The organism is Klebsiella sp. HC6 (assembly GCF_022605325.1).
GTDB lineage: Bacteria > Pseudomonadota > Gammaproteobacteria > Enterobacterales > Enterobacteriaceae > Klebsiella > Klebsiella terrigena.
Window position 1 is genome coordinate 2103949 of sequence record NZ_CP093276.1, and the last position, 55846, is coordinate 2159794.

Here is a 55846-nt window from a genome sequence, read left to right on the forward strand (position 1 = left end):
GGCGAACTTCAACCACGTCGCCGGGGCGCAGCTGCTGGCTGCCGATATTTTCCAGCGATCCGTCCTGGCGCAGGCGTCTCGCCCGGCTATGCGCCAGCTTGCTCAGCCCGGCGATGGCCTGGCGGGTTCCCATGACGCTGCGCTCTTCCAGAATATGGCCGAAAATCATGATCACCGGCAGCAGCGCGGCGGTCATCAGATCGCCCAGCGCCCACGCGCCCAGCATCGCCAGCACGATCAGCAGGTCGGTCACCCCGTGGAGATCCGGGTGCAGCAGGCTGTGCCAGCCGGCGCGAAATACCGGCACGGCAACCAGCAGCCAGGCCACGCCGGCCAGAATATCGCCGATCGCCGGCTGATCCGGCGCCACGGCGCGCCAGAGCAGGCTGAGCAACAGCAGCCCGATGGTTATCATCGCCAGCGTCAGCCGACGCGCCATCCGCCGCTGCTCCGCCGGGGTCTGGAGATGACTGCTGAAGTGGATATGCCCGTGGCTGCACGACTGGCTCATGGTGATTTCTCGCTGGTCGGCGGGGTGGCCGGCTGGGGGGGAAGGCCCTGAAGGATCAGGCGGCTGTCGTCTCCGGGGGCGACGGTAATAACCTGTCCGGCCTGCGACAGAATGCGGCTGACCGCGTCGCGCCACAGGCGCAGCAGCAGTCCGCCATCGCTGCCGTCGCGCCGGGTTTGCGCCAGCTGCAGGATAGTCCGGGTATCAACGCTGGCCTTCGCCAGGGTCTCCTGGCGGCCGGCTTCTGCCTGCTGGATGGTGCGATCCGCCTGCTGCTGCGCCTGCTGGCTCAGCAGCGTGGCCGCGGTGCGCGCGCTGGCTATCTCTTTATCGGCCTGCTGGCTGGCGGTGAGCACGGCGTTGAAGGCCGCCACCGCGTTAGCCGGCAGGGATGAAACGATATCGACGCGCTCGATGACGATGCCCGGATCGTTGCCGCCGGCGGCCATCTGCGCCAGACTTTGTGCCATGCTGCGCCTGAAGTCGCTGCGCAGGCGAATGCGCTCCTCCGCCGAGTGGCGGTCGTTCTGCGGGCTCTCCGGTCTGGCAACCAGAATCGCGTCCAGGCCGCGCTCCATGCAGACGACCGCCGCGGCGCGTTCGGTCAGGCGATCGATCAGCGGCGCGATGTGCGCACGCTGTAGCGCGAAGCGGACAGGGTCGCTGACCCGCCAGAACACGCGGACGTCCAGCTGCACCACGCCTTCGTCGCCGGTTAACAGATAGCCTGCACCGGCGCCGGCATCGCCGTCGCGCTCCCAGTTGTTGATCTGCTCCAGCTGCCGATCGCGGCGCAGCACCGCCACGTCCCGTTCGAGAATGCGTTCGGCGGCCGGCACCAGCTCAATGCTGTTGACGGGATGCGGCCAGGCGAACAGCAGCCCCGCGTTCGCCACGCGGATCGGCCTGCCAAACTGAAAGACCACCGCCCGGCTGTCGGGGGCCACCGGATGGATACAGGAGAACAGCCACGCACCGGCGGCAAGGATCGCTGCGCCGTACAGCGTAAAGAAGGCGATGCGGTATGACTGTCCCCAGGGCGTTGAGCCCGGCGAAGCTGAGGTCATGGCTGCGGCGTCCCGGTCAACGGCGCGGGGCCCTGCACCAGGGTGCGGAACGGCTCCGCGTCGGTGCGCAGCACCAGGCGGGTGCTGGCGTTAACAATCGTGCTCAGCGTATCCAGCGAACGCAGCAGGTCGTACAGCTGCGGGTCGCTGGCCCGCGCCTTGCCGTAGATGCTGGCCGCGTCGCGCTGGGCGTCGGCGCTGATGGCCGCCGCTTTCACCGCGGCGTCGGCCTGCAGAATGCGCGCATCGCGATCCGCCCGGGAGTGGATTTCCGCCGCCTGACGTTTGCCCTCGGCGGTGCGTTCGGTGGCGATGGTTTCGCGCTCGGCGCGCATGCGGTCCACCGTGGCGTTCAGCGTGACGGCCGGCAGGGTCAGGCGCTCGATCCCGGTCTGGATCAGCTCAATGCCGTAGCTTTTCAGCAGCTGGGCCTGCAGCTGCGACTGCAGCTGGCTCTCCAGCTGGGCTATTTTGACCTTTTTAGCATCGACGTTAACGATGTCCGACAGCGCGTAGCTGCTGGCGGTAGTCTCCAGCGCGGAGCCGACAAAGGTGCGGATTTGGCGGGCGGCCTCATCCGGCTGGTTCTGCACGGCGCGGATAAAGCGCAGCACGTTATCGTTATCGGGTTTGACCTTCCAGATAACCCAGGCCTGCACCAGCACCCGCAGGCCGTCGCGAGTGCCCACGTCCTGCAGGCCGCTGGAGGTGGAGCGAATGCGCAGATCGACGTCCAGCGGCGTCTCAAACGGCGCCGGCAGCCGCCACGCCAGCCCGGGCGCGAGCAGGACGCGTACCGGATCGCCAAAGCGAGTCACCACGGTGGCGCTTCCGGCACGGACCTCCAGCAGGCAGGCGGTTAGCACCGCCAGCGTGACCAAAAATGCCGCCACGGCGAGGCGAATACCGCGCCTGCGGCGCAGCGGGGCGGGCGGAGCGATCTGCCGCTTAACGGCGTTCGGGGGGACGTGGGTGGCGGCTATCGCGCGGATCTTCATGGTGTGCTGGCCTTCTGTGGGGCGGTACTGTCGGATAAAGCGGGATACTGACGGAGATCGAGCACCGGTTCGCTGCTTCCCTGAAGATGGTTATCGAGGATCAGCAGCGGAGTATGGGCCAGCGCCTGGCTCAGTATGTGATAGCGTCGCTCGGTAATAAACGCCTCGCCGGCCTGCTGCCAGGCCTGCCGTTCCGCGGAGAAGGTCACCGCGGCGGCCCGGGCCTGCGACAGGTTTTCAGCGGCGGAGGCCTCGGCGTTATTCAGGCCGGTCAGGGCGTTACGCTGCGCCTCGCGGCTGACCTTCTCCGCATAGCCCTGTTCGCGGGCAATTAGCGCGTTTGCCGCGATCTGCGCGGCCTGCACTCCGTGGTAGGCGTTGGCCGCCCCGGCGGGAGGATGAATGGCCTCTATGCGGGTGAACAGCAGCTCCACGCCGGTATGGAGGGCGGTAAGACGCTGCTGGATTTGCCGGCTGAGCTCGGTAGCCAGCGTCGCCCGCTGCTCGTCAAGCAGTTCATCGAGCTGCTTGCTGGCAAACTGGGTTACCAGAATCTGCCGGGCGAGGCTGCGAATCATCTCCGCCAGGTCTTCGGTCTGATACTGGCTGTTAAGCGCATCGCGATCGCTAAGGCCAATGCGCCAGATCACGCGGATATCCATATTCACGATCTGGAAGTTCTGCTTGTCCATGGCGGCGCTGGCGATGACCTGGGACTGGTCCGTGGCGTGGCTGCTATCCCACAGCCGCCAGCTGCTCTGCGGCGCCGGGCCTTCTGCGGCGTCGTCGGGCTGGCGATCCGGCTGCGCTTCCTCGGTGATATCGCTGAGCTGGAGTTCATGCACCGCGCCGTTCTCAACGGCGACCACCCGGCCAAAGGGCCACGGCAGTCCGGCGTGCAGGCCGGGAGCCAGCACGGCGATCGGCCGGCCAAAACGCTCGTATATCCCGCGCTGATGCAGCCCCACCTCCGTTAGCCCGCTGAGCAGCCAGCCCAGCGCGGCGATCCCCGCGGTCACCGGTAAAAGCCGGCTGCCCATCAGACGAAACGCCTGAATCTGGCGCAGATCGACGCCAAAGCGCTGCTGAAATGAGTCCAGGGCGTGCAGCAGCGGCCGCGGCGGCCACTGATACTGCGCGGCCAGCAGGCTGCGGGTCAGAAAGCGGGGAGCGGAGTCCGACGCTGGGGGAGAGGCCATCGCGGCCAGGGCGCGCAGCGCATACTCCAGCGCCACCAGCAGGATCGTCAGGCTCGCCAGCTTAATGCCCCACAGCGCGGGGGCGGGGAACGCCATCGCCGCCAGCAGGGAGAGGGTGAGCAGCAGAAAGAGGCTGAGCATCAGGCGGGCAAGCCCCACGTGCTGCTGCCGATGAGGCCAGCCGCGAAGGGGGCGGAAGCTGAGCATGCGTTCGAGCAGCAGCAGCGTAAAGCAGAGCAGAATAAAGAAGCCGACGGCGATCGGCCGCGGGGCGTCGGCCAGCTCAACGGGCCGGGCATCCGCGATATTGGCGATGGCAAAGGCGCCGGCGAGCGCGGCGGCGATCAGGGTGGTGGCCAGATGCTGATGAAAATGGCGAAGCCAGGCCTGCACGCTTTCCGGCAGCAGCCGGCCCAGAAGCGTCGGCTCGTCCTCCGGGCTCCCGGCGGACGGCGGGGCCCGTCTCCCGCCGCCTTCGCAGCGCAGCGCGTTTTCGACAAACGCCAGCGCGACCAGCACCGCGGCGAGCATCAGGCGCGTTACCGGAAGCCAGAACCCCGTGACGGAAAGCAGCGCCAGGAACAGATAAATCGCGCCAGCGATGGCGAGAAGGGCGTACAGAATGGCCTGCGCGATGAGCAAACGCCGGCTTCGCGAAGCGTCCCGAGGGCGACTCTCGGGTGAGGGGGACTGCGCCATAGACTCTCCAGTTGATCCGTCCCTGCCCGACGCAACCCGGGCAAACGATCTGCTGAAGTCACCGCTGAGACGAAGAACCGATGGTGTTATATGATAACATCCGCAATATAAACAAAGCGCCCGGTCCTGGATAGCCTGCGACCCGCGTAAAGGTGGATGTTATATTGTAACAATGTATTTATTGTGCAATATAGCGCTGGCGCCGAACGGGCGCTGTGGTAGGGTTTTCGCATCAATAACTGGCCCGGGACGCGCTTCTGAGATGAAAATTTATCGCATAGTACTTTTAACCGTTGCCTTTAGTTCCCCGACGGCCTGGGCCTTCCAGGCCAAAAGCGCGGCTTCTGCGGAGGTGAGCACCGCCGAGCTGAGAAAATCGGAAGATAACATCGTCAGCAATTTTTATAGCCACAACGACGCCGGCTTCCAGACTTCCACCTTAGGCACCTGCAGCGCAACGCCGGTCCCCGGCTGCCACTGCGCCTTCTGCACCATGCTGCGCGGCGGGGCGTAACCCGTTTTTCTCCACAGAGCCTTAGCGGTTATTGTTGATAGCTGGTTGAGGGGGACTCGCGGACAATAGCGTCGCCTTCCCCTTTTTAACCCGCAGAGAACGCTGATGTTTAAAATCATTTATCTGGCCGCCGTTATGGCCATGCTCTCAGGATGTTCAGGCTTTATCGATAAGGTCAAAAATACCGAACTGAAAGAGGAATATTTTTCCGCCAGCGTAGACCGCACCCAGGGATGTCTGCAGTATCAGTCACTCCGCCATCATTTTTATCTTGAGCAGGACGAGCCGCTGCCCAACGGCGATAAAAGATACAACCTTCTGCGAGACCACGATGCGGTGGCGAATATCGACATGGGAAAATCGGGCAAACAGACGCTGGTCAATTTCTTCTACGATAAAAGAGATCCGCAGGTAAAAAGCGCGCTGACCGACATTATCCATCAATGCCACCGTGACCTGGATTAGCTTTGCGGGTCTTGCCCACGGTCAGTCTCTGAGCGTAAAAATAGCCGCCATGATGCCAACGCCACAAAAAAGTAGGGTCAGCCGCCGGGGCTGGAACGTGCGCCTTGATGGCATAGCAGCAGGATAGAGCGCAGAATTTCACCGGCCTTACCTTCCTTTTCTTTCCCTCGTCAGATCGCGGCGATCCCGCCGCGATCCAGATAAACAACGGCCTGCCCGTTTATCAATAAATCCCAATTGCATTCATTTTATTGGCATATGTAACACAAATGTTATGCCCTATTATCATTTTTTAACCAATCAGGCGGTAACCACCAGAGGGATGGCACTTGTTTATAAATACGATAAAAAAACACTATCTGGCGAAGGTGTTGCTGGGTACGTTCACCTTGATGCTCGGATTTTCAGGCTCCCTGTATGCCGAAGAAAAACTGCCATCGGTTATCCATATTGCGGGGCAGGGGAATCCCTACGGTACGCCGTACGGCTCGGCGGTCATCGGCGTGGTGCGCGCAGGGCACTATCTGGAAGATGAATTTGCCAAAGACAACGTCAAAATTGACTGGCAGTTTCCCCAGGGGACCGGCCCGGCAATTAATGAAGCTTTAGCCAACGGGCAGCTGGATTTCGCCAATTACGGCGGCTTACCAAACATTGTCGGACGGGGATCGGGTTTAGGCACCACCGTGCTTGCCTCTTACGGCAGCAGCCCCATTTATGTGGTGGTGCGTAAAGGCTCGCCGGTTAAAAGCCTTCAGGACTTGAAAGGTAAAAAAGTGTCTGTTTCGCGCGGGACGATTCTTGAATTGTCGCTGGCGACGCTGTTGTCGGAACAAGGTCTGACGGAAAATGATATTCAGCTCTTTGACTTAAAATCCGCCGATCAAATTTCCGCCCTGACCTCCGGCGATATCGACGTCATCGTTGGCACCTCTGACGTATTAACGCTGCTGGATAAAGGCATCGCCACGCAAATCTACACCACCAAAGGTAAATCCGACCCGGCCAATATTTTTGGCTCGCTGGTGGTGACAAATACCTTCCTTAAACAGTATCCACAGGCCACCCAGCGTGTGGTCGACGCTTTCGTGAAAGCCGCCGCGTTTGTCGCTGACGAGAAGAATCGCCCGCAGGTTTTCGCCTGGTGGGCCTTAACCAAAGTTCCGCCTAATAGCCTGGAGACGGACTATAAAGGCGATTTGTTAAAGGATCGTCTCAGCCCGCTGCTGGATGATTACTATCTGGCGAACCTGCGCCGCGGGATTGCGTTTGCGAAGCAGAGCAAGCTTATTCGCCGCGACATTGATGTATCGACCTGGGTCGACCCGAGCTATCTGAATCGCGCCGTTGAAAAGTACGGCTATTCCTCCCTGTGGACGAAAAAGGCGGCGAACGGAGAACCTGATGTCCAGAGCCAATAGCGAGATCGTTGAGGAGAGCGCCGATGTTCTGGTCGTCGGCGGCGGCCCGGCGGGGGCGTGGGCTGCGCTGATAGCGGCGCGCAGCGGCTGTCGGGTGATCCTTGCCGATAAGGGCTATTTCGGCACCAGCGGCGCGACGGCGCCCTCCAATACCGGCACCTGGTGCGTTCCGCCCGGGCAGCGGGAAGATGAGATCGCCCGTCGTCGCCGGCTCACCGGCGAGCTGGCGGCGCCGGAAGTCATGCAGCGTACCCTCGCGGGCTGTTGGGAAGGTTTACAGCAGCTGCTTGCCTGGGGTTATCCGTTTCCGCAGGACCACGACGGCAGCCCCTATCTGGCCAATTTGCGCGGCCCGGATTATATGCGCTTTATGCGCCAGAAGGTGCGCGAAGCGGGCGTGACGATTATGGACCATTCACCCGCGCTCGCGCTGCTGAAGGATGCCGACGGCGTGGCGGGCGCGGTGGGATTGAACCGGCAAAAAAACTTTTTCTGGCGCGTGACCGCCTCCAGCGTGGTGCTGGCCACCGGCGGCTGCGCGTTCGGCGAACGCATTTTAGGTGCCACCGGGCTGACGGGCGATGGCTACGTGATGGGGATGGAGGCGGGAGCGGCGCTGTCCGGAATGGAGTACAGCGCTCAGTATGGGATTACGCCGGTTCATACCTCGATGAACAAAGGCGTCATTTATCAGTGGGCGACCTTCTACGACGCGAACGGTCACGTGCTGGCGATTGAAGGCGACCGCCAGACGGCGCTGGCGCGGGCCTTACTCAGCGGGCCGGTTTACGCCCGTCTGGACCGCGCTGACCCGCCGCTGCAGGCCTGCCTGCGCCAGTCGCAGCCCAACTGCTTTGTGCCGTTTGACCGCCAGGGAATCAACCCGTTTAGCGATAAGTTTGAAGTCGTGCTGCGCTGCGAAGGGACGGTGCGCGGATTGGGAGGACTGCGCTTGCAGGATAGCCACGGCGCGACGGACGTTGCGGGATTGTACGCCGCCGGCGACGCCGCCAGCCGTGAAGGCATGAATGGCGTGATAAGCGGCGGCGGCGGCCCCAACGCCGCCTGGGCTATCGCCAGCGGGCGGGCCACGGGTCTGGCGGCGGCCCGCGCGGCCGAAAAGCTAAAACCGCTGGCCGCCGCGCGTCGGCAACGGCATCGCCTGACGCCGCTACTGAACGTTGGCGGACTGGGCTACGACCTGTACGGCAGCGGTGCGGGCGCCGATGCGCAGCAGCCGGACGCCATTATTGATGCCGTTCGCGACGAAATGCTGCCGTTGACTAAGAACTTCTTCCGCACGTCGGCGGGCATCGGTCAATCCCTCAGCCGCCTGAATGGTATTTCTAAATCGCTCGGCTTATACGGCTACGGCGCCAGCGATTCGCTGATTGAACTGCTGCGCAGGCGCGAAGCGCGCTCCCTGCTGAAGGTTTCCCGCTGGTCCTATAAAGCCGCCCTGCTGCGGCAGGAGAGCCGGGGCATTCATCGTCTGTTGGATCGTCCGCATAGCCAGCCGGCGTTCGCTAAACGAATCGTTATTCATGGCCTGAATGCGCCCGCGTGGGACAGCCACGCGTTATTGGAGGGGGAGTAATTGATTGAAATTATCTCTGCGGCATCCTGCATTGCCTGCGATCGCTGCGTTACCGTTTGTCCTGCCAACGTATTTGATAGCGTTCAGGGACGAGCGCCGATCGTCGCCCGCCAGCAGGATTGCCAGACGTGCTTTATGTGTGAAATCTACTGCCCGACGGATGCGCTTTACGTCGCCCCGGATGCGGAAAAAAGCGTGCAGGTGAGAGAGGAAACGGTGTCTCGCGCCGGCCATATGGGTGAATACGCGCTTAATCTTGGCTGGAAGCAGGGGCGAGCCGGCGGGGCGGAAAACGATCAAACCTATCGCATTCGTGAACTGTACCGTCAGCAGCAATTGATGCAGCGGGAGTCATCAACATGAGAAGCATCGTCATACCTCAGGCGATAAAAGCGTCCGCACAACCGCAGCGGCGGGCCGCAAGCGGACGTTATTCGTGGCTATTTAATAGCCTGTTGGCGCTGGTCTTTCCGGCGTTTATCCTGCTGCTGTGGCAGGTCGCCAGCGATTTCGCGTGGATGCCGGAGCAGATCCTGCCGGCCCCGTCCTTCACCCTGCAAACGGCGGTTGAGCTGATGCACTCCGGCGAGCTGGGCGAAGCCTTACGCATCAGCCTGCTTCGGCTCGCGGGGGGCTTTGTGGTCGGCAGCACGCTCGGGCTGGCTTTGGGTTTGCTTTTTGCCACCACCCGCGCTGCCGACGAGTATATCGGCCCGACGGTGCGCGCGATTTGCCTGGTACCGTCGCTGGGCTGGCTGCCGTTCTTTATGCTGATTTTTGGTATCGGGGAAACGCTGAAGTTTGTACTCATCGCGAAAACCTGCTTTCTGCCGGTGCTGATCTCAAGCTATAACGCCGCGCGCGATCTGCCGCAAAAATACCGCGATGTCGCCCGGGTGCTTGAGCTAAGCGGCAGCGAGCGCCTGCGAATTATTTATTTCCCCGCCATTGCCCCGGCTATTTTTACCGGCTTGCGCCTGTCGTTGAGCAAAGGCTGGAAGGCGCTCATTCTGGTGGAAATGATCGCCTCCGCCGCCGGGATTGGCTATCTGATGACGTGGGGGCGTAAAGCCTTCCAGCTCGATGTGGTGTTTGTCACCATGGTGTTTATTGGCCTGATCGGCTGGCTGATTGATTACCTGGCATCGCGTTGGGAAAAACGCCTGATGCGCTGGGCGGATGAGGGGGCGTCATGAGTCAGACACAAGGGCGCAGAACGGCTTTCTCCCGCCGCTGGCGCGCCCTGATTTTGCCGCTGGGCCTGCTGCTGCTGTGGGCGGCGCTGAGCCACGCCCGGGTGATAAATGCCAGCATTATGGTCTCCCCCATGCAGGTCGCGCATACCCTGTGGCAAAGCTTTGGCGATGGCTCATTACCGCTGGCAATTATCGCCACGGTTCTGCGCGCGCTGGCCGGTTTGCTGATTGGCGGAGCGGCCGGATTGGCTGTCGGCATCCTGTTGGGAACCCACGGCCTGTCCCATCGTCTGTTTTCACCGACGTTTAACGGGCTCCAGCAGATTGCGCTGTTCGCATGGATCCCGCTATTAAGCGCGTGGGTCGGCACCGGCGAAGGATTGAAAATTACCGAGATTTCGCTAGGCGCTTTCTTTCCGATGCTGCTGAGCACGCGCGAAGGCTTCCGCCACGTCGCGGAAAAATACCGCGAAGTGGGCTATCTGCTTGAATTTAATCCCCTGCAGATCTTAACGCGCATCACGCTTCCCGCCGCGCTGCCGGCGATTGTGAGCGGGCTGGAAACCGCCTTTACCATCGCGTGGCTCGGGACCATTGGCACCGAATATTTAGTGGGTACCGGCTACGTTAACGGACTGGGCGATGGCTTAGGTATCTATCTGGCGGCGGCCCGTATGTATGGCGATATGGACAAGGTGATCGTGGGCGTCTTAACCCTGGCCGTTATCGGTATTCTGTTAAACCGTGCGATTGCACTTTTATCCCGGAGAATCACACCGTGGTTGACGCATTAATTCCCGTTGCGGGCGCAACAAACCCTGTTCAGGCTATCGATATTGTTGACGTGTCGCGCTATTTCACGGTTAACGAGGGGATTTTTCAGGCGCTGGATCGGGTCTCCCTGACGGTGAAAAAGGGGGAGTTTGTCAGCCTGATCGGCCCCAGCGGCTGCGGAAAATCCACGCTATTGCGTATGCTGGCGGGCCTCGATCGGCCCGATAGCGGGCAGGTTTTGGTCAGCGGCGTGCCGATTGATGCGCCGTCCTTATCCCGCGGCATCGTGTTTCAGGATCATCGGCTGCTGCCCTGGCTTAGCGTCGAAGACAATATTCTGCTCAGCCTGAAGCGCCAGGGCGGCGCGACGGAGAAAAACCGCCAGAGCGTCGCCCGGCTGATTGAGCTGGTCGGGCTGTCAGGGTTCGAGAAAGCCTGGCCGCATCAGCTGTCTGGCGGTATGTCGCAGCGCGCGGCGATTGCGCGCTGCCTGGCGCCAGGCCCCGAAATATTGCTGCTCGATGAACCTTTCGGCGCCCTTGATTCCCTGACGCGCCGTCGTTTACAGCAAGAGCTGCTGCAGGTCTGGGAAAAAAATCAGCTTACTACGGTTATGGTGACGCACGATATTGACGAAGCGCTCTATCTGTCTGACCGCGTTATCGTCCTGAAGCCGAGCCCCGGCCGTTTGCATAATCAATATGAGGTCGCTTTACCACGCCCAAGATCGCTGGACAATCCCGCACTGCTTGAGATAAAGCGTGAGATACAGTGGGCGCTGGATGCGTGAGAGATAGCGGCAGATGGGCCATTCGCCCATCCCGCTGAACGCATCCATTTCGGTATTTGTACCGGCGTGCGGGGGTTAATCGCCGAATGCGTTTTGCCTCATTTCCATCAGCCAGCCATTAAGCCACAGAAAATATAAGCGTGAGTCACGCGATTAAATTTCGCCGGGCACCTTAATCCTGCAGATAAAAGTCGAGGCTGGAGTTCAGCACCGGGCGGATAATCCCCGTTCGTATCGCAAAGTCGCCGAATGCCTCATCCGGGCCAGCCGCCTGCGCCCAGGCGCTCAGCAGGGCGTCAAGGTCGTGGAGAATCTCCTCAAGGGGCTGGTTCTCTTTATAGAGGCGAGGAATGCGCGTTCCCTCGCGATTGCCGCCGAGGTACAGGTCGTAGCGGCCCAGGGCGCGGCCCACCAGGCCGATTTCGGCCAACATCGCTCTGCCGCAGCCGTTCGGGCAGCCGGTGACGCGAAATATCACCGCCCGATCGGCAATCCCGTTGCGCGCTAAGATCGCATCAAGGCGATCGACGATGTCCGGCAGCACGCGTTCCGCCTCGGCCATCGCCAGCGGGCAGGTGGGATAGGAGACGCAGGCCATCGCGCTTTTGCGCTGCGGCGAGACCGTGTCATCAATCAGGGAGTAGCGCTGCGCCAGTTCCTCAATCTGCGCTCTGTTGCGCTCGCTGACGCCGGCGATAATGATGTTTTGATTGGGGGTTAAGCGAAAATCGCCCTCGTGGACGGCGGCGATGGCGGCAAGGCCCGACTTGAGCGGCCTGCCGGGCTTATCGATCAGCCTGCCGCTGGGAATAAACAGGGTGAGGTGGTGCTTACCGTCGATCCCTTCGACCCAGCCGATACGATCGCCGCGGCCGCTGAAGGCGTACGGCTGCAGCGGCTCGAACGCTATACCTGCCCGCTGCTCGACTTCCGCTTTAAAGACCTCAACGCCGAGCCGATCGAGAGTATATTTCGTTTTCGCGTTGCGTCGATTTACGCGGTTTCCCCGGTCCCTTTGGGTGGCGACAACGGCGGTGGCAACCGCTAGCGTAGCGCTCAAAGGAATATATCCCAGCTCCGTTGCCAGGCGCGGATAGGTGCTATGGTCGCCGTGGGTCATCGCCAGGCCGCCGCCGACAAGCACGTTGAAGCCCGTCAGCCGCCCATTCTCGCCGATAGCAACAAAGTTAAGATCGTTGGCGTGCAGATCGACGTCGTTTTGCGGCGGGATTACCACCGCGGTTTTAAATTTGCGCGGCAGGTAGCTGTTGCCCAGAATGGTCTCTTCTTCCGGCTGGGCGATCTTTTCACCGTCCAGCCAGACCTCGGCATAGGCATTGGTTTTCGGCAACAGATGCTCTGAGATCTTTTTAGCCCATTCGTAAGCCTGATGATGAAGCCCGGACTCCACCGGATTTGAAGTACACAGCACGTTACGGTTGACGTCGCCCGCCGTCGCCCGCGAATCGAGACCCAGCTGATGCAATAGCCGATGAACCGGCTTGATATTGCGCTTTAGCACGCCATGCAGCTGCAGCGCCTGGCGGTTGGTGATGCGAATGCTGCCGTAAAGCGTATGCTGCGACGCAAACTCGTCGATCCCCAGCCACTGCTGCGGGTTGATGATCCCGCCGGGTAAACGCACCCGCAGCATCACCGTATGCAGCGGTTCCAGCATTTGCGCTGCTCTTTGCTGACGAATATCGCGATCGTCCTGCTGGTACATGCCGTGAAAGCGGATCAGCTGAAAGTTATCGCCGAGAAAGCCGCCGGTTAATTCGTTATGCAGGTCCTCTTTAATCGTGCCGCGCAGGAGCTGACTCTGCTGTTTTAATCGCTCATTATCCGAAAATTTATCATTGCTCATTATATTGCTCTCAAAAAAAGTGCGGGTTAATTCCCCCGGGAATACCGGCGGATTACATCACAGCGGATCCTTAGCCAACATAATCAGTTAGTTTGTTAATCGATATAACAGTTGTTATAACTGCTGGTTATAATTAAGCATTACTCGTCCTGAGCCGTTTTTCCGTTATACGGTAGCGATTATTTTGCTAATGGCTGAGCGCGCCGCTGACGAGTACCATCAGGGAGCATTGATATAGAGATTGACAGTGCGAAGCGATTTACTTTTTATGCGCTGTGACCGCCGGCAGGTTAGACGCGGCGGGCGCTGTGTGCATGTAGTTTTGAATCTGGCCGATAAACGCGTGTTTACTTTTGAAATTATATTTAAGGTAGGCTGAGGCGGTATCTTCAACCCCGAGGATGATATCCATCATCGCATATTCAATTTTTTTATGGCTGACGAAGGCGCTGACGGTCATGCCGGTCCGTTTTTTAAAAATTCGGTGAACGTATTGCCGGGAAACCTGCAGGTATTCCGCGAGATCGTAAACTGAAATATTATTCCTTATATTTTGATAAATATACTGGATGGCAACGTTAACCAATGCCTGGTCATTAGGAATTATGCTGTCGGAAAGTTGAGCCTGATGTTGCATAGATACTGGTTCTTTTTTGGCTATATCTTTTTTATCGTAGGCGATTTAAAACAGAACGAAATAGACAATATTGTGGTTTTTATGGATAACAGTATTACGAATGCCGCGACGAGCGGGATTTTAGCACAGGCGTTTGGTATGCATCATTCCCGCTCGCACAGCGGGGCAATGCCTGAAGCATGGCCGATCGCAATCAGCCATGCCGGAACGGGGGCGAGCTAAACGATTTCGTTCATCTGATGATAATTCTGGCCGTTAAGCACGCTGTCCAGACGCCGCAGCCCCTGCTGCAGCTCGCGGTAGTCTTTGGCGCCGCCGAGGGAGATCCTGACGGCACCCGGCCCCTGTCCCTGAGGGCTGAAAACATGCGAAGGGGCGATGCCCAGACCGGCCCGGGACGCGGTATTGGTCAGGCTGTAGGGATCCCAGTGCGGCGGCAGCGTCAGCCAGACGTGCAGCCCGTAAGGATGGGCCTGTAGCGGGTGACTTAGCATCGACGCGACCAGCTGCTGGCGGCGGTGATTTTCTTCCCGCAGCTGGCTGAGAAGCTCGGCGGCAATACCGGTATGCACCCAGTCCGTCACCACTGCCGACATCAGCGGGTTGGCCACAAGGGTCAGCGAGCGCAGCGCGTGGGCCAGCGGTTCGTATGACATCCCTTCGGGAACGACGACCCAGGCGATACGCAGCCCGGGAGTCAGGCATTTTGAGAGGGTGGAAATATACCAGCTGTGCGCCGGGGCGAGGGCGGCGAGCGGCGTCATCGGCTCGGCAGGCAGCAGCCCGTAGGGATCGTCTTCCAGCAGCGTCCAGCCGTTCTCCGTCGCCAGGCGGGCGATCTCCCGGCGCCGCGCCTCGGAGAGCGTGACGGCGGTCGGGTTGTGGATCGTCGGGTTGAGATAAACCACTTTTGCCTCATGCTGGCGGCAGGCCTGCAGCAGCGACTCAGGCAGCATGCCCTCCTCATCTCCCTTCACCCCCACCACGTTGCGCCCGAGCTGCCTGGCCGCGGTGATAAAACCGGGATAGGTCAGCTCGTCCGCCACAATCACTTCCCCCGGTCGGGTCAGCAGGATTAGCAGCGCGCTAATCGCCGCCTGGGCCCCGGAGCTCACCACCACCCTGGCGCTGTCCAGCGGCCCAAGCAGCGGCGCCAGCCAGAGCGCGCCGGCCGCGCGTTCCGCCGGCTCGCCGGCGCCAGGATGGTAGCTCATCAGCGAGGAGACATCTGCGTTCAGCTGCAGCCGGGTCATCGCTTCGCCAATCAGTGGCAGGATCCGTGCGTTACCCGGCGGGATATTCATGCTGAGGTCAAGGTGGGTCTGGATCTGTTGTGGAACGGCGATAAAAGAGCCGCGTCCGCTGGCCGCCTGCAGCAGCCCGCGCTGGCGAATAGCGGTATAGGCGCGGGTTACGGTGGTCAGGTCGACGTCCAGCCAGGAGGCCAGCTCGCGCTGGGCCGGCAGGCGATCGCCCGGCTGAAGAGTGCCGTTATTAATCGCCTCAATGACCTGAGTGACGATCTGTTTATATCGCGGTCCTCCCGCCGGCGCTAGCGGGCGAAGCCACGGCGCGTCAGGAAAACTTGTCTTTTCTTTCTCCGACGTATTTTTCATACATCCCTCTGGATAAAAGCATACAAATTAGTATAAATTAATTAACACAAATTAAATGTATGCATACATTATTAACTTGTATGTTTTTTAGAGCGTAAATCATGAGAGTTACCGACCCATGCGGAAAAGGAGCCTATGAACAGATTCCCCGAATGTAACCGGCCGCGTCAGAGTACCCACCCTGCGCTAAACCTTCCCAGCTTAGCGATTTTCTCGACCAGCCTCAAACCCGGCCACGCGCTTAGCCGCGTGATTCATGCATCTTAGGGCGCAATGTGATGTTAAAACGAATCTGCCAATCCCTCAGGCTGCCGCTGGCGCTGGGCATTTTGCCTCTGCTAAGCGGCTGCAGCTGGACATTGTTCAATTCCAAAGGTGCGGTGGGGATTGAGCAACGTAATCTGATTATCACCGCGATTATGCTGATGCTGATTGTCGTCATACCGGCAATCGTGATGACCTTTCTTTTCGCATGGCGCTATCGGGCGGGTAACCGCAGCGCGCGGTATACCCCGGAATGGGCGCATTCCAACAAGGTAGAAATCATCGTGTGGGGCGTTCCGCTGTGCATTATCGTGGTACTGGCGATTGTCGTCTGGGTCAGCACCCATCGCCTAGATCCTTATCGTCCGCTGGAGTCATCCCAGCCGCCGCTGACCGTTGAGGTGGTGGCCACCGACTGGAAGTGGGTGTTTATCTATCCCGAACAGGGGATCGCGACGGTGAACGACCTGGTGTTCCCGGTCAATCGCCCGGTCTCCTTCCAGATCACCTCCGACGCCACCATGAATACCTTTTTCATCCCGCAGCTGGGCGGGCAAATCTACGCGATGGCCGGGATGCGCACGCAGCTGAACCTGATCGCCAATGAAACGGGCGATTACGCCGGGATGTCCGGCAACTTCAGCGGCCCGGGATTCTCCGATATGAAATTTGTCGCGCACGCCACCAGCGCCTCGCAGTTTGACGCCTGGGTCAGCCAGGTTAAGCAGGGGGATCATCCGCTGGATTTCTCCGGCTTTAAACGACTGGCGCTCCCCAGCGAGAAACATCCGCCGGAGTATTTCTCCGCCGTTGAGCATGGCCTGTTCCAGAGCGTTATCGATCAGTTTATGGACTCCGGGATGGATATGGGCAGCCATATGCATGACATGGGTTCGGACAATTCAACCAGTTCCAGGGAGTAAAACATGTTTGGCAAGCTGACTCTGGAGGCAGTTCCTTACCATGAACCTATCGTCATGGTAACCATTGCCGCCATTTTGCTGGGCGGCGCGGCGGTTCTCATCGCGCTGACGGCGTTTAAAAAGTGGGGGATGCTGTGGCGCGACTGGTTAACGACCGTCGACCATAAGCGTATCGGTATTATGTACATCTTCGTGGCGCTGATTATGCTGGTGCGCGGCTTTGCCGATGCCATCATGATGCGCACCCAGCTGGCGGTGGCTAGCGGCGGAAGCGAAGGTTTCCTGCCGCCACACCACTACGATCAGATATTCACCGCCCACGGCGTGATCATGATTTTCTTCGTCGCCACGCCGTTCTTTACCGGCTTGATGAATATCGTGATGCCGCTGCAGATCGGCGCCCGCGACGTCTCTTTCCCGTGGCTGAACGCGCTCAGCTTCTGGCTGTTCGTCGGCGGGGTGATTCTGGTTAACCTGTCGCTTGGGGTCGGAGAGTTCGCCCAGACCGGCTGGGTCGCCTATCCGCCGCTTTCCGGCATCCAGTATAGCCCCGGCGTCGGGGTGGATTATTATATCTGGAGCCTGCAGCTCTCGGGGCTCGGCACGCTGCTGACCGGAGTGAATCTGTTCGTCACCATCCTCAAGATGCGCGCGCCGGGGATGAAGCTGATGATGATGCCGATCTTCACCTGGACCACCCTGGTCACCTGCGCCATTATCGTCGCCGCTTTCCCGATCCTCACCGCCGTGCTGGCGCTGCTGACCCTCGATCGCTACCTCGATATGCATTTCTTCACCAACGAGCTGGGGGGGAATGCGATGATGTACGTCAACCTGATCTGGGCGTGGGGGCATCCGGAAGTGTATATCCTCGTCCTGCCGGCCTTCGGGGTGTTTTCTGAAGTGACGCCGACCTTCGCGCGCAAAAAGCTGTTCGGCTATAAGTCGATGGTCGGCGCGACGCTGGCGATCGGTATTCTCTCGTTCCTGGTTTGGCTGCACCACTTCTTCACCATGGGGTCAGGCGCCAACGTCAACGCCTTCTTCGGGATTATGACGATGATTATCGCCATCCCGACCGGGGTGAAGATCTTTACCTGGCTGTTTACCATGTTCCGCGGACGGCTGGAGTTCACCACGCCGATTCTGTGGACGCTCGGCTTCCTCGTCACGTTCACCATCGGCGGCATGACCGGCGTGCTGCTGGCGATACCGGGGGCCGACTTCCTGCTGCATAACAGCCTGTTCCTGGTGGCGCACTTCCACAACGTGATCATTGGCGGCGCGCTGTTCGGCTACCTTGCCGGATTTACCTACTGGTTCCCGAAAGCGTTCGGCTTCCGGCTGAATGAGAGGCTCGGCCGCTACTCCTTCTGGTGCTGGATTATCGGCTTCTATCTGGCCTTTATGCCAATGTATATCCTCGGCTTTATGGGCATGACCCGCCGGCTTAATCACTACGACAACCCGGACTGGGCGCCCTATCTGAAGGTGGCCGAAGTGGGGGCGTTCTTTATCCTGTTCGGCATTCTGTTCTTTATCGCCCAGCTGTACGTCAGCATCCGCGATCGCCATCAAAACCGCGATCTGACCGGCGACCCGTGGGATGGCCGCACCCTCGAATGGGCAACCTCCTCGCCGCCGCCGTTCTATAACTTCGCCATCGTTCCTCATGCGCAAGGCATTGACTACTGGCATGAGGCGAAAAAGGCCGGGAAACGCAGCTTTGGCGAACGCTATGAACCGATTCATATGCCGCGTAATACCGGCGGCCCGTTCATTATCGCCATGCTGGGCACCGTTATGGGCTTTGGACTTATCTGGCATATCTGGTGGCTGGTGATTGGCTGCGCGCTGGCGATTGCCGTCGGCGTCATTGCCCGCAGCTATAACGATGATACCGATTATTTTGTCCCGGTCAGCGAAGTGGAACGGATCGAGCGCCAGCGCCTCAGTCATCACGTTAACAAGGTATAAAACATGAGTAGCCATACACTTGCGCCCGCGGCGGGGCACGAAGCACAGGGTCACGACGACGGCAGCGCCCAGTTAGGACTGTGGATTTATTTGATGTCGGACTGCATTCTGTTCGGCTCGATTTTCGCCACCTATGCGGTACTGAGCAGCGCTTTTGCCGATGCGTTGACGCCGAAAGAGCTGTTTGAGATCCCGTATGTGCTGACGGAAACCTTCATGCTGCTGCTCTCCAGCATCACCTACGGTTTCGTGATGTTGGCGCTGCGCAGGCGCAACCGCGCACAGGTGCTGCTGTGGCTGGCGGTGACCTTCGCCTTCGGGGCCGTTTTTATCGGCATGGAGCTGTTTGAATTCCATCATCTGATCGCCATTCACGCCGGGCCGGATAAGAGCGCCTGGCTCTCCGCGTTCTTCACTCTGGTGGGCACCCACGGTTTGCACGTCACCTTCGGCCTGATCTGGATGGCGGTGCTGTTTCACCAGGTGCTGACCAAAGGGATCGGCGGCAAGATGCCCGGACGGCTCTCCTGCCTGAGCCTGTTCTGGCACTTTCTCGATCTGGTATGGATTTGCGTCTTTACCGTGGTCTATCTGCTGGGAGTGTACTGAGATGGAAAAAACAACCCACGTCGGCGAACATCAGCCGCACGGCACCCTGGCCTCCTACCTGGTGGGCTTTGTGCTGTGCGTGATCCTCACCATGATCCCGTTTTCGCTGGTGCTCTGGCCCTGGGCGCCGCGCAACGTCACCCTGGCGCTGTTCGTCATCACCGCCGTTCTGCAGGTGCTGGTCCAGCTGGTGTTCTTCCTGCACCTGAACCGTAAAACGGAAAATGGCTGGAACCTGGCGAGCTTCGCCTTCACCTTGCTGATTCTGTTGATTATTATCGGCCTGTCGATCTGGATTATCTGGAGTATGCATTACCACATGCTGATCCGCGCCTGACGTCGGGCGCAGAGACGCGCATCGCGGCCCCGGCGGGTTATCTGCCGGGGCCGTTTTTTTAGGGCTGACGATGGAAGCGCGCGACAAACTGTTTTTGCATTTCCGCGCAGCTTTCATCGTTGAAATAGCCGGCGACGCTGCGGCCGGACGCCGGCCGCGAGGCCTGCTGGCACTGGCGTATCGCCTCGCGGGCGTTATCTTGCGCATTGTGGTTGGTCCACAGGGTCATGCAGGCGATCATGATGGCGTAGACCGCCGCGATGAACAGCAGCGCCAGCCCCATTAGCAGCAGGCAGCCGCGCGGTCCCGATGTGAGCTTCATGGTGTACCTTACGATTGTGATGGCGGGGGACGAGGGCGCTATTATAAAATATTGTATGCATACAATAAACCATACAATGACGATGTTGTATGGTTCAGGCGGCGCTCTCCCGGCGCTGCTGGCCGTAGCGGCCAGGAGTGACGCCAGTGACGCGTTGAAACGCGCGGTTAAACGCCGCCTGGGATTGATAGCCGACGCGCTCCGCACTCTGCGTCAGGCTTACGCCGCCGGCGATGTGCTGGCAGGCCAGCGCAATGCGAATATGGCGCACGATTTCTGCCGGCGGCAGCGGCGAAACCTGGTTAAAGCGCTGAATAAACCACGAGCGCGACAGGCCCGACGCGCGCGCCATGGCTTCCACCGTCCAGCAGCGTGCCGGAAACAAGACGATCTCCGCCATCAGATTGAGGAATTCTGTGGTCAGTGGAATATTATCCAGCGGCGTCTTCACCGTATGGCTGGATAAATAGTGGCGGATCACCATAAAAAAGAGTAATTCCGTCAGCGAAGCGATCAGTTTTTCACTGGGCGGCACCGCCTGCGTTGCTTCCTGATTAATCACCGCCACCAGTTTGCCGATGGAGCCGGAGCGGTCGTCCTGTGCTTTAAATACGATAACCTGCGGGAAAAAGCTCAACAGCATCTGGCTAATGGTGGTTTTAAAGGTAATAAAGCCGCAGGTCAATGCGGTACTGGTCTCATCTTTATAAGCCAGCGGCTGCATTTCCCGCACCGGCGCCCGCCAGGCGCTTTGCGCATTTTCATGAGAGGAAAGAACGAATGGACAATCCTGTAAAATAAAAACCATATCGCCTTTTTCCAGACGCAGCGCGCCGGCCGACAGGTCGCGGTGCAGCCAGCAGTGCCCCTCCATCACCAGATGATAGCTGGCTTTGCCGCTGCCCGAAGTGCCGCCTTTCCATGAGCCGCAATACTTGCCCACGTGGAACACGGAGTTCTCAATACTCAGATTATCTAATAACCATTCGCTATTTAGCATAGTAAAAAAGAATAAATAAAGGACGAATGAACAATAATCAACTTTTTATCAGCATTGCTCCCCGCGTTCAATAAAAACATACTGGTTGAAATTTACCAGGAGGCTAATTATGACAAGAATTACCTTACAGACTCTGGCAGGCGCGCCGGAGGAATCAAAACCTTATCTGGAAAAAGCCCGGGTCGCTTCAGGCTTTATTCCAAATTTATTACTGGCGCTGTCTAATTCGCCGCAGGCGCTGCAAACATATATAACAGTTGGCGCTATAAATAATAATAACAGTCTATCCGCAGCGGAACGAGAAACGGTGCAATTAATTGCCGCAACCGTCCACGGCTGCGGTTTTTGCGTGGCGGGGCATAGCGCAACTGTCGAAAAGAAAAAGATCATGCCGCCGGCCGATTTACAGGCGCTACGCACCCGGCAGCCGCTGCCCGACCCGCATCTTGAAGCCATCGCCAGCTTCGCCCGCGAAGTCATCGCCACCCGCGGCGCGGTTAGCGAAGCGGCATGGCAGGCGTTTCGCGCGGCGGGCTACGGCGAGCGCCAGGCGCTGGATGTGATCCTCGGCGTCAGCCTGGCCACGCTGTGCAACTTCGCCAATAGCCTGGCGCAAACGCCGCTCAATACCGAGCTAAGCCCGTGGGCCTGGTCCGATTAAATCGGGCCCGTTCTCTGCTGAAGGAGAGTACGCATGCTACATCACTCATTACGCGAGTGGCTTGACAACCGGGCGGAGGAACTCGATCGCTCCGGCGAACTCAGCCACGCGCTATTGCAACAGCTGGCGCAGGCGAACCTGTTTCGTATTGGGATCGCGCCGGCCTTCGGGGGCAGCGGCGGTACGCTGCTGGACGCGATTGACGCCATCAGCGCGGTGGCCCGCCATTCGCTGACGGCGGCGTTTATGTTCTGGGGACACCGTACCTATATCGATATCCTGACCCAGGCGCCAGAGAGCGCGCTGCGCGATCGCCTGTTGCCCGATCTGCTGGCCGGCAGGCTGGCGGGGGCGACCGGTTTATCCAACGCGATGAAATTCCTCTCCGGGCTCGAAGAGCTGCAGGTCGGCGGCGTAGCTAACGGGGAGGGGGGCTGGCGGCTCTCCGGGCAGCTTCACTGGGTGACCAATTTGCAAACCCGCGGTTTCCAGACGGTGACGGTTGTTCAGCCTGATGGCGGCGGTGAACCGTTCATCGCCAGCATCGGTTCCGGCCTTGCCGGAGTGTCGCGCTCTGCCGATCTCGCCCTGATGGCGATGCAGGGCAGCGCCACGGCGGCATTGCGTTTTGACGATGTCGCGCTGGAAAAAGACGGGGTGATCCATCCTGCCGCCCGGACGTTTTTGCCCGCGGTGCGCCCGCGTTTTCTCGGTTTGCAGTGCGGCATGGCGCTGGGGCTGACCGAACGTATTCTTGACGAGTGCCGCGACCGATTAAGCGACGGCCACGTGCTGCGCGGGGAGTGGCAGACGCTGGCACAGCGCTATCGCCAGATCCGCAGCGACCTTTACGCCGGGGTGGAAAGCCAGCGCTTTGTCCAGCAGCCCGGCGAACTGTTCCGGCTGCGCATCGGGCTGGTCGAGCTGGCGATGAGCAGTATACAGCTGGAACTGATGCTGGCGGGAGGCCGGGCCTACCTGTCGCCGCAGGGCGATCGGACCGCGCGCCGCTGGCGCGAATGCGCCTTCCTGCCGCTGGTCACCCCCAGCGTTGTGCAGCTGAAACAGCAGCTGGCAAGGCTGCCGTCATGAGCGTGTTGCTGCACGCCAGCCGCCTTGAGGTGGGGTATCGCCGCGGGCAGGCGACGACCCGCCTGCTACAGGATTTCAACTTTGCGCTGGCGGAAAACGAAATTGTCGCCGTGGTGGGCGCCAGCGGCGTCGGGAAATCGAGCCTGCTGCGGATCCTTGCCGGGCTGGAAAAGCCGCTGGCCGGTGAGGTGAACTATCTCGGCCAGCCGCTGGACGGCCCGCATCCTCACCTTTCGGTGGCTTTCCAGGATCCCACGCTGCTGCCCTGGCGCACTCTGGAACACAATGTCGCCTTTGGCCTCGATTTCCGCCATCAGCCGCGGCTTGAGGCGCGGGAACGTCGGGAACGCGTGCGCCAGGCGATTGCGTCGGTCGGCCTGATCGCCCATCTCAGCAAGCTACCGGCCCAGCTTTCCGGCGGGATGGCGCAGCGCGTGGCGCTAGCCCGATGCCTGGCGCGGCGGCCGAAGGTGATGCTGCTTGATGAACCGTTCAGCGCGCTGGATGAAGTCACCCGCCATGATATGCAGCGGCTGCTGATCGCCGTGCTGAATCAACACCGGATGTCGGCGCTGCTGATTACCCATGATATTGACGAGGCGCTGCTGGTGGCGGACCGGGTTATTTTGCTGGGCGGCGCCCCGGGCCGCCTGATGGGCGAGTGGCGCCCGCAGATCCCCCATCCGCGCGATAATGCGCTGGAGGCGCTCGCCGCCCTGCGGCTGGAAATATTGAAGAAACTGCGCGATGTGCGCGCGGATACCGATGCGGAGAAACGCTATGTGCCTGATGTGTGATGCGATGTCGCGCCGCGACTTTCTGAAACTGAGCGCGCTGCTGAGCGCCGGAACCGCTCTGCCGCTGATAATGCAACAGCAGGCGCGCGCCGCCGCTGAACCGGACGCCCCGGTCAGAATCGGCTATCTGCCGATCGTCGACGCGGCGCCGCTGCTGGTGGCGCACGGGCTGGGCCTGTTCGACAAGGCCGGGGTGCAGGCCGAGCGTCCGGTGATGTTCCGCAGCTGGTCGCAGCTGACCGAGGCGTTTATCGCCGGCCGGGTGAACGTGATTCATATGCTCTCGCCGGTGACGATCTGGGCGCGCTACCAGGCGAAGCTGCCGGCCAAAGTGGTGGCCTGGAATCATACCAACGGCTCGGCGCTGACCGTGGCGCCGCAGATTAGCCGCCCCGAAGAGCTGGAGGGGAAAACCGTCGCCGTGCCTTTCTGGTACTCAATACACAACGTGGTGCTGCAGCAAATATTGCGCAGCGTCGGGCTGCAGGCGGTCACCGGCGCGCCGGGGAAAAAGCAGGTTCGCCTGCTGGTGCTTTCACCTGCTGATATGGTGCCCGCGCTGGCGGCCGGGCAGATCCAGGGCTTTATCGTCGCCGAACCGTTTAACGCGCTGGCGGAAGCGCGCCGCGTCGGGCGGATCCTGCGTTTTACCGGCGATGTCTGGCAAAACCACGCCTGCTGCGTGGTGATGATGCATGAAAGCGATCTCAGCGCGCGGCCGGCGTGGAGCCAGAGCGTGACCGATGCGCTGGTTAACGCCCAGCTGTGGATCCGCCAGCATCGGGCGGAAACGGCGCAGCTGCTGGCGCGCAGCGATGAGCATCGCTATACCCCGCACGATGCCGAGGTGCTTCGTCAGGTACTGCTGCCCACTCCGGCGATGCAGGCCGGCTGGCAAAAGGACGGCGCGATCCGCCACGAAGCGTGGCGTCAGCAGCGGATTGATTTCCAGCCCTGGCCGTACGCCAGCTATTTCGCCTCGCTGACCGAGCAGCTGAAGCAGACGGTAATGGAGGGAAATAGTGATTTTCTCGCCCGGCTCGACGGGCAGCAGGTCGCCGCCGAGCTGGTGGCGTCGGATTTCGTGCGTCAGAGTATCGCTCGCGCCGGCGGCCTGACCGCGTTTGGTCTGCCCGAGCGGGCGTTTGACCGTGAGGAAACGATCGCGCCATGAAGTCGCTTTTCATCCGTATTGGCTGGGCGCTTCCCGGTCTTACACTTCTGCTGCTGCTGTGGGGCGCAATAACGCACTTTGCCGGGGGAATGGCCGGGCTGTTCGCGCCGGAAAACGCCTTCCGCAGCCTGCAGGAGATGCTTGTTCAGGGGGAGCTGGCGCGCAATATCGCCATCAGCCTGTCGCGTGTGGCGGTCGGACTGGGGCTGGCGCTAATGGTCGGCATCCCGTGCGGCCTGCTGATTGGCTGCTCGGCGGCAAGCGAGCGTCTGGCGATGCCGGCGCTGCAGTTTCTGCGCATGATCTCGCCGCTGTCGTGGATGCCCGTCGCCGTGATGCTGCTGGGGATCGGCGATCGGCCGATCTGGTTCTTACTTAGCTTTGCCGCCGTCTGGCCGGTGCTGCTCAATACCGCCAGCGGCGTCAGGCAGCTGCCGCCCGGCTGGCTGCTGCTGGCCCGTTCGTTGAGCGCGACGCGCCGGGAAACGCTTTGGCATATTATTCTGCCCGGCGTTCGCGCCCATATTCTCACCGGCGTCCGGCTGGCCATCGGCATCCTGTGGATTGTGCTGGTGCCTTGTGAAATGCTGGGGGTCAGCTCAGGGCTGGGCTATGCCATCCTTGATGCCCGCGACCGGCTGGATTATTCCGCCCTGATGGCGGTGATTGTGACCATCGGCGCGATCGGTTTTCTGATGGACTGGCTGGCCAGATATTTTATCCGCACGGTGAGCGCCTGATCGCTCTTAACCCCCGCCGAGGGCGAATGTTCCCGGCATACCGTTGCGCATCAGCTCATCGGCGTAGAAATCAGGGACGGCGCTTTCACGGATCGCCTGGGCCGTCCCGGCCACGTCGTAGCGTACGCATCCGATCTCGAAGCTGAGCTTCCCCCGCTGGTAGCGCCCGGCAAGCCAGCTCGCCTGGGGCTGACCGGGCTTGATCCGCCCGGTGGCGCCGACGTTAGCGATAATACACTGGCCCTGCGCCGCCGCCACGGTTCTGACTCCGGCGCGATGGGTATGCCCGCTAATCAGCACGTCAAAATGATACTGCTGCTGATAGGCCAGCAGCTGCTCGTCGCTGACCTCCTCTGTCAGATACTCCGACAGCGAACGCGGGCTGGCGTGGACCAGCAGGATCCGCAGCGGCGCGTGACGCGGGCCGAGATTCAGGCGCTGCGAGGTGGGGAGGTCTTGCAGCCAGCGTCGATTCTCCTCGCTGAGCGTCCGCTGGCTGAGAGTAATGGCCTCAAGGCGGGCCTCTCGTTCGGCCTGGCTATGCCAGGGCAGCGGCGGTACCGGTTCGTTGTCGGCGACGCGGCGATCGTGGTTACCGAGCACCACCGGGATATTCCGCTGGCGCAGGAGCGCGATGGTCTCGTTGGGCCAGGGGGCAAAGTCCACCAGATCGCCGAGGCAGTAGCAGGCGTCAACCTTATATTGCTCGATATCATCGAGCACGGCCTTCAGCGCCGGCAGGTTGGCATGCACATCGCTAAACGCGGCGAACGTAAAGTCAGCCATGGTTTTTTTCCTTCGTGTTCATTGACCAGATGATAAAAAGCGCCGAGCAGAATGCGAACAGCGCCGCGCCGATCAGCATGAGCGCAAAGCTGCTGCGATAGGCGCTGTGCATCAGCGCCTGTAGCAGCCCGGCCTGCTGCTGCGGATAGCTCGCCAGCGCGCGCGCGACGTCGCCGGTCACCAGCCGGGAGATCGCTTCCTGATGGAGAGGCAGGTGGTTTTCCTGCAGGGCCGCGCTCAGCATGTGGCGCAGGCTGCTGGCCAGAATGGCGCACAGCATGGCGAATCCGAGCAGGATCCCGGAAAAGCGCGCCGTGGTGCTGATCCCGGAAGCCATGCCGGCCCGCTCGTGTGGGACGGTCCCCATAATCGCCTTTTGCGTCTCGCCGTTGAGCATCCCGCCGCCGCTGCCGAGGATCGTCATCCCGCCGGCGATAAGCCCGCTCATCTGCTGCTGGACGGCGACGGCAATCAGCAGATTTCCCGCCGCCACCAGCAGCAGCCCGATCGCCAGCAGCCAGCGGGAGGCAAGGTAATGCGCCAGCCAGCGCCCCACGACGGGAAAGATCAGCATCGCGAGAGCGAAAGGCAGCATGCCGATCCCGGCGCTGAGCGCCGATTTCCCTTCAACATTCTGCAGCAGCAGCGGCAGGAGCGAGGTCATGACCTGGGCGGTGGCTGCGTAGGCGAACATCGCCAGCACCGCGCCGATAAAGGGCCGGGCGTGAAACAGACTGAGCTCCAGCATCGGCGCGCGCCGGCGTTTTTCGACCAGCACAAAACAGCCGAACAGGCACAGGCTGCAGGCGAGGCGCAGCAGGACGCTGGAGCTGAATAAGCCCTGCTCCGGGGCGAGAATAAAGGCCCAGGTGAGCGCGAACATCGCGCTAATAAACAGCGCGATGCCGGGGATATCCAGTTTTCCGGCGCCGGGATGACGCGATTCTTCAACCACCCGCAGAACCAGCAGGGCCAGCAGCAGACAGATGGGAATATTGATATAAAAGGCCCAGCGCCAGCCGAGCAGGGTGCTGATAACGCCGCCCGCCAGCGGCGCCAGCACCATGGTGATGCCCATGATCCCGCCCCAGATGGCCCACGCCCGGTTACGCTCCGCGGGGAGGCGCCAGGTATGGCCGATAATCGCCAGCGCGGGAGCCAGCAGGAACGCCGAACCCACGCCCTGAGCCGCGCGGGCAACGTTGAGCCACATCACCGTGGGCGCGGCTCCGCAGGCCAGCGATGCCAGGGTAAAAAGCGCGAGCCCGCACAGCAGCACTTTCCGGCGGCCAAAACGATCCGCCAGCGAGCCGGCAGGCAGCAGCAGCGAGGAAAAACAGAGCACGTAGGCGCCAATAACCCACTCCAGCGCGGAGAAGGTGGCGCCGAGTCCCTGGGCGATGGTCGGCAGCACCACGCCGACGATATTGGTATCGACCACCGTGATGGCGCAGCCGAGCGAGGCGACCAGCAGAACCGAACCCGGCGATTTAACCGACCCGGCGCGAGAGAGGTGGGCCATGAAAACTCCTGATATAAAGGGGGAATGACGGCCATCAGCATCGCCTGCGCCGTCCGGGGTATCAATTGCGCGAAATGGGATTATTATTAGGCAATACCTAATTGTTGGGAGAGCATATGGAGCTTCGCCACCTGCGTTATTTTGTCGAAGTGGCCAACACGCTACATTTTGGCGCGGCGGCGGAGTCGCTGAATATTGCGGTGCCCACGCTGTCGGTGCAGATCGGCCAGCTGGAGCGGGAGCTCGGTACGCCGCTGTTTCTGCGCAACAAACGGCGCGTCCAGCTGACTCAGGCCGGCGAGGTGCTGCTCGAAGAGGCCCTGGCGACGCTGGCCCACGCCAATCAGGCCCGGGAGCGGGTACTCAGCGCCGCGCGCGGCGAACGGGGCTATATCCGCGTCGGCTACGTCGCTTCGGCGCTGATGTCGGGCAGCCTGAGCCAGCTGTGCGCCCGTTTTCGCCAGCATCATCCCGCGGTTTTTGTTCAGGCGTATGAAATAGCGATGGACGGCATGGCCTCCGCGCTGGTTGAGGGGCAGATGGATGTGGCGCTGGTGCGCGCGCCGGTGGCGCTGCCCGCGGAGGTTGCCCATATTGTGCTACAGCAGGACCGTTTCTGCCTGGCGCTGCCGGCGACCCACCCTTTAGCGGCGGGTGAAACCGCCGTTGTCCCCGCAGATCTGAGCGCAGACACCTTTATTTTACCCGAACAGATTTCCGGTACCCGGGAAGTGGCGCGCCGCGGCGGGTTTATGCTCAATCACACCCTGCGGGCGGGCAGCCTGACGGAAGTGCTGGCCAACGTGGCGCTCGGCAACGGCGTGGCGGTGGTGCCGGTTATCCTCAGCCAGGCGATCGTTCTGCGCGAAGTGGTCTATCGGGAGCTGGCCGCGCCGGATATTCCCTCGGCAATTTGGCTGCTGTATCGCAAGCGCGAACGCGCGCCGGTTATTAAAAAATTCATAGCGATGGCGCAGACGCCATAGCGGGATGCGCTGGCGGATAAAAAATTTTCGTCCGCCGGGAATAAACCCGTTCCCCGTTCGTCTTATGGAGACTCTATCGTGACCGAGCTTCTAAGATGAAAACACCTGACCGCGTTTTTGCGCAAAAAAAACTCCTGCTGCTGCTTGTCGGCGCCATTCCCGCGGCCCTGCTGCTGCTCTTCGTCTGGGCCGGCGGCTGGCTGACGCCGGAGCGGCTTTCGGCGAATACGCTCATTGAGGTGCTGGAAAAAAATGGCGGCGTGCATCCTGGCTTTCGCCGCAATCACGCCAAAGGCGTGTGCGTGAGCGGCGAATTTATCTCCAACGGCAAGGCCGAGGCGCTTTCGCGAGCGATCGTCTTTCGCCCGGGAAGCGTACCGGTGACCGGGCGGCTGGCCATCGCCGGCGGCAATCCGGGGGCGCCGGATTACGCCGTGCCGGTGAGAAGTTTCGCCCTGGCGTTCACTTTACCCGACGGCCAACAGTGGCGCAGCGGCATGAACGCGCTGCCTTTCTTTAGCGTCGCCACCCCGCAGGGGTTTTATGACCAACAGCTAGCCACCCGCCCGCTGGCGGCCACCGGCAAACCCGACCCGCAGAAAATGCAGGCCTTTATGCAGGCGCATCCGGAAGCCAAACCCTTCTTCCAGTGGGCGAAAACGCACGTCCTGGCCGCCGGCTGGGCGCAGGAGCAATACAACAGCCTGAACGCCTTTCGCTTTATCGACGCGCACAATCAAAGCCACTTCGTGCGCTGGAGCCTGGTGCCGCACTCGCCGTGGCAACCTATTTCGGCGCAGGATAAAGAGGATAAAAACTATCTCGCCGGCGATCTGAAAACCCGCCTGGCCGCGGGTCCATTATCCTGGGATCTGCTGATTACCGTCGCCCGGCCGGGAGATCCGGTCAACGATGCGACGAAAGCCTGGCCGCAGGAGAATCCCTCGCTGGTGGCGGGAACCGTGGTGATTCACAAGGCTGAAGATCAGCAGGGGGGCGCGTGCAATAATATTAACTACGACCCGCTGATCCTGCCGGACGGGATTGCCGGTTCCGACGATCCGCTGCTGAACGCGCGCTCCGCGGCTTATGCCAAATCTTTTAATCTGCGTACGACCGAAGAGGCCCGTCAGGGTCAGGAGAAGCGTTCATGAAAACTCAGGCGACGACCTTTCATCCGCTGCTGCGCCTTGTTCACTGGCTGATGGCGCTGGCGATACTGGCGATGTTGTTTATCGGCGTAGCGATGGTCTCAACGGTTTCATCCAGCCACTCGCTGCTGCTCGCCGTGCATAAACCCCTTGGCGCCGCTATCGAAGTATTAGTGCTGCTGCGTATCTTTCTCCGCTGGCGCTACGGCGCGCCGGCGCTGCCGGGCACCCTGTCCCGCTGGCAAAAAGGGATGGCGCACCTTAGCCACCTGGCGCTCTATCTGCTGATGGTCGCTCAACCGCTGGTTGGCTGGGCTATGCTTTCCGCTGCCGGCTATCCCGTCACGTTGTGGGGCGGGGTGGTATTACCGGCCTTGCTGCCGGTGAACATCGATCTGTATGCCATCCTGCGCCCTTTACACACGCTGCTGGCGTTTGCGTTATTCGCCGTGGTCCTCGCGCATGTCGCCGCGGCGCTGCTGCACGGGCTGATCCTGCGCGACGGGGTATTCAGCAGTATGAGCGGCGTTCGTCGGCGTTCCGGAGGGTGAATCATGCTGGCGCTTAGCGATGAGGACATTCGCGAACTCCTCCCGCACCTCCAGCGCTTTGCGCTATGGTTGACCCGGGACGTTATGGCCGCGGAGGATCTGGTGCAGAATACGCTGATCAAGGCGTTGGACGGCCCGGCTGACAGGGCAGATGTGCACAATCTGCGCACCTGGCTGTTCTCGATCCTCTGGCGCCAGTTTATCGACGGCGAGCGGCGGCGCAAGCGCTGGCAAAAGCTGCTGACGTTTTTTCAGCAGGAAGCTAAAACGGACGTTGGCGGTGAAAACAGCCTCATGGCGGACGAAACGCTGGCGCTATTTGCCCATTTGCCGGCGGAAAGTCGGGCGCTGCTTCTGCTGATCAGCGTGGAGGAGATGAGCTACCGGGAAGCCGCCGAAGCGCTCAATATCCCTCTCGGAACGGTGATGTCGCGCTTGTCCAGAGCCCGCAAGCAGCTGCGGCAATTGACTGAGGAGCACGCGTCGCCCGTGGTGCTAAGGAGATTAAAATGAGCAATCTGCCCGATGAAAGCCTGCTGCATGCCTGGCTGGATGGCGAAACCGACGAACGGACCAGCCGGGAAATCGAGTCCTGGCTGCGCGATCATCCCGCGGTGGCCCGGGAGGTGGAGGGCTGGCGACAGGATAAGCTGCGTCTGCAGCATGCCGTAAACCGAACGGATATTCGCTACCTTGCCATCAACTCTGATCCCGCCAGGCTGCGTTTTCGCCTGCGTCAGCGGCGTATTCAGCGCGTTGCGCTGGCCTTTTCCCTGGTGCTGGCAATGGGGGCGGGAAGCCTCGGCGGCTGGCAGCTTAAAGAGCACGTTCAGTCGCCGACGCTGCCGATGGAAGACGCGGTGCAGGCCTATAAACTGTTTGGCGATCTTCCGCAGCTCGCCAGCATGGATATCCGCACCAGCGAGCCGCCGATGCTGGAAAACTGGCTGCGACGCTACTTTATCAGCGGTACGCTGCCGCCGGATCTTGAACGCTATGGCTTTAAGCTGATTGGCGCCCGGCTGATGGCCAGCGAACAGGGAGCTTCTGCGTTAGTGCTCTATGAAACCGCCGGAGGGAAGCGGATCGCCTGGTATATCCGTCATCAGGCGGTCCACCTGAGCAAAGGGGCGCGGCAGAGCGATGGCCTGGTGGCGCAGTACTGGAGCGACAGCCATTACAACTATGCGATGGTGAGCCCCGTTGACGGCGACAATTTGCCGGCTTTACGCGAGGCCATTCGCAGCGAAATGGGCTAAACCGACCGGCGCGGCGGGCAATCCGCGCCGGTCGTTTGGCGTAAACCCTCAGGAGGCGTGGAGGTTGAAAGAGGGGATCGTTTTACCATCCACGGTCATGCCGGCGAAAGCGAGCATCGGCGCCAGGGTGGCGTTGTTTTCAGCCGGGAAATTCAGTGTGGGTTTTGAAACCTCGCTGAGCCGGGCAAGCTGTTCCGTCGACAGCGTTACCTCCAGCGAATCGAGGTTGGTTTTCAGCTGATCGAGCCGCCGGGCGCCAATCAGCGTGGCGCTGACTCCCGGCTGCGATCTGACCCACGCCAGCGCCACCGCCGCCGGGCTGACGTTAAGCGCCGAGGCGATCTCGATCACCGTATCGATAACATCGTAGTCCGCCGGCGACGGCATGCCGACCATGCCGCTGCGGCGGGTGTCGACGCTGCCTTCGCCGTTGCGCCTGAATTTACCGCTCAGGAAGCCGCTTTTGAGCGGTGACCAGGGCATGATCCCCATGCCCATCTCCTGCGCCAGCGGGAACAGTTCCCCTTCGCCGGTTCGTTCCAGCAGGGAGTATTCGAGCTGCAGGGCAATAATCGGCGCCCAGCCGCGAAAGCGGGCGATGGTCTGCGCTTCGGCGGTTTTCCACGCCGGAATATCCGAGAAGCCGACGTAGCGAATCTTGCCGGCGGTGACCAGATCGTCGAGCCCGCGCAGCGTCTCTTCAATCGGCGCGGTCCGGTCCCAGTTATGCAGCCAGTAGATATCGATATAGTCGCTCCGCAGGCGCTGCAGCGAGGCCTCGCACTGCTGGATCAGCGCCTTGCGCCCCGCGCCGCCGCCGTTCGGATCGCCGGGGAAGAGATTGCAGTAGAACTTGGTGCTCAGCACCAGCTCATCGCGCCGTAGCGCGCGGTGTTTAATGTAGTCGCCGACGATCTGCTCCGAATGACCGGCGGTATAGATGTTGGCGGTGTCGACAAAGTTGCCGCCGCGGCTGCGGTACTCATCGAGCATGGCAAACGACTCCTGCGGGCTGGCGCCCCAGCCAAACTCTTCGCCAAAGGTCATGGTGCCGAGGCAGTACGGGCTGACCCGTAGCCCGGAGCGTCCCAGGGTAATGTAGTGATTAAGCGGCATAGCGTTCTCCCGTATGGCTAAAAAAATTATTGCCCGAGCATCCTGAGCGAAAGGTCCCACAGGCGCCCGGCCTGCAGAGGATCCGTCGCCCAGCGGCGTACGCCGCTGACGTCGGGGCTATCGTCGGCGACCTGCGGCGAGATGTCGCAGTCCGCGCAGTACACTCCGCCCATGCCGGCCAGCTGTGGGCTGGTCGCGGCCCACAGGCTGGTTGCCGCACCCTGAGCTACGGTTTTCAGCGGCGACGGTACAAAGTCCGGCCCAACCTGCGCCGCCCGGGCGACGGCCGCCTTCTCCTCCGCGCTCATAAAGCGGCTCAGCCCGGTAGTGGGGATCCTGCCGGGATGTACCGAAAACGCGCGAATGCCCAACGGCTCGCCGAGTCGGTCGAGATGTACGGCAAACAGGGCGTTGGCCGTTTTCGACTGGCCGTAGGCCCGCCAGGGATCGTAGGGCCGCTGCCGGTAGTGGATATCGTCGAAGCAGACCGCGGAATAGCGGTGCCCGAGGGATGACAGCGCCACGACGCGCGCGCTCCCCGAGGCGACGAGCGCGTCCCAAAGCCGCAGCGTCAGCTGAAAATGGCCGAGATGGTTGGTAGAAAACTGCGATTCGAACCCGCGGGCGTCGCGGGAGAGCGGCGGGGCCATAATGCCGGCGTTATTCAGCAGAATATCGACGGCGTCGGTTTCGGCGAGCGCCGCGCTGGCGAAGCGGTCGATAGAGTCCGGGTTCAGCAGATCCAGCGGTAGCACGATAGCGTCCGGCATACCGGCAAGGGCGGCCCGGGCCGCCGTCACGTCGCGGGCGGGAACGATGATTCTGGCACCGGCGGCACGCAGCGCCATGACGGTTTGCAGACCAATTCCCGCGTGTCCGCCGGTGACGATGGCGCATTTTCCGCTGAGGTCGACGTGACGCATAACCTCCTCGGGCGTAGAGGTCGCGCTGAAGCCTGAAACAACAGGAGACTGAGGGGTGAGCATAGCTATTCTCCGGGACGAAGGGGGTTGTCACATGGTAGAGTGCCGTCACCGTACGATGAAGCCGTGAAAATGCAATTTATATGCGTGATAGTTCAAATTTAGCCGTTGACCCGCTATCGGATCTGCTCGATTTCCTGCAGGTGCGCTGCGATCTCTCCGGAAGCCTGGTGGCCGGCGGGGCCTGGGCGCGCCGTTTTGCCAACCTCGATTCGATTAAGTTTTGCGCGGTAACCCAGGGGCGCTGCTGGTACGCGCTCGATGACGTACCGGCTCCGCAGCTGGCGGAGAGCGGCGACGTGCTGATTACCAACGGTACGCGCATCCTGACGCTGGCCAGCTCGGCCGAATTACTGCCCGACGCCGGGCAGGCGCCGATCGAACGCGACGACGACGACCGCTATCGCCTGGGGCAGGGAGAGGATTTCACCATGATCGGCGGCAAGGTCCGGCTGGATGCCGATCGCCAGGCGCTGCTGCTGAGCGGACTGCCGCCGCTGATCCACGTCCGCGGCGGCGCAGCCGAAGCTGAACCGCTCTCCTGGCTGCTCAGGCAGCTGGTGGTCGAAATGAACAGCAGCCGACCCGGACGCGCCAGCATGGTGGCCGGGCTGACCCAGCTGCTCTTCACCCAGACGCTGCGCGCCTGGCTTGCCGGCGCGCCGGCGGACGATAAGGGATGGCTGCAGGGTTTTGCCGATCCGCGGCTCTCCATCGTGCTCAGCTGCATTCACGGCGAACCCGCCCGCGGCTGGACCCTGCAGGCGCTGGCAAAAAGCGCCGGGATGTCGAGAACCTCGCTGGCGGTGCGGTTTCGCGAAAGAATGGGGATCCCGCCGCTGGCCTATTTAACCCAGTGGCGCATGTACCTGGCGCGGCGCGAGCTGCTGGCGGGGGCGGCGATCGCCGAGGTGGCCGCAAGGGTAGGGTACGCTTCCGAAAGCGCGTTCAGCAGCGCCTTTAAGCGGGTGATGGGCCTGGCTCCCGGCCACTATCGTCGGGATGCGCGCAACGATGCCGCAGAACCGGCGGCCTCCGGCGATGCGAATAGCGGTGATTTTTAGTCGCTGTTCCGGCAGGACGCTACTTCGCCACCGGCCCGGTTGAGCCGCGAAGCCGCAGGTGCAGATCGAGGATCGCCGGCTTCGCCCTGACGTGCGACGGGCCGAGCTGGGCGAGCAGCAGCTCAACCGAGCGCTGGCCAATCTCTTCTGCGGGAATGGCGATGGTGGTGAGTTCCGGACTTAGCAGGCGGGCGATCTCCACATCGTTAAAGCCGATGACGGAGAGATCGCCGGGGATCGATTTACCCATTTTCCGGGCCGCGCGGTATAGCGCCCCGGCAAGCAGATCGTCATCGCAAACCACGGCGGTAATATCGCTTTCCAGCAGCTGCAGGGCGCAGGCCGTGGCCTCCTCAACGCCGAATCTGGAAAACTGGCGACGCTGCGGCGCAAAGGCGATCCCCGCAAGCGCCAGCTGCTGGACAAAACTGTCAAAGCGACGCTGGAACAGCGCTCGCGGGTAGCGGGCGGCAAGGTAGCCGATGCGCCGGTGCCCGAGGGCGGCCAGGTGTTCGGCCACGGCCTTCATCACCCCGACGGTATTAAGATCGATACCGCTTAGCGTCTCGTCATCGGCTTCAATATAGACAACGTTATTCTGCATCGGCGCCAGGCGCCGCTCGGTCTCTTTGTCGCTGGCGTAGACGATACAGCCGGCGATGGTGTGGCTGTTGAACATCTGCAGCAGGCGCCCGGCCCAGTCCGCGTCGGCGAGGGTGTCGATCAGGATAATGTTGTAGCCGTGCTGGCAGGCGAAAAGCTCTGCGGCATAGAGCACCTGACCAAAAAAGGGCTGCTGCAGGTCGGGAACCGCGAAGGCGAGAGTTTTGACGATCCCCGTGCGCAGCGTCTGGGCGGAAACGTTGGGCCGATAGCCCAGCTGCCGCGCGGTCTCTTCGACCAGGGTTCGGGTGGCGGCGGAGACGCGGCCGGCGGATTTTCCCGAGAGCACCAGCGACACGGTGGACTGGGAGACGTTAGCGGCCCGCGCCACCATCGTACTGGTCACCGCGCCTTCTCGTTCGCCGGACCGGGGATCCGGACGCATTTTTCCACTGTCAGCCATGTCGTCTCCTTTTTTACGCCGCCTATGATGCCTGTCGTGGCCGGGTTAGACAAGGACGGGCTGTAAACCGCGCCCCGGCGGTACCCTTCTTAAGGTCATACGTATTACTTAATATGAGATCGCCGTCACGCACTGATTATGAAGTCATACGTATGATGTCGATCGCCGGCGCCAGCAGACGCCGATCGGTGTGACAACGTTCGAGATTAACTTCAGGAGCAAAACGCTATGCCTGGTCGTATTGAGTGGGTACAAGAGAACTGTCGTTTACTGCAGGAGATTGCCGGTGAGTTCCGCGAAACCCGGCCATTTTCCGGGATGACCATTGGGACCGCTATTCACCTCGAGCCTAAAACCGTGGCGCTGTTAATGACGCTGCGCGACGGCGGGGCCGATATCGTCGCCACCGGCAACCTCAACTCAACCCAGCCGGACACGCTGGCGTGGCTGAGTGAGAAGGGAATTCGGGTGATCGGTGAAGCCACCCAGGATCCCGGACGTCATCGTCAATTCCTGCAGCAGGTGCTGGCGGCGAAGCCGGATATGCTGCTGGATAACGGCGGCGATCTGTTCGAGCTGTTCCTTGAGCAACCCTATGATTCTCTGCTGGGCGGCACCGAGGAAACCACCTCCGGGCGCATGCGCCTGGCGCTGAGGCGAGCCGAGCTGAACCGCCCGATCCTCGTTATCAACGACAGCCCGATTAAGCAGTTTGCGGAAAACGAGCACGCGGTCGGCCAGAGCGTGCTGGAGTCATACATGCGGGTGACGAACCGGATAACCAACGGCCAGCGGGTGACCGTGTTCGGCTACGGCGCCTGCGGCATGGGGGTGGCGTATAACTTCCGCAATGCGAACGCCAAAGTCAGCGTGGTGGATAGCGATCCGCTCAAGCGCCTGCGCGCGCATCTGGACGGTTTTGATACCCCCGACCGGGAGACGGCGATCCGCAGCGCCGACGTCATTATCACCGTGACCGGCGGCGGGCGCGTTCTCGGCTCTGAAGACCTGGCGCTGTTAAAAGATAACGTTACCCTCGCCAACGCCGGCCATTTTCCGATCGAAATAGACGTGGCGGATATTGCCGCCCACGGCGACATTCGCGATACCGTGCGTTTCGCCGAGGGAATAACCTGCTATACCCTGGCGAACGGTCGGCGGATCCGCATTCTCACCGACGGCCATATGCTGAACCTGGCCGGCCCGCGCCCGCTCGGCAACTCAATCGAATCGATGGATCTCGGCTTTGCGCTGCAGTCGCGCTGCCTTGAGGCGGTGGCGCGGGGTCACGCCACGCGCGCCGATTGCGTGGTGCCGGTTCCGCGCGAAATCGATGAGCGGGTCGCCAACGGCTACCTCAGCCTGCACTACCCGGCAGGGCATTAATCATAGACAACTCCCGGCGCGGAGCCGACGGCCCGCCGGATTCACAGCAAGAGGATCAATATGGAAAGCAGCGGCCACTTCATTACCGCCGAAATTACCCTTAACGCCCGGTGGTCCATCGAGGAGGGACATCGCGCTATCGATGACTTCTGCGCCGCGATGCGCCAGGAGCCGGGCTGCACCCTGGCCCAGGCCTGGCAGGATAATGCCGACCCGCGGCGGTTTATTCTCTGGGAGCGCTATGAGGATCCGGCGGCCCATCAGCGCCACTTTACCCTGCCGCATACCCAGGCGTTTATCGACGCCGGGTGGGTCAGCCTGGTTCGGGTTTTCGAAACCACGTTGCCGGCGCGCGCCGGTGGGGAGCATGACCATGATTAACTGGGGCATTCTGGGCACCAGCTTTATTTCCGGAGTGATGGCCGAAGCTATCGCCCGCGCGCCCGGGCACCGGCTCTATGCGGCCGCGGGGCGCTCTGCCGCCGGGCTGGCCTCATTTGGCGAAAAGTACGCCCCGCAGCGCCTGTTTGACGACTACGCCCGGCTTATCGCCGATCCTGAGGTTGACGTGGTCTATATCGCCCTGCCAAACCATATTCATCATGATTTCGTGATTCAGGCCGCCCGGGCCGGAAAAGCCATTCTGTGCGAGAAATCGCTGTCGGTGGATATGCCGCGAACCGAAGCGGCGCTGGCGGCGGTAGAAGAGCATCGCGTCTTCTTTATGGAGGGCCTGATGTACCTGCACCATCCGCTGATTGCCGCGCTGATCGATATCCTCAACGGCGGCGAGCTGGGGGAGGTCCGTTCGCTGACGGCCCGCTACGGCGCCAGCATTGCCCACCTGGTGAATCCGGACAGTCGGGGGGCGATTTACAACCTCGGCTGCTATCCGGCTTCATTAGCGCATTTGGTGATGCAGCACCGCCTCGGCGACGCGGTCGGCGACTACCGTCTGGCGGCGATGGGCCGCCGCGGCGCAGACGGCAATCTCGCCGAGGCCACGGCAATCCTGAGCTGGGCCGATGGGGCGGTGGCCTCCCTGCACTGTACGGAAGATTACGGCATGTTCTGGGATTTCAGCATCCAGGGCAGCGTCGGTTCGCTGCGCATTGAGAGTAACCCCTGGCTCCCGGAAGCCGGCGGCAACCGCATCGCCGTCACTCCCTACGAGGGAGAAACCCGCTATATCGATATCGCCGCCGCGGGCGACGCGTTCGACTATCAGGTGCTGGCGGTCGGCAGCGCGCTGGCGCAGGGGGCGCGGGAGGTGGCGCGACCGGCGGCGAGAGCCGAAGACTCGCTGGCCATTATGCGGATGCTCACCGCCTGGGAGCAGGGCGCCGAAGCCGGTCTGGCGTAGGCGCGACAACGATATCGCCTTCAGCCCCTCGGCGACGCCGGAGGGGCGATCCTCTCCGGCGTCTCGCCGCTGGCCCGGCTGCGGGAGAGCAGCTGCTGATATTGCTGCGGAGTATCAACGTCCCAGTGAATGCCATTTTCCTGCACGCCGACCGTTTGGCTACCGAACTGACGCACAATCGTTTTGAGATTATCGTCGGCGCCGGCAGCGACTATTTTTTCAATAATCGAAAACGGCAGCAGCACCGGATGACCCCGGCCCTGCTGATACTCGGGGATAAGGCACGTCTCTTTGCGCTGGCGCCACAGGGAAGCATAGACGCCAGCGCCGGCTGCCGGCATATCGCCGAGGGCGATAAAAAAATGGCGCGCTTTAATGTGCTTTACGCCCGCCTGGATGGATGAAAACATGCCTTGCTGGTAGTTAGCGTTATGAACCAGCTCAATACCTGGATGGTGCGCATAGCGCTGATGCAGCTCGGACCCTCTGAATCCGGTCACCAGGATAACCCGATCGCAAAATGAGAGCGCATTGGCGATGGCGCCGTCGAGGACGGTCCCCTCTCTCCATGGCAGCATCATTTTCCAGGTCCCCATTCTGGTTGACAGTCCCGCCGCCAGAATCAAACACTCTTTAACAGGCATACGTCCTCCGCCACTATCGGCACCCCGAATATCAGCTCGTCCGGGGCGCCGCAAACTCAAGCCTTCAGAATCGCTTTTATCGAGGTGATAATCGGCTGATAGCCGGTGCAGCGGCAGAGGTTACCCTCCAGCGCCTCGCAAATTTCGCTATCGGAAGGTTGAGGGTTTTGATCTAACAGGGCCTTCGTGCTCATTAGTACCCCCGGCGTACAGAAGCCGCACTGGACGCCGCCGTGGCGCACGAACGCGTTTTGCAGCCTCTTCCCGACGGCGTCATGCTGCAGGGCCTCAATCGTGGTGATTTCCGCGCCGTGGCACTGGGCGGCCAGCAGGAGGCACGAGCAGACCGACTTTTGGTTCATAATCACCGTGCAGGCCCCGCACTCGCCGACGGAGCAGCCCTCCTTGGTGCCGGTTAGCCGCAGATCTTCCCGCAGGAAATCCAGCAGGCGGGTGTTATCGTCCACTTCGCGACTGATGCGAATGCCATTAACCTTCAGCTCAATTCGGTTCATTTTTTTGCCACCTTCTGCTCTGCCAGCGTTTCCTGCATCATTTGTCGGAACATATCTTCAAATACCGGTATTTTGTAAGGGGCCGACCAGCGTCCGCCTATCGCCTCATGCATGATTTTGTTCAGCGCCTGGACCGCATCCTCAATTCTCTTCTCGTCGAGGACAAACCCCGTCAGGCAGGCCTCAACCTCCGTCAGCCGCTGGGGTTTGCTGAGCAGTGCGCCATCCACCAGGCGGCAGAGCGCCAGGGTGCCATCGGCAGAAAAGGTGAACAGGCCCGTCAGGCTTTGGCGGGTGATATTCAGCGCGTTGCGGCGTCCCAGCTGTAAATACCGCTGCTGTGATAGCGGCGCGGGCGGGGCGGGTAATATGACCCTGGTGACGATTTCACCTTGATTCAGCGCCGTGCGGTAGCCGCCGACGATAAAGTCGCTGAGCGCTATCCGCCGCGCGCCGCTGGCGCTGCGCAGCTCCAGCCTGGCGTCATAAATAATCAGCGGCGGAACCGAGTCGGCGCAGGGCGCGGCGTTGACGATATTCCCGCCGATCGTCGCCTGGTTGCGCAGCTGGAGAGAGCCGATAGTTTTGCAGGCCGTGACCAGCAGAGGGTAGCGCGCCTTAATCTGCGGGTGCCTGACCAGGTCGGTAAAGCAGACCCCTGAGCCGATAATCAGCTCGTCGTTAACCTCTTCTATCTGCCTGAGCTCCTGAAGTCCCGCAATATTGACCAGCTCGACCTCGTCGGTTTTCAACCGCGCCTGTACCAGAACGTCGGTCCCGCCGGCGATGGGCCGGCTATTTTCCCGCGCCAGCAGCTGCAGCGCCTCGTCCAGATTTTTCGGCGTCGCCATTCGCAGCGTATTGAGGCGCAGAACCTGCTTATGCTCCGCTCCCTCCGCCATGAGTTCGCTCTGGCGCTCGGGTTTTTTCAGGTTATAGCCGAGGCGCACGCGCTCGAGGGTCAGGGGAAGCTGACGGTTTCGTTTCTCCAGGGCGAAGCAGACCGCGTTGTTAAGCGCTGCGGCTCCCAGCTCCAGGACCGGCTCGCCGATGACCTTGGCGCCTAAAGGCCCGGCGCGGTCGTGGTTTTCGACGGCGATAATATCGATATGGGGCATATCCTGGATGGTGGGCAGCAGATAGGTGTCAAAATTCTCGGATTTCACCGCCCCGTTTTCGGTATTAAAATCCTCCAGCATGCCGTATCCCACCATCCCCTGCAGCACGCCGCCGTACACCTGACCGGCAAAGCCGACGGGATTGATCACCTTACCCACATCGTGGGCGGCGACGACGTTATTGATAGCGATCTTGCCGGTGCGGGTATCCAGCGCAATATCGGCGATCTGGCAGCCGTACACCCAGGTGAAATAGGGGCTGCCGCAGCCTTTTTCCTCATCCCAGTGGATAGCCGGCGCCACGTGCCAGCCGTAGGAGGAGAGGTTGGCGCCCGTCGCCCGGGTCAAATCGACAACTTCCTGGAAGGTCAGGGTGGTTTGCGGCTGGTGCCGATTGAAGACTTTCCCCCCCTGCCACACCAGATCGTCGATACCGGCGGCCCCCAGCCGCTGGCTGACGGCGTTGGCCATCCGGTTCTTAATTTTATTGGCGGCGCTCAGGATGGCCTGGCCGCCCATCAGCGTGCCGCGGGAGGCGACGGTAGAGCCGCCGTCGGCGATCATCGAGGTGTCAGGCTCAGAGAACATCACCCGATCCAGCCCGATGCCGAAGGCCTCGGCGGTAATCAGCGACATGGTGGTTTGCAACCCCTGGCCGTTTTCAGAGACGGAGGTTGAAATGTTGATGCTGCCATCGGCGTTCACCTGTATCAGCGCCGATGAGGCGTCCAGGCCCTCCGCGCCGAGGGAGCACCCGCGGTGGCTGAGCGCCAGGCCGATACCGTAGCGCACCGGCCCGCCCTCGGCGTTGAGCTTGCGATAGTGCTCACGCCTGGCGACGAACTCCGCTTTCGCCATGGCTTTTTCGAGGACCTCCTGCGCGGAGACCGTATGATTATCAAACACCTGCCCGGCCATGCTGGTATCGCCCTGGCGGAGAATATTGCGCAGGCGCAGCTCGACCGGGGAGAGCCCCATCGCTTCGGCAACCTCGTCCATCAGCGATTCATTGGCAAAAATGACCTGCGGAGCGCCGTAGCCGCGATAGGCGGAGGTGTAGTTATTGTTGGTATAGACCCCCGTCACGTCGACCCGCACGTTGGGAATGTTGTAAGGCCCGGCGGCCTGCACGGAGCTGCGCCAGGTTACGAACATGGTCTGCCCGGAGTAGCTGCCGCCATCGGCGATAATATCGACCTTAATCGCCTGAATGCGGGCCTCATCATCGAGGCCAATCTTGTACTTCATCTTATAGGGATGGCGTTTATAGCTCTCCCGCATCGACTGTTCCCGATTGTAGGAGATCTTGACCGGGCGGCCGGTAAGATGCGCCAGCAGGGCGGCCCGGCAGGCAATATTGTCGATAATATCGTCCTTGCCGCCAAACGAACCGCCCAGTATCGAGCGCTTAACGTTGACCCGCGACTGCGGAAGGGCGAGGTATTTTGCCACGATCCCGCGTATGCGGTGGGCGTTCTGAATCGAGCCGCTAATGGTCATCACCTGCTCGTTGTTATCGATCCAGGCCGTGATAGATTCAGGTTCTATATAGCCATGTTCCTGAAACCCCACCTCGTACTCGCGTTCAAAAATATGCGTAGAGGCGGCAAAACCGCTGTCGATATCGCCTTTGACGGTGTGGTGGTGATTAATAATATTGCTGTCGAGTTCGCTATGAATTAAGCGCGCTCCGGGTTTCATGGCCTCTTCGGGCGAAACGATGGGCTGCCACGGCGTATAGGTAATCGCGATCTTCTCCGCCGCGAGGCACGCCGCTTCATAGGTTTCGGCGGCGACGACCGCAATGACATCACCGCGATAAGCAATTTCATCGCGAATGATCGGCGGATAGTCGGGAATGATAACGCCGAGGCTCTTCTCGCCGGGAATATCCTCCCACGTGGCAATACGCACCACGCCAGGAACGTTCTTCGCCGCAGATAAGTCGAGCGAATCAATGCGTCCTGCAGGAATATCGACAAAACGACAAACGCCGTACAGCATATTTGCCATTTTAATATCATCGCCGTAAATAGCCTTGCCGCTCACCTTGGCCAGGCCATCAACGCGCGCGACTTCATTGCCAACCAGCGTAGTGGTCATATATTTCTCCGTTTCCAGGGTCCTGTCCCTTGTACGAACGACGCCCGACGGATGGTGTCACCGTAGGTCGCACTGCCGCAGCTGCGGGTCGTGTCTGTTGCGCGGCATAACGGTCGTAAAGACGTTTTTGCCTATCGGGCGAGAAGTAGCAATAGGTATGCCAGCTCAAAGGAATGGGGTTTTCGGGGTTGCCAACTGTGATGCCGATCGAACTTATTGGCGAAACGACGCTGCCTGCGGGAGAGGCCGCAGCCGCCGTTGCCGGGTGATTATCACCTGCGCGGCGATAATTATTATCATAATGATAAAGGGCGGTGATGAAGAGATAGCCTTTCGGCGTCGGGAGGTGGCGCATGGCGACCAGAGGGAGGGGCGTTTCTCGACGTTAAAGCCCCCGGGCGCCGGGTTGCGCCCAGGGGAGTACGGGGAAGGGAAGCTAGCGGAAAGGCGGCTCGTTGAAGGTGCGCAGCTTGCGCGAATGCATATGATCGCCTTCGGCCCGCAGGAGGTCGATGGCCTTAATGCCAATCTGCAAATGTTCTGAAATCGCCCCTTCATAAAAACGGTTGGCCTGGCCGGGGAGCTTTATCTCTCCGTGCAGCGGCTTATCAGAGACGCACAGCAGCGTGCCGTACGGGACGCGGAAGCGGTAGCCCTGGGCGGCGATAGTCGCGCTTTCCATATCAATCGCGACGGCGCGGCTGAGGTTGAAGCGCAGCGCCGAGGCGGAATAGCGCAGCTCCCAGTTGCGGTCGTCGGTGGTGACTACCGTCCCGGTGCGCAGCCGCTGCTTAACCTCTTCGCCCGGCATGCCGCTGATCTGCTTGGTGGCGTCGTACAGCGCGCGCTGGACCTCGGCGATGCTGGGGATCGGGATATCCGGCGGCAGCACCGCATCGAGCACGTGGTCGTCGCGCAGATAGGCGTGCGCCAGCACGTAGTCGCCGATGGTCTGGCTTTCGCGCAGGCCGCCGCAGTGGCCAATCATCAGCCACACGTCAGGGCGCAGCACCGCCAGATGATCGCAGATATTCTTGGCGTTAGAAGGGCCAACGCCGATGTTAATCAAGGTGATCCCCTGACCATCTTTGGTGATCAGGTGCCAGGCGGGCATCTGGTGCTTTTTCCATGCCAGGTCGGACACGGCCTGCTCCGGCGCTTCGGTATCGGCGGTGATCCAGATCCCGCCGGCGCAGGAGAGCGCGATATAGGGGCTGTCGGGATCGAGGATCTGGCTGCAGCCCCAGCGCACGAACTCATCCACGTAGCGGGTGTAGTTGGTGAACAGGACGTACGGCTGGAAATGGTCGACCGGCGTGCCGGTGTAGTGGCGCAGGCGGGCGAGGGAGAAATCGACGCGTCGGGCATCGAAGTGGGAAAGCGGGTGGTTTTCGGTCGGGTGGAATATCCCGTCGGCGGTTTCATCGCCAATCTGCGACAGCTCGGTGGTCGGGAAATGGCGGGTCAGGCCCGCGCTCATCGAGCGATCGAGGGTCAGCGCGGAACCGTCGATCACGTAAGGGTAGGGAATTTCATGCTGCGAAAGCCCAACGCTAATGTGCGCGCCGTAATCCTCATACAGCAGGGTCAGCTGTTCGAGGAGGTAGGTGCGAAAGAGCTTAGGATTGGTAATGGTGGTGGTGTAACAGCCGGCGTGGGTGAAGCGGCCCCAGGCGCGGGTTTTGAGGGCCTTGTGATCGGCGCCATCCCAGGAAACGGACAGCAGCGGATAGACAAACAGCCCCTGGGCACGGACGCTCTCGTCAGGGAGCACGTTGTGGTTGATGTACTCGCCAATGGCTTTACGTAGCGCATTGACCGACTGCTCATACTGCGTTTCTAGCTGACTCAGCGCTTGTTCCGGGGTCAGACTGGCGGCCTTGTGGTTCATCGTTCGCTCCTTGTTTCAGGTCTGCTGACGTGTTCGATAGTATGTCACAGACCGAAAAGAGCGAAGGGGAATTTCACCGGCTGAGCGATGAAAATACTGCAAATAGAAACAGTTGGTGATTATTACTGGCGGCTATTCGGCCCTGGAATGCGCGCTATCTGCCCAGCGCTCGGGGCTGAAGTGCGTTGCCTTTTGTACCCTGATAGTCACCGCGGGGTCGTCGTTGATGCGGTAGCGGGCGTTCGCCAGCGGCGTGAGCTTATCGCCGATTTTTAAGCCGCAGCGGCAGGGTTCAATCTCGGCAATGATCAGCAGTTGGCCGCTTTGTAAAACCACGCGGGTCGTTGCGGTGCAGACCTTTTTTACCCACCACTCCATCTCTTTCTCTCTGGCCTGTTATATTCCCGGCGATAATTGTCTTTTGCTCCGCTTCTGACAATAAGAATAGCCTTTCGGTTTAGTCTATGTTTAAAAAGCGTCTCGCAGGCTTTAGTCACACAAACACCAACGCGCCAATGCGCCAACGGTCGTCATATACGGCAAAGAAAATGGACAGCAATATGGCAATGATGCGCTTTACCCGACACCTGAATAAAGCTGGTTTAAAAGTCGCCTCGCTGGTGAAAAAAATCGCCGTGGGCCTGCTTATCGTGATTGGCGTTTTTTTTGCCGGACGTATTTATGAAACCCAGCGCGGGCCTGCGCTGCATTCGTGGCATACCTGGTCCGCCGATGAAATGTCGGCGGCTGAGATTGACCGCACCACCTTTGCCGGATATCTGGCGCGGGAGGGGGCTATTTTTCAGCAGATGAAAACTCAGCTGACGGATGCGCTTCCAGATAATGAAAAAACGCCGCTCAACCGTTTTTATGCCCAAAGCGAGGTCTACCCGGAGAAGTTTCAGCCTAACTGGAACCGCTCCTTCGTGCTGCTGCCGGAGGGAAAGCCGCGCGGCACCGCGGTGCTGCTGCACGGGCTGACGGACTCGCCCTACAGCGTGCGCTATCTGGCAAAAGCCTATCAGCAGCAGGGGTTCGTGGCGGTGGTGCCGAGGCTGCCGGGACACGGCACCGCGCCGGGATCGCTGACCGCCGTTGACTGGCAGGCGTGGATGGCGACAACGCGCCTGGCGGTGCGCGAAGCGACGCGGCTGGGCGGGCCGCAGGTACCGCTACACGTGATCGGCTACTCCAACGGCGGCGCGCTGGCGCTGAAGTATGCGCTCGACGCGCTGGATGATAACGCTCTGCCCGAGCCGCAGCAGATAGTCCTGCTGTCGCCGATGATCGGGGTGACCGCGTTTGCCCGCTTTGCCGGGCTGACGGGGCTGCCGGCGGTGTTCCCGGCCTTTGCCCGGGCGGCATGGCTGAACGTGGTGCCGGAGTTTAATCCTTACAAGTACAACTCGTTTCCGGTGAAGGCGGCCCGGCAGTCGTGGCTGTTAACCCAGGCGCTGCAGGAGCAGATAGTCCAGGCCTCCCGCAGCCGGCGGCTTGCCGCGCTGCCGCCGGTGCTGACCTTCCAGTCGGTCATGGACTCCACGGTGAGCACCCGGGCGGTGGTTGATTCGCTGTATCGCTACCTGCCGCAAAACGGCAGCGAGCTGGTGATTTTTGATATCAACCAGGCCGCCAACCTGCGGGCGCTGTTTCGTCCCGCGCTCTACTCTGCGGTCAGCGCGCTTCTGCCGCCGGCGCCGCGGCAATATAGCACCACGGTGATTACCAACGCCTCGCCCACCACCTACGAGACGGTGGCACGCACCACGCCGGCAGGAGAAAAAGAGGAGCGGGTGACGCCGCTGAACCTTGCGTGGCCGCAGGATATGTATTCGCTTTCGCACGTGGCGGTGCCGTTCCCGCTGAACGACTCCCTGTACGGCCGCGAGCCGACGGAGAAGAATCGTTACGGCATCAGCATCGGTACGATTTCGCTCCGGGGAGAGACCTCCAGCCTCAGCGTCGGGCTGGATACGCTGATGCGCGTGACCTCCAACCCGTTCTTCCCGTTTATGATGGCGCGCATCGACCAGCGCATCGGCTGCGGCTTCCAGCCTGATATGCGGGCCTGCCTGCGGCCTGAAGCGCGGGTTGAGGCCTCAAAATAGCGAGACGTGCATCAGGGTGCGAACCGCGATGCCAACCATGGCGCCAGGCGCGACAAAGCGGAACAGGCGGACAAACCGCGAGCTGACGCCAAGAAAAATGCCGATTCCCGGCAGATCGAAGGTTTGAATCAGCAGCCCGGCGGAGGCGTTAATCTGGCTGGCGGTGACCTTGCCCTGCTGAAGCAATTCAGAGATCACGCCAAAGTAGGCCGTGCCGCCGGCCACGCATTTGACCAGCGCCGGCAGGACGAAGTTTTCCGGGATATGCAGCCACAGCAGCAGCGGCATCAGCAGGCGCTGCAGCATATCAATCAGGCCGGCAGCCTGCACCAGCCCGACGATGGTGAGCGACAGGATCAGCATCGGCACCGCGCCGAGGGCCAGACGAATCGCGTCGGAGCCGGCGCTGTTGATAACGGAAATGATCCCCTGGCTAGTTTGCTCCGCGTTGGGTAGCGCCTCCGCGCGGGCGTTTTCGACGGTCGACAGCCGGCGGCCGGTGAAGTACCAGGTTGCCGCAGCCGCGCACAGCCCGCCAACAATCGAAATGATTATCGAGGCCATCCAGTGCAGGCCGAAGGGGGCGAGGGGATAGAAGACGTTGCCCTGGCCCATGGCAAAGACCATCGCCAGGGTTGCGGCCATCTGTCGGTCAGAGACGCCGCGTTTATCCATAATCGACAGGGTTGCCAGCGGGGCGGCAAAGCTGACGAAATTCATCTGAATCAGGGCAAAAGCGCTCATCCCGGTTAAACCAAACGGCTTGAGCAGCGGCGCCACCCAGCGGACGATAACGTCGAGCACCCCGCGAACTTCCAGATACTTCATGATGATCAGCATCACTACCATAATGGGTAGCAGGGTATAAAGCGCGACGTTAACCGAGGATTTCCCCGCCGACATAATAATGCTTATGACATCCATTTATTTTTCGAGCACCGCCTGCAAAACCATTAATTAGCATCATGATAATCCCCGCTGCCGCGAAATGATACGATCTGCCGCTATTGGCAGTCGCCCCTGCCGGTTGTTATATATACTGATCATAAGGGGCGCGTATCACCGGTAAAATGCCGCCACGACATTTGCAAAGCGCGGTTATTATTCCCAGAATGAATACCCAGTGGAAATTATCTATAAGGAAAAGCCTATGCCACGTTGTCGGCTGATAGTATTGGCAGCCCTGATTATTTTTGCCTCTGCGGCGCGGGCTGAAAAGGGCGTTTACGGCGAGCAGCGCATCAGCGGCTGGTGGGACTGGTTAAAAAATGATGTTTCGCAAACCTGGAACGAGCCGCAAAACTATGACCTGTATCTGCCGTTTCTCAGCTGGCACAACCGCTTAACCTACGATAAAGAGAAAACGGATAGCTACAACGAGATGCCCTGGGGCGGCGGCTTCGGCTTCTCTCGCTACCACGATGACGGCGACTGGAGCTCGCTGTACGCCATGATGTTTAAGGATTCGCATAACGAGTGGCAGCCCATCATCGGCTACGGCTGGGAGAAGGGCTGGTATCTGGATAGCGCCCGCGATTTCCGCCTCGGGCTCGGGGTGACCGCCGGAATTACCGCGCGCGATGATTTCGCTAATTACGTGCCGCTACCGATTATCCTGCCGCTGTTTTCCGCAAGCTATCAGCGGCTTAGCGTGCAGTTTACCTATATTCCCGGCACCTATAATAACGGTAACGTCCTCTTTGCCTGGCTGCGCTATGGTTTTTAAACCCGGCGCCAGGCCGGGCCGCAAGGCTTAAAGGGTGATCACCTTTTTGGCGACCGGGTTTGATAGCACCAGCATTGAAATCAATACCGAGGCGACAAACGTCAGGGCAATCAGCATTAATTTTGTGCTCAGCGAACCGATCGGGATAAGGGAGCTCAGGAGATGAAAAACGGAGTAGTGGAGGATATAGACCCCGGTCATCGTTTTGCTGATTGCCGCCAGAATACTCTCTTTAAACTCGCTGTTTTTACGAAAACGAACGCCGTTGGCCGCAATAACCAGCGCCACCACCAGAATATAAATTTGCGAACCGGTGAGCAGGAACGCATTTCTGTCGGCCTTAAACAGGGCGAAAAAGAAATGGCGCTCGTAAAACCAGGTGAAAAGATAAATAAACGGTATGGCACACATCGCGGCTTTTACCACTTTATCGCGAGTCAGCCAGCGCACGACCATTGGATCGTTAAACAGCTGGCCGGTTAAATAGAACAACAGCCAGGTCCACAGGCGATACTGCGGCGCCAGGCTTAGCACGTGAACGTCAGGATAGAGTGCCGCCAGCAGATCGTAGCCGTAGGAGAACAGCAGCAGGGCAAACACCGCGCTAAAAAAGATCCTTCTGCGCAGGCTTAGCCACTCGACCAGCGGGTGGAAGGTATAGATCACAATAAAGGTGAAGACGAACCACGGCTGAATCAGATAGCCGCGCTGGTAGGGCTCAAAGAGGTAGTAAATCGTCATCCAGAAAAGGAAGACGATCACCACGCTTTTAATTTTACCCATCTGCCAGCGCTCGCTGTGCCGGGACTGGGCGTCGAGATAGCCCGCCACCACAAAAAACAGCGGGGTGGCGATGGTCGAGACAAACGTCAGAAAGCCGAGGATCCAGTGATAATCGTAATCATACAGATCCCAGGTGTTATAGATGGTAAAGAACGTTACCGCCGTCATGCATCCCAGCGTTTTGATAATATTTAACCCGGTGGTGTTCATTGTGCTTGCTGAATATCCTTAGGGTGGAAACAGGCGTAAATAACCGGCAGAACCAGTAGCGTCAGGATGGTCGCAAAACCCAGTCCAAACATGATAACAACCGCCATGCTCTGGAAGAAGACGTCCAGCAGCAGCGGCGCCAGCCCGAGCACGGTGGTGAAGGCCGTGAGCAGTATAGGGCGTAAGCGCGAGGTTGCGGCATAGATAATTGCCTGGTGCTGCGGCTTTTCCTGCTTCTGCTGTTCAATTTCTTCCACCAGCACGATGCCGTTGCGGATAAGCATGCCGCTCAGGCTGAGTAAACCGATCAGCGCCATAAAGCCGAAAGGTATGCCGGTAATTAAAAAGCCCGGGGTTACGCCGATAAGCGCCAGCGGTACGGTCAGCCAGATGGCGACCGCATTTTTCAGCGAGCTGAACATCAGCACGGTGATGACAAACATCACCAGATAGCCGAGCGGCAGGGTAGTGAAGAGCCCCTGCTGCGCTTCGCTGGAGTTCTCGGCATCGCCTCCCCACTCAATGCTGTAGCCGTGCGGCAGGCTAAGCGCGTTAATCTGCGGCTGCACCCGCGCCAGAATATCTCCCGAGGTTTGGTTGCTCAGAGGGTCGGGGTCGGTCATCACCGTGAGTACGCGGCTGCGGTCGCGGCGCAGAATCAACGGATCTTCCCATTCAAGGGTAAAGTCGCTGACCACGTTGCTCAGCGGAATGTACTGCTGCCGGCTTTGGCTCCACACCAGCACGTTGTTGAGATGGTTAGCATCCTGACGTTCGGCGGCCGGCGGACGGACCACCACCGGCAGCAGATCGGCGCCTTCGCGGTACAGCCCGACGCGGCTGCCGGTGAAGTTCATCTGCAGCGCGCTGTCGATATCCTGTTTATCCACCCCCAGCTCGCGCCCAAGGGTGGTCGAGTACTGCGGTCGGATGGTTTTACTGCGGTTCTGCCAGTCGTTACGCACGCTGCCGGCGGCCGGATCCGCGGAGAGGATGGTGCTCACCTGGCTGGCTATCAGCCGTAATCTGTCGGGATCGGGGCCTTTGATGCGCACCTCGATCGCGCTGTCGCCGGACGGACCGAACATCACCCGCTTGCTGCTGGCGTTGACCTGCGGATAGTTGCGCGCAATATAGGCGTCAACGTGGCGCGTGAGGGCGTCGATGCTGCGCCGGTCGTCCATGCGCACCATAATCTGCGCATAGTTGCTGTACTGCCGCTGGCCGCTGTAGGTGAGGATAAAGCGCATGCTGCCCTGGCCGACGGTAGCGATGGTGGTGACGACCCCGGGCTGGCCGTTAATCGTCGTTTCGATATCGCTGGCCATTTTTTCGGTTGCCGCAATATCGGTACCGTAGGGCAGCCACAGGTCAACGAAGAAGATCGGCGTGTTTGATGAAGGGAAAAAGTTCTGCCGCACCGAACCGAATCCCCAGATAGCGCCGCCCAGCAGCGCCGCCATCAGCACGAGGGTGATGGTTTTGCGCATCAGCAGGGCGTTAAGGATCTGCTGATAGCTGCGGTAAAAGCGCCCGCGGTAGGGGTCGGCCTCGGCGGCCGGCGCCGGGGACGCCGCGCCTTTAAACAGCCACCATTTGATCAGCACCGGGGTGATGGTGAGCGCCGAGAACCAGCTGAGCATCAGGGAAATTAACAGCACCTGGAACAGCGATTTACAGTACTCCCCCGTCGAGTCCTGCGACAGGCCGATCGGCGCGAAGGCGAGGATCGCAATCACGGTCGCCCCCAGCAGGGGCAGGGCGGATCGGTGGATAACGTAGTTAACGGCGGTCAGCAGCGTCGATCCCTGCTGGCGGGCAATCAGCACCCCTTCGACGATGACGATGGCGTTATCGACCAGCATGCTGAGGGCGATAATCAGCGCCCCCAGCGAAATCCGCTGCAGCTCAATGCCCCACAGATACATAATCAGCAGCGTACCCAGCACGTTAAGCGCCAGCGAGAACGCGATAATAATGCCGCTGCGCACGCCCATGAAGATCAGCAGCACGCCGACGACAATGGCCAGCGCCATCAGGAAGTTGGTGATAAAGCCGCTAACCGAGTGGCCGACTTCGGCCGCCTGATCGTAGAACAGATCGATTTTTATCCCGGCGGGCTTTTCCGCCGACATTTGCTCAAGCCGCGCCTCCAGCGCGTGGCCAACGTCGATGACGTTGACGCCGGGGATGAACGAAACCCCCATCGTCACCGCCTGGCGACCGTTGGCGTGGTAGATGCTGGAGGGCGATTCGCTCAGCCCGCGCGAGAGGGTGGCAATATCCCGCAGCCGGGTCGTTGCCCCGGTACCGTGGGGGTTGATGGGCAGATCGCCCAGCTCGTCGAGATTGTCAAATTCCCCGGTCGGATGCAGGCGAATGGACTCGCTGCCGGATTTGATCTCCCCGGCGCTGGAAACGACGTTCAGGCGGCTGAGAATGGCGGAAAGCTGGTTCAGCGTAATGCCGCGGGCCGCCATTTTGGGCAGCGAGATATCAATATTGATTTGCTGCGGGATCGCCCCGCCGATGGCGACCTTGCCGACGCCGGGTACCAGCACCAGCTCCCGGCGCAGCTGCTCGGCATAGCGGACCAGCTCCGGATTGGTAAAACTGTCGCCGGAAATGGCAAAGAAGAAGCCAAACACGTCGCCGAAATCATCGTTTACGAAGGGGGCAACCACGCCGGGCGGGAAGAGCCGGGCCGCGTCTCCCACCCGGCGCCGCAGCTCGTCCCATATCTGCGGCAGCTCGCTGGAGTGATAGTTCGAGGCGATGTTTACGGTAATCTGCGACAGCCCGTTGGAGGAGATGGAGCTGACGTTATCGAGGTAGGGCAGCTGCTGCAGGGCATTTTCCAGCGGCAGGGTGACCTCCTCCTCAACCTGCTGGGCCGAGGCGCCAGGATAGTGGGTAATGACCACGGCGGTTTTAATCGTAAACGCCGGATCTTCCAGGCGGCCGATATTGAGCAGGGCGAAAATACCGCCCACGCCCAGCAGCAGAATGGTGAGCCAGACGCGAACGGGATTATTAATAAACTGGCGGGAGATATCCATTAAAGGCCTCGTTCACGCGTCCAGATTCGAACCGGCTGCTGCGCATGCAGTTCGCTTACGCCGGCTGCCACTACGCGCTCGCCGGCGCTGAGCCCGTCGGTAATGACCACCCCCTGGGTTGTCACCTGCCCGACGCTCACTTTGCGATCCTCAAGATGCAGCTGCTCGCCATCGCCTTTAATCACCCACACGTGCGGCTCGTTGCGCTGGTGACTATCGGGATTGAAGACCGCCTCAACCGGCACCACCAGCGCCTCGCGGCCGGCGTTGGCGGGGAGGTTTGCCAGGTTAACCGTCACGGTGCCGCTGACGCCGCCGACCGTCGGGAAATCGGCCGGGCGTGGCATGGTCAAAATCACCTGCCAGGTGAGGGTGCTATTGTCGCTGCTGCCGGAATGCTCTTTGTACTGCGCGGTGAACTGGCGGTCCGGCAGGGAGTTGATTCTGACGATCGGCCGATACTGGGCGTTGCGAATATCAAAGGCGCTAAACAGGTTTTCCGGGATGCTAAAGACCACGTCGAGCAGATCGGTACGCGTCAGGGTCACCACGGTCTGCCCGGCGGCCACCACCTGATGATTGCGGACCGGGACGCTGGCCGCCACCCCGCTAAAGGGCGCGTTGAGCGTCATCTGGCCGAGCTCTTCGCGGGCAATTTTCAGCGCGGCGTTAGCCGAGTCGCGGCTGGCGCGCTGAACGTCCATTTCCGCTTTTGAAATAGCCTGGCGGCCGGCGAGGGTCTGGAAGCGATCGAACTGCCGCTGGGCGAGCGTGGCGGCGGTTTGTCGTTCATTGACGCGCTGCTGGGCTTCGCGCGCGTTGAGGCGGGCGAGGACCTGCCCTTGCGCAACGTTCGCGCCTTGCCGAACCTCGAGCGACTCTACCTGGCCGCCGCGTTTAAAAGAGAGCTCCGTGGAGTCCCCGGATTCGATGCGTGCGGGGAAAACGCGCTGCTGTGAATCACCTACCGCGGTCACCTCAGCGGCTTTCACCATCCGCGGCAGCGGCGTAACCTGCGGCGCTTTCTGGTCGCAAGCTGTTGTTATTAAAATAACAACAGGAATGAGAGAAAAATAACGGTTCACTGTATTCCCCGCAGAGCTAAGAGATTTGTTTTACATATTAGTTACAAACGTCGGACTTATTCAGCCAGGGCAGAGACGACGAAATAGGTGAATAATCCTGTAGCCGTACAGGCAATTATTGCCAGGGCGATAAACAGGCTCAGGCGAAACAGACTATAGCCAAACATCGTTCCTCCTTTGGTACTGGTTATATTGTAAGTAGATTCTTATCTACCTAATTACTGGGTGGTTTTCAGAAGCGCCAGGGCCCCTGATAATGAGCATAGTCGTAGAAAAGCGGAAAGGTTAAAAAGAGTAAAAATTGCCCTTATGTCGACGGTTTAGCGGCGTTTTCAGCCGAATTGTCTGAGGCGGGCTATCTCCGTGATATTTTTCAATATATTAATTGGCGGCTTAATCATGTTAACCGTCGTGTGCTACGTTTAATCATACCGACTTCTGTGCCAGCTTTGTTCCTGAGATTTTTTCCTCAACGCGTCTCGTTGGGGAGCTATTCGCGATCTATTCTATTGGTAACAAAAGGATTGTCTGTATGTATAAAAATATTCTGGTCCCGGTTGATGTCTTTGAAATTGGCCTTGCCGACAAGGCGCTATCCCACGCTCAGTTTCTCGCGCAGAGCTCTGCCGGGAAAATTCACCTGGTGCACGTAAATCCTCTATTTTCCCCGGCGCTGACGCGCGGATTTATTTCCGATGCGCGAAAAATGGAAGACTATCTTGTTAAAAATTCTCAGGAAAAACTTGCTGAGCTCGTCAAAAAGTCGGGTCTGGCGGAAGGTGACGTTGAGATTCACGTTCGCAGCGGCAACGTTCGTGACGAAGTGACGAAGCTGGCCGACGAGCTGCAGGCGGATGTGGTGATCGTTGGCTCACGCAACCCCAATATTCAGACCCATTTGCTGGGTTCTGAGGCGGCCAGTATCGTTCGTTATGCTCACGTTCCGGTATTCGTTGTGCGTTAAGGGCGGCCTGATGCTGTTCTGATTTCCGTTACAGGAGTGAGGAGATAACTATGAGTACAGACAAACCGGGCGGCCCGTTCTACAAGCTCTCCGTCGATGAAACCCTGTCCAGCACCAACAGCTCCCCCGAAGGTATTAGCAGCGCAGAAGCGGCATCGCGACTCCAGCAGTACGGCGAGAATGCGTTACCGCAAAAGGCGGGTAAACCCGCGTGGCTGCGCTTCCTGGCCCATTTCAACGATGTTCTGATTTACGTCCTGCTGGCAGCGGCGCTGCTGACCGCGGTCATGGGCCACTGGGTCGATACCCTGGTGATCCTCGGCGTCGCAGTGATCAATGCTCTGATCGGGCATATTCAGGAAAGTAATGCGGAAAAATCGCTGCAGAGCATTCGCAATATGCTGTCCAGCGAAGCGGTGGTGATCCGCCAGGGGAACCATGAAACAATTCCGACCACCGCGCTGGTGCCCGGCGATATCGTGGTGATCCGCGCGGGCGACCGCATTCCTGCCGATCTGCGGGTTATTGAAGCCCACAACCTGCGCGTGGAAGAGGCGATACTCACCGGCGAGTCGACGGTGGTTGAGAAAAGCACCGAGGCGCTGAGCGGTGAACTTCCCCTCGGCGACCGCACGAACCTGCTGTTCTCGGGGACCACGGTGAGCTCCGGCGGCGGTAAAGGCCTGGTGGTGGCGACCGGCGGGGATACCGAGCTGGGCCATATCAACCAGATGATGGCGGATATTGAAAAGCACCGCACGCCGCTGCTGGTGCAGATGGACAAGCTCGGGAAAGCCATTTTTATCATTATTCTGGCGATGATGGCCGCGCTGTTTGTCTTCAGCCTGCTGTTCCGCGATATGCCGGTTTCGGAGCTGATGCTCTCGCTGATTAGCCTTGCGGTGGCGTCGGTGCCGGAAGGGCTGCCGGCGATCATCTCGATTATTCTCTCTCTGGGCGTGCAGACCATGGCCCGGCAGAAGGCGATTATCCGCAAGCTGCCGACCGTTGAGACCCTGGGCGCGATGACCGTCATTTGCTCGGATAAAACCGGGACGCTGACCATGAACGAAATGACGGTCAAAGCCGTCATTACCGCGGACACTATTTACCGGGTCGAAGGGGATAGCTATGAGCCGGTCGGTAATATCCATCCGGTA

54 protein-coding genes (2 of these 54 running past the window's edge) are annotated in these 55846 nt (G+C 60.5%); 31 read left to right on the forward strand and 23 right to left on the reverse strand.

Going from position 1 to position 55846, the window contains the following annotated elements:
* The 4 genes in view from MMW58_RS10240 to hflK are tightly spaced (each overlapping or abutting the next) and all read right to left on the reverse strand, a layout consistent with a single transcriptional unit that may run on beyond the window.
* Positions 1–511, reverse strand: partial view of a heavy metal translocating P-type ATPase gene (locus MMW58_RS10240; protein ID WP_241723267.1) — the 5' end (the start) only. The gene continues 1436 nt to the left of window position 1, outside the view; 511 of the gene's 1947 nt are visible here — the first part of the coding sequence; its start codon is at positions 509–511; its stop codon lies off the left edge, out of view.
* Positions 508–1578 (reverse strand): SPFH domain-containing protein, encoded by a 1071-nt coding sequence (locus MMW58_RS10245; RefSeq protein WP_159235634.1) that lies wholly within the window; start codon positions 1576–1578, stop codon positions 508–510. Before MMW58_RS10245 ends, MMW58_RS10240 begins: the two co-directional genes overlap by 4 nt.
* Positions 1575–2576 (reverse strand): SPFH domain-containing protein, encoded by a 1002-nt coding sequence (locus MMW58_RS10250; protein WP_052698758.1) that lies wholly within the window; start codon positions 2574–2576, stop codon positions 1575–1577. Before MMW58_RS10250 ends, MMW58_RS10245 begins: the two co-directional genes overlap by 4 nt.
* Positions 2573–4474 (reverse strand): protease modulator HflK, encoded by a 1902-nt coding sequence (hflK, locus tag MMW58_RS10255; protein ID WP_241723268.1) that lies wholly within the window; start codon positions 4472–4474, stop codon positions 2573–2575. The genes MMW58_RS10250 and hflK overlap by 4 nt, the downstream gene beginning before the upstream one ends.
* A 262-nt stretch (positions 4475–4736) precedes the next feature.
* On the opposite strand from hflK, the gene MMW58_RS10260 reads away from it, so the two are divergent.
* The 8 genes from MMW58_RS10260 to MMW58_RS10295 all read left to right on the forward strand — a co-directional run bounded on the left by MMW58_RS10260 (position 4737) and on the right by MMW58_RS10295 (position 11231).
* Positions 4737–4988 carry a hypothetical protein gene (locus MMW58_RS10260; RefSeq protein WP_133598773.1) on the forward strand — a complete coding sequence of 84 codons (252 nt, stop codon included), beginning with the start codon at positions 4737–4739 and terminating at the stop codon, positions 4986–4988.
* Between the two features lie 105 nt (positions 4989–5093).
* Positions 5094–5453: a hypothetical protein gene (locus MMW58_RS10265; protein ID WP_133598771.1), complete on the forward strand. Its 360-nt coding sequence runs from the start codon at positions 5094–5096 to the stop codon at positions 5451–5453.
* Between the two features lie 329 nt (positions 5454–5782).
* Positions 5783–6874 (forward strand): ABC transporter substrate-binding protein, encoded by a 1092-nt coding sequence (locus MMW58_RS10270; protein WP_241723271.1) that lies wholly within the window; start codon positions 5783–5785, stop codon positions 6872–6874.
* Positions 6858–8471 (forward strand): FAD-dependent oxidoreductase, encoded by a 1614-nt coding sequence (locus tag MMW58_RS10275; protein ID WP_133598767.1) that lies wholly within the window; start codon positions 6858–6860, stop codon positions 8469–8471. The genes MMW58_RS10270 and MMW58_RS10275 overlap by 17 nt, the downstream gene beginning before the upstream one ends.
* Positions 8472–8834 (forward strand): 4Fe-4S dicluster domain-containing protein, encoded by a 363-nt coding sequence (locus MMW58_RS10280; RefSeq protein ID WP_076945610.1) that lies wholly within the window; start codon positions 8472–8474, stop codon positions 8832–8834.
* Positions 8831–9667: an ABC transporter permease gene (locus MMW58_RS10285; RefSeq protein WP_133598765.1), complete on the forward strand. Its 837-nt coding sequence runs from the start codon at positions 8831–8833 to the stop codon at positions 9665–9667. The genes MMW58_RS10280 and MMW58_RS10285 overlap by 4 nt, the downstream gene beginning before the upstream one ends.
* A complete protein-coding gene (locus tag MMW58_RS10290; protein WP_133598763.1) occupies positions 9664–10461 on the forward strand; it encodes an ABC transporter permease in 798 nt (265 codons plus the stop codon). Before MMW58_RS10285 ends, MMW58_RS10290 begins: the two co-directional genes overlap by 4 nt.
* A complete protein-coding gene (locus MMW58_RS10295) occupies positions 10446–11231 on the forward strand; it encodes an ABC transporter ATP-binding protein (RefSeq protein WP_241723273.1) in 786 nt (261 codons plus the stop codon). The genes MMW58_RS10290 and MMW58_RS10295 overlap by 16 nt, the downstream gene beginning before the upstream one ends.
* Before the next feature lie 172 nt (positions 11232–11403).
* Here the strand turns inward: MMW58_RS10295 and cysI are convergent, their stop codons facing one another.
* Together cysI and MMW58_RS10305 are read right to left on the reverse strand one after the other, a co-directional pair.
* The gene (gene cysI / locus MMW58_RS10300; protein WP_133598759.1) at positions 11404–13098 is read right to left on the reverse strand and encodes an assimilatory sulfite reductase (NADPH) hemoprotein subunit; all 1695 of its coding nucleotides are present in this window, start codon (positions 13096–13098) and stop codon (positions 11404–11406) included.
* A 259-nt stretch (positions 13099–13357) separates the two neighbouring features.
* Complete coding sequence (locus MMW58_RS10305; RefSeq protein WP_159235641.1) at positions 13358–13735, reverse strand: helix-turn-helix domain-containing protein; 378 nt, start codon at positions 13733–13735, stop codon at positions 13358–13360.
* On the opposite strand from MMW58_RS10305, the gene MMW58_RS10310 reads away from it, so the two are divergent.
* The gene (locus tag MMW58_RS10310; RefSeq protein WP_133598755.1) at positions 13727–13957 is read left to right on the forward strand and encodes a hypothetical protein; all 231 of its coding nucleotides are present in this window, start codon (positions 13727–13729) and stop codon (positions 13955–13957) included. The genes MMW58_RS10305 and MMW58_RS10310 overlap by 9 nt on opposite strands.
* Here MMW58_RS10310 and MMW58_RS10315 read toward each other — a convergent pair.
* Complete coding sequence (locus tag MMW58_RS10315; RefSeq protein WP_159235643.1) at positions 13954–15351, reverse strand: aminotransferase-like domain-containing protein; 1398 nt, start codon at positions 15349–15351, stop codon at positions 13954–13956. The genes MMW58_RS10310 and MMW58_RS10315 overlap by 4 nt on opposite strands.
* Before the next feature lie 275 nt (positions 15352–15626).
* On the opposite strand from MMW58_RS10315, the gene cyoA reads away from it, so the two are divergent.
* From cyoA to cyoD, 4 genes are read left to right on the forward strand one after another with little or no spacing between them, the layout of a single operon-like run.
* The gene (gene cyoA / locus MMW58_RS10320; RefSeq protein ID WP_371822996.1) at positions 15627–16538 is read left to right on the forward strand and encodes a ubiquinol oxidase subunit II; all 912 of its coding nucleotides are present in this window, start codon (positions 15627–15629) and stop codon (positions 16536–16538) included.
* Positions 16539–16541: 3 nt separating this feature from the next.
* The gene (cyoB, locus tag MMW58_RS10325; RefSeq protein WP_241723278.1) at positions 16542–18515 is read left to right on the forward strand and encodes a cytochrome o ubiquinol oxidase subunit I; all 1974 of its coding nucleotides are present in this window, start codon (positions 16542–16544) and stop codon (positions 18513–18515) included.
* A 3-nt stretch (positions 18516–18518) separates the two neighbouring features.
* Positions 18519–19124 carry a cytochrome o ubiquinol oxidase subunit III gene (gene cyoC / locus MMW58_RS10330; RefSeq protein ID WP_241723280.1) on the forward strand — a complete coding sequence of 202 codons (606 nt, stop codon included), beginning with the start codon at positions 18519–18521 and terminating at the stop codon, positions 19122–19124.
* Position 19125: 1 nt separating this feature from the next.
* Positions 19126–19461 carry a cytochrome o ubiquinol oxidase subunit IV gene (gene cyoD, locus MMW58_RS10335; RefSeq protein WP_159235646.1) on the forward strand — a complete coding sequence of 112 codons (336 nt, stop codon included), beginning with the start codon at positions 19126–19128 and terminating at the stop codon, positions 19459–19461.
* 58 nt (positions 19462–19519) lie between these two features.
* Here the strand turns inward: cyoD and MMW58_RS10340 are convergent, their stop codons facing one another.
* Positions 19520–19783 (reverse strand): hypothetical protein, encoded by a 264-nt coding sequence (locus tag MMW58_RS10340; RefSeq protein ID WP_241723283.1) that lies wholly within the window; start codon positions 19781–19783, stop codon positions 19520–19522.
* Positions 19784–19877: 94 nt separating this feature from the next.
* Positions 19878–20783, reverse strand: a complete 906-nt coding sequence (locus MMW58_RS10345; protein ID WP_241723284.1) for an AraC family transcriptional regulator — start codon at positions 20781–20783, stop codon at positions 19878–19880.
* 307 nt (positions 20784–21090) lie between these two features.
* On the opposite strand from MMW58_RS10345, the gene MMW58_RS10350 reads away from it, so the two are divergent.
* From MMW58_RS10350 to MMW58_RS10370, 5 genes are read left to right on the forward strand one after another with little or no spacing between them, the layout of a single operon-like run.
* Complete coding sequence (locus tag MMW58_RS10350) at positions 21091–21444, forward strand: carboxymuconolactone decarboxylase family protein (protein WP_241723285.1); 354 nt, start codon at positions 21091–21093, stop codon at positions 21442–21444.
* 33 nt (positions 21445–21477) lie between these two features.
* Positions 21478–22536 (forward strand): acyl-CoA dehydrogenase family protein, encoded by a 1059-nt coding sequence (locus MMW58_RS10355; RefSeq protein ID WP_133598737.1) that lies wholly within the window; start codon positions 21478–21480, stop codon positions 22534–22536.
* Positions 22533–23333: an ABC transporter ATP-binding protein gene (locus tag MMW58_RS10360; RefSeq protein WP_133598735.1), complete on the forward strand. Its 801-nt coding sequence runs from the start codon at positions 22533–22535 to the stop codon at positions 23331–23333. The genes MMW58_RS10355 and MMW58_RS10360 overlap by 4 nt, the downstream gene beginning before the upstream one ends.
* Positions 23317–24507 (forward strand): ABC transporter substrate-binding protein, encoded by a 1191-nt coding sequence (locus MMW58_RS10365; RefSeq protein ID WP_241723286.1) that lies wholly within the window; start codon positions 23317–23319, stop codon positions 24505–24507. Before MMW58_RS10360 ends, MMW58_RS10365 begins: the two co-directional genes overlap by 17 nt.
* Entirely contained in the window at positions 24504–25247 is a 744-nt protein-coding gene (locus MMW58_RS10370; protein WP_159235650.1) for an ABC transporter permease, read from the forward strand. Before MMW58_RS10365 ends, MMW58_RS10370 begins: the two co-directional genes overlap by 4 nt.
* A gap of 6 nt (positions 25248–25253) precedes the next feature.
* On the opposite strand, the gene MMW58_RS10375 is transcribed toward MMW58_RS10370, so the two are convergent.
* Positions 25254–26033, reverse strand: coding sequence for a metallophosphoesterase family protein (locus tag MMW58_RS10375; protein WP_241723287.1), 780 nt, complete (start codon positions 26031–26033; stop codon positions 25254–25256).
* Positions 26026–27555, reverse strand: coding sequence for an MFS transporter (locus MMW58_RS10380; protein WP_133598726.1), 1530 nt, complete (start codon positions 27553–27555; stop codon positions 26026–26028). Before MMW58_RS10380 ends, MMW58_RS10375 begins: the two co-directional genes overlap by 8 nt.
* A gap of 116 nt (positions 27556–27671) precedes the next feature.
* Between MMW58_RS10380 and MMW58_RS10385 the strand changes: the two genes are divergently transcribed.
* From MMW58_RS10385 to MMW58_RS10405, 5 genes are all read left to right on the forward strand, one after another.
* Positions 27672–28541 carry a LysR family transcriptional regulator gene (locus MMW58_RS10385; RefSeq protein ID WP_241723288.1) on the forward strand — a complete coding sequence of 290 codons (870 nt, stop codon included), beginning with the start codon at positions 27672–27674 and terminating at the stop codon, positions 28539–28541.
* Positions 28542–28636: 95 nt separating this feature from the next.
* Complete coding sequence (locus MMW58_RS10390; RefSeq protein ID WP_241723290.1) at positions 28637–29695, forward strand: catalase family peroxidase; 1059 nt, start codon at positions 28637–28639, stop codon at positions 29693–29695.
* The gene (locus MMW58_RS10395; RefSeq protein WP_133598720.1) at positions 29692–30243 is read left to right on the forward strand and encodes a cytochrome b; all 552 of its coding nucleotides are present in this window, start codon (positions 29692–29694) and stop codon (positions 30241–30243) included. Before MMW58_RS10390 ends, MMW58_RS10395 begins: the two co-directional genes overlap by 4 nt.
* 3 nt (positions 30244–30246) lie before the next feature.
* Entirely contained in the window at positions 30247–30756 is a 510-nt protein-coding gene (locus tag MMW58_RS10400) for an RNA polymerase sigma factor (RefSeq protein ID WP_241723292.1), read from the forward strand.
* Complete coding sequence (locus MMW58_RS10405) at positions 30753–31502, forward strand: anti-sigma factor family protein (protein ID WP_241723293.1); 750 nt, start codon at positions 30753–30755, stop codon at positions 31500–31502. The genes MMW58_RS10400 and MMW58_RS10405 overlap by 4 nt, the downstream gene beginning before the upstream one ends.
* 48 nt (positions 31503–31550) lie before the next feature.
* Here the strand turns inward: MMW58_RS10405 and MMW58_RS10410 are convergent, their stop codons facing one another.
* Together MMW58_RS10410 and MMW58_RS10415 are read right to left on the reverse strand one after the other, a co-directional pair.
* Positions 31551–32618 (reverse strand): aldo/keto reductase, encoded by a 1068-nt coding sequence (locus MMW58_RS10410; protein ID WP_241723294.1) that lies wholly within the window; start codon positions 32616–32618, stop codon positions 31551–31553.
* 26 nt (positions 32619–32644) lie between these two features.
* Positions 32645–33604 carry an oxidoreductase gene (locus MMW58_RS10415; RefSeq protein WP_241723295.1) on the reverse strand — a complete coding sequence of 320 codons (960 nt, stop codon included), beginning with the start codon at positions 33602–33604 and terminating at the stop codon, positions 32645–32647.
* Between the two features lie 80 nt (positions 33605–33684).
* Here MMW58_RS10415 and MMW58_RS10420 point away from each other — a divergent pair, with 80 nt between their 5' ends.
* Positions 33685–34665: an AraC family transcriptional regulator gene (locus MMW58_RS10420; protein WP_241723296.1), complete on the forward strand. Its 981-nt coding sequence runs from the start codon at positions 33685–33687 to the stop codon at positions 34663–34665.
* Between the two features lie 19 nt (positions 34666–34684).
* Here MMW58_RS10420 and MMW58_RS10425 read toward each other — a convergent pair whose 3' ends face one another.
* Positions 34685–35731, reverse strand: coding sequence for a LacI family DNA-binding transcriptional regulator (locus MMW58_RS10425; protein WP_133598708.1), 1047 nt, complete (start codon positions 35729–35731; stop codon positions 34685–34687).
* A gap of 228 nt (positions 35732–35959) precedes the next feature.
* On the opposite strand from MMW58_RS10425, the gene MMW58_RS10430 reads away from it, so the two are divergent.
* Genes MMW58_RS10430 through MMW58_RS10440 form a run of 3 tightly spaced genes read left to right on the forward strand, consistent with a single transcriptional unit; the run spans position 35960 to position 38480 of the window.
* Complete coding sequence (locus MMW58_RS10430; RefSeq protein WP_241723297.1) at positions 35960–37117, forward strand: adenosylhomocysteinase; 1158 nt, start codon at positions 35960–35962, stop codon at positions 37115–37117.
* A 60-nt stretch (positions 37118–37177) separates the two neighbouring features.
* Positions 37178–37498 (forward strand): putative quinol monooxygenase, encoded by a 321-nt coding sequence (locus MMW58_RS10435; RefSeq protein ID WP_241723298.1) that lies wholly within the window; start codon positions 37178–37180, stop codon positions 37496–37498.
* Positions 37485–38480: a Gfo/Idh/MocA family protein gene (locus MMW58_RS10440; protein ID WP_200851415.1), complete on the forward strand. Its 996-nt coding sequence runs from the start codon at positions 37485–37487 to the stop codon at positions 38478–38480. Before MMW58_RS10435 ends, MMW58_RS10440 begins: the two co-directional genes overlap by 14 nt.
* 20 nt (positions 38481–38500) lie before the next feature.
* Here MMW58_RS10440 and MMW58_RS10445 read toward each other — a convergent pair whose 3' ends face one another.
* From MMW58_RS10445 to MMW58_RS10465, 5 genes are all read right to left on the reverse strand, one after another.
* On the reverse strand, positions 38501–39124 hold the full coding sequence (locus MMW58_RS10445; RefSeq protein WP_241723299.1) for an NTP transferase domain-containing protein: 624 nt from the start codon (positions 39122–39124) through the stop codon (positions 38501–38503).
* Positions 39125–39180: 56 nt separating this feature from the next.
* Entirely contained in the window at positions 39181–39639 is a 459-nt protein-coding gene (locus MMW58_RS10450; RefSeq protein WP_045859420.1) for a (2Fe-2S)-binding protein, read from the reverse strand.
* Entirely contained in the window at positions 39636–42860 is a 3225-nt protein-coding gene (locus MMW58_RS10455) for a molybdopterin cofactor-binding domain-containing protein (protein WP_241723302.1), read from the reverse strand. Before MMW58_RS10455 ends, MMW58_RS10450 begins: the two co-directional genes overlap by 4 nt.
* 436 nt (positions 42861–43296) lie before the next feature.
* Positions 43297–44751: an AMP nucleosidase gene (locus MMW58_RS10460; RefSeq protein ID WP_045859415.1), complete on the reverse strand. Its 1455-nt coding sequence runs from the start codon at positions 44749–44751 to the stop codon at positions 43297–43299.
* 132 nt (positions 44752–44883) lie between these two features.
* Positions 44884–45129 (reverse strand): histidine kinase, encoded by a 246-nt coding sequence (locus tag MMW58_RS10465; protein ID WP_133598697.1) that lies wholly within the window; start codon positions 45127–45129, stop codon positions 44884–44886.
* A gap of 182 nt (positions 45130–45311) precedes the next feature.
* On the opposite strand from MMW58_RS10465, the gene MMW58_RS10470 reads away from it, so the two are divergent.
* Complete coding sequence (locus MMW58_RS10470) at positions 45312–46859, forward strand: alpha/beta hydrolase (RefSeq protein WP_241723714.1); 1548 nt, start codon at positions 45312–45314, stop codon at positions 46857–46859.
* On the opposite strand, the gene MMW58_RS10475 is transcribed toward MMW58_RS10470, so the two are convergent.
* The gene (locus MMW58_RS10475; RefSeq protein ID WP_133598695.1) at positions 46851–47783 is read right to left on the reverse strand and encodes a nucleoside recognition domain-containing protein; all 933 of its coding nucleotides are present in this window, start codon (positions 47781–47783) and stop codon (positions 46851–46853) included. The two genes, MMW58_RS10470 and MMW58_RS10475, sit on opposite strands and share 9 nt — an antisense overlap.
* A 226-nt stretch (positions 47784–48009) precedes the next feature.
* Here MMW58_RS10475 and pagP point away from each other — a divergent pair, with 226 nt between their 5' ends.
* Complete coding sequence (pagP, locus tag MMW58_RS10480) at positions 48010–48585, forward strand: lipid IV(A) palmitoyltransferase PagP (RefSeq protein ID WP_133598693.1); 576 nt, start codon at positions 48010–48012, stop codon at positions 48583–48585.
* A gap of 27 nt (positions 48586–48612) precedes the next feature.
* Here the strand turns inward: pagP and MMW58_RS10485 are convergent, their stop codons facing one another.
* The 3 genes from MMW58_RS10485 to MMW58_RS10495 are packed head-to-tail and all read right to left on the reverse strand — an operon-like array spanning position 48613 to position 53722.
* Entirely contained in the window at positions 48613–49578 is a 966-nt protein-coding gene (locus MMW58_RS10485) for an acyltransferase (protein WP_076945592.1), read from the reverse strand.
* Positions 49575–52637, reverse strand: coding sequence for an efflux RND transporter permease subunit (locus MMW58_RS10490; protein ID WP_241723304.1), 3063 nt, complete (start codon positions 52635–52637; stop codon positions 49575–49577). The genes MMW58_RS10485 and MMW58_RS10490 overlap by 4 nt, the downstream gene beginning before the upstream one ends.
* Positions 52637–53722: an efflux RND transporter periplasmic adaptor subunit gene (locus MMW58_RS10495; protein ID WP_159235662.1), complete on the reverse strand. Its 1086-nt coding sequence runs from the start codon at positions 53720–53722 to the stop codon at positions 52637–52639. Before MMW58_RS10495 ends, MMW58_RS10490 begins: the two co-directional genes overlap by 1 nt.
* A 532-nt stretch (positions 53723–54254) precedes the next feature.
* Between MMW58_RS10495 and MMW58_RS10500 the strand changes: the two genes are divergently transcribed.
* Together MMW58_RS10500 and MMW58_RS10505 are read left to right on the forward strand one after the other, a co-directional pair.
* Positions 54255–54686 (forward strand): universal stress protein, encoded by a 432-nt coding sequence (locus MMW58_RS10500; RefSeq protein WP_045859401.1) that lies wholly within the window; start codon positions 54255–54257, stop codon positions 54684–54686.
* A gap of 50 nt (positions 54687–54736) precedes the next feature.
* Positions 54737–55846 carry the start of a cation-transporting P-type ATPase gene (locus MMW58_RS10505; protein WP_241723306.1) on the forward strand. Its footprint extends 1578 nt past the window's final position, so only the first 1110 of its 2688 coding nucleotides appear in the window; the start codon lies at positions 54737–54739; the stop codon falls past the right edge of the window.

What these genes read in the sequence shown, in the direction of transcription:
- MMW58_RS10245 (WP_159235634.1), bottom strand. Translation starts at nt 1,578, where the DNA reads ATGACCTCAGCTTCGCCGGGCTCAACGCCCTGGGGACAGTCATACCGC.
- MMW58_RS10250 (WP_052698758.1), bottom strand. Translation starts at nt 2,576, where the DNA reads ATGAAGATCCGCGCGATAGCCGCCACCCACGTCCCCCCGAACGCCGTT.
- hflK (WP_241723268.1), bottom strand. Translation starts at nt 4,474, where the DNA reads ATGGCGCAGTCCCCCTCACCCGAGAGTCGCCCTCGGGACGCTTCGCGA.
- MMW58_RS10260 (WP_133598773.1), top strand. Translation starts at nt 4,737, where the DNA reads ATGAAAATTTATCGCATAGTACTTTTAACCGTTGCCTTTAGTTCCCCG.
- MMW58_RS10265 (WP_133598771.1), top strand. Translation starts at nt 5,094, where the DNA reads ATGTTTAAAATCATTTATCTGGCCGCCGTTATGGCCATGCTCTCAGGA.
- MMW58_RS10275 (WP_133598767.1), top strand. Translation starts at nt 6,858, where the DNA reads ATGTCCAGAGCCAATAGCGAGATCGTTGAGGAGAGCGCCGATGTTCTG.
- MMW58_RS10285 (WP_133598765.1), top strand. Translation starts at nt 8,831, where the DNA reads ATGAGAAGCATCGTCATACCTCAGGCGATAAAAGCGTCCGCACAACCG.
- MMW58_RS10290 (WP_133598763.1), top strand. Translation starts at nt 9,664, where the DNA reads ATGAGTCAGACACAAGGGCGCAGAACGGCTTTCTCCCGCCGCTGGCGC.
- cysI (WP_133598759.1), bottom strand. Translation starts at nt 13,098, where the DNA reads ATGAGCAATGATAAATTTTCGGATAATGAGCGATTAAAACAGCAGAGT.
- MMW58_RS10310 (WP_133598755.1), top strand. Translation starts at nt 13,727, where the DNA reads ATGTTGCATAGATACTGGTTCTTTTTTGGCTATATCTTTTTTATCGTA.
- MMW58_RS10305 (WP_159235641.1), bottom strand. Translation starts at nt 13,735, where the DNA reads ATGCAACATCAGGCTCAACTTTCCGACAGCATAATTCCTAATGACCAG.
- MMW58_RS10315 (WP_159235643.1), bottom strand. Translation starts at nt 15,351, where the DNA reads ATGAAAAATACGTCGGAGAAAGAAAAGACAAGTTTTCCTGACGCGCCG.
- cyoB (WP_241723278.1), top strand. Translation starts at nt 16,542, where the DNA reads ATGTTTGGCAAGCTGACTCTGGAGGCAGTTCCTTACCATGAACCTATC.
- cyoC (WP_241723280.1), top strand. Translation starts at nt 18,519, where the DNA reads ATGAGTAGCCATACACTTGCGCCCGCGGCGGGGCACGAAGCACAGGGT.
- cyoD (WP_159235646.1), top strand. Translation starts at nt 19,126, where the DNA reads ATGGAAAAAACAACCCACGTCGGCGAACATCAGCCGCACGGCACCCTG.
- MMW58_RS10340 (WP_241723283.1), bottom strand. Translation starts at nt 19,783, where the DNA reads ATGAAGCTCACATCGGGACCGCGCGGCTGCCTGCTGCTAATGGGGCTG.
- MMW58_RS10345 (WP_241723284.1), bottom strand. Translation starts at nt 20,783, where the DNA reads ATGCTAAATAGCGAATGGTTATTAGATAATCTGAGTATTGAGAACTCC.
- MMW58_RS10355 (WP_133598737.1), top strand. Translation starts at nt 21,478, where the DNA reads ATGCTACATCACTCATTACGCGAGTGGCTTGACAACCGGGCGGAGGAA.
- MMW58_RS10360 (WP_133598735.1), top strand. Translation starts at nt 22,533, where the DNA reads ATGAGCGTGTTGCTGCACGCCAGCCGCCTTGAGGTGGGGTATCGCCGC.
- MMW58_RS10365 (WP_241723286.1), top strand. Translation starts at nt 23,317, where the DNA reads ATGTGCCTGATGTGTGATGCGATGTCGCGCCGCGACTTTCTGAAACTG.
- MMW58_RS10370 (WP_159235650.1), top strand. Translation starts at nt 24,504, where the DNA reads ATGAAGTCGCTTTTCATCCGTATTGGCTGGGCGCTTCCCGGTCTTACA.
- MMW58_RS10375 (WP_241723287.1), bottom strand. Translation starts at nt 26,033, where the DNA reads ATGGCTGACTTTACGTTCGCCGCGTTTAGCGATGTGCATGCCAACCTG.
- MMW58_RS10380 (WP_133598726.1), bottom strand. Translation starts at nt 27,555, where the DNA reads ATGGCCCACCTCTCTCGCGCCGGGTCGGTTAAATCGCCGGGTTCGGTT.
- MMW58_RS10385 (WP_241723288.1), top strand. Translation starts at nt 27,672, where the DNA reads ATGGAGCTTCGCCACCTGCGTTATTTTGTCGAAGTGGCCAACACGCTA.
- MMW58_RS10390 (WP_241723290.1), top strand. Translation starts at nt 28,637, where the DNA reads ATGAAAACACCTGACCGCGTTTTTGCGCAAAAAAAACTCCTGCTGCTG.
- MMW58_RS10395 (WP_133598720.1), top strand. Translation starts at nt 29,692, where the DNA reads ATGAAAACTCAGGCGACGACCTTTCATCCGCTGCTGCGCCTTGTTCAC.
- MMW58_RS10400 (WP_241723292.1), top strand. Translation starts at nt 30,247, where the DNA reads ATGCTGGCGCTTAGCGATGAGGACATTCGCGAACTCCTCCCGCACCTC.
- MMW58_RS10405 (WP_241723293.1), top strand. Translation starts at nt 30,753, where the DNA reads ATGAGCAATCTGCCCGATGAAAGCCTGCTGCATGCCTGGCTGGATGGC.
- MMW58_RS10410 (WP_241723294.1), bottom strand. Translation starts at nt 32,618, where the DNA reads ATGCCGCTTAATCACTACATTACCCTGGGACGCTCCGGGCTACGGGTC.
- MMW58_RS10415 (WP_241723295.1), bottom strand. Translation starts at nt 33,604, where the DNA reads ATGCTCACCCCTCAGTCTCCTGTTGTTTCAGGCTTCAGCGCGACCTCT.
- MMW58_RS10420 (WP_241723296.1), top strand. Translation starts at nt 33,685, where the DNA reads ATGCGTGATAGTTCAAATTTAGCCGTTGACCCGCTATCGGATCTGCTC.
- MMW58_RS10425 (WP_133598708.1), bottom strand. Translation starts at nt 35,731, where the DNA reads ATGGCTGACAGTGGAAAAATGCGTCCGGATCCCCGGTCCGGCGAACGA.
- MMW58_RS10430 (WP_241723297.1), top strand. Translation starts at nt 35,960, where the DNA reads ATGCCTGGTCGTATTGAGTGGGTACAAGAGAACTGTCGTTTACTGCAG.
- MMW58_RS10435 (WP_241723298.1), top strand. Translation starts at nt 37,178, where the DNA reads ATGGAAAGCAGCGGCCACTTCATTACCGCCGAAATTACCCTTAACGCC.
- MMW58_RS10440 (WP_200851415.1), top strand. Translation starts at nt 37,485, where the DNA reads ATGACCATGATTAACTGGGGCATTCTGGGCACCAGCTTTATTTCCGGA.
- MMW58_RS10445 (WP_241723299.1), bottom strand. Translation starts at nt 39,124, where the DNA reads ATGCCTGTTAAAGAGTGTTTGATTCTGGCGGCGGGACTGTCAACCAGA.
- MMW58_RS10450 (WP_045859420.1), bottom strand. Translation starts at nt 39,639, where the DNA reads ATGAACCGAATTGAGCTGAAGGTTAATGGCATTCGCATCAGTCGCGAA.
- MMW58_RS10455 (WP_241723302.1), bottom strand. Translation starts at nt 42,860, where the DNA reads ATGACCACTACGCTGGTTGGCAATGAAGTCGCGCGCGTTGATGGCCTG.
- MMW58_RS10460 (WP_045859415.1), bottom strand. Translation starts at nt 44,751, where the DNA reads ATGAACCACAAGGCCGCCAGTCTGACCCCGGAACAAGCGCTGAGTCAG.
- MMW58_RS10465 (WP_133598697.1), bottom strand. Translation starts at nt 45,129, where the DNA reads ATGGAGTGGTGGGTAAAAAAGGTCTGCACCGCAACGACCCGCGTGGTT.
- MMW58_RS10470 (WP_241723714.1), top strand. Translation starts at nt 45,312, where the DNA reads ATGGCAATGATGCGCTTTACCCGACACCTGAATAAAGCTGGTTTAAAA.
- MMW58_RS10475 (WP_133598695.1), bottom strand. Translation starts at nt 47,783, where the DNA reads ATGGATGTCATAAGCATTATTATGTCGGCGGGGAAATCCTCGGTTAAC.
- pagP (WP_133598693.1), top strand. Translation starts at nt 48,010, where the DNA reads ATGCCACGTTGTCGGCTGATAGTATTGGCAGCCCTGATTATTTTTGCC.
- MMW58_RS10485 (WP_076945592.1), bottom strand. Translation starts at nt 49,578, where the DNA reads ATGAACACCACCGGGTTAAATATTATCAAAACGCTGGGATGCATGACG.
- MMW58_RS10490 (WP_241723304.1), bottom strand. Translation starts at nt 52,637, where the DNA reads ATGGATATCTCCCGCCAGTTTATTAATAATCCCGTTCGCGTCTGGCTC.
- MMW58_RS10500 (WP_045859401.1), top strand. Translation starts at nt 54,255, where the DNA reads ATGTATAAAAATATTCTGGTCCCGGTTGATGTCTTTGAAATTGGCCTT.